The organism is Priestia sp. FW507-14D1A, from assembly GCF_058781295.1.
In genome coordinates, this window is sequence record NZ_JBYSWQ010000012.1 from 1 (window position 1) to 56,010 (window position 56,010).

Consider the following 56,010-nt stretch of genomic DNA (forward strand, 5'->3'; position numbering starts at 1 on the left):
CGAACACGGAAGTTAAGCTCTTTAGCGCCAATGGTAGTTGGGACTTTGTCCCTGTGAGAGTAGGACGTTGCCAGGCACCTGAAAAAGGACTAGCTATTTTAGCTAGTCCTTTTTTGTTTACAATTTATTTGTTTTATGAAAAAGTATAGTAAGAACAATAAAATTCACGATTTGCAGGTTTTGAAATAAATTTTAGTGGCAACGATAAAAGTAAAGAATAAACTTTAATAGTACATAGTTGAAAATTTTTTCGTTTCCTTTTATATTTAAATTAAGGTCAAATATAGTCAAAGTCAGAAGGAGGGGGCAGCGTGCCAAATATCTCTGACATTATCGAACAGTATTTAAAACAAGTACTTGAATTAAGTGAAAGAGAAATTGTTGAAATAAGGCGCAGTGAGATTGCTGATAAATTTCAATGCGTTCCGTCGCAAATTAATTACGTTATCAATACCCGTTTTACAGTTGAAAGAGGTTATCTTGTAGAAAGTAAGCGAGGCGGCGGCGGCTTTATTCGTATTGCAAAAGTAAAAATGCATGATGCAGCGGATTTGTTTCAGCAAGTAATTGAGATGATTCAAAATGAAATTTCACAAGTAAGTGCTGAAAACGTCATTATTAGGTTAGTTGAAGAAAAAGTCATCACAGAACGAGAAGCAAAAATCATGTTGAGTGTTATCAATCGTTCAGTTATTAATATTGAACTTCCTTATCGTGATGAGCTAAGGGCCAATCTTTTAAAAGCAATGCTTAATTCATTACGCTACCGATAAGCTCATGATCTATTTTATTTAGAACAGGGAGTGATGACAGGATGATTTGTCAGCAATGTGAAACGAGACCTGCAACTCTTCACTTCACAAAAATCATTAATGGTGAAAAGACGGAGATGCATGTATGTGAACAATGCGCTTCAGAAAATGGAGATGCATTTTCTTTTTCAAATCAGCAAGGTTTTTCAATCAATAACTTACTAGCTGGCCTACTTAACCTAGATCCAGCAGTAACTGAAAATTATAAGCAACAAAGTCAGGAGGTTCTTTCTTGTCCTACTTGTGGCATGATATATCAAAAATTTGCTAAAATCGGCAGGTTTGGATGTGCAGATTGCTACAAAACATTTGAGCGACCTCTTATTCCTTTCTTGAAGAGGTTGCATGGAGGTAATTATCTACATCACGGAAAAATACCAGCAAGAATTGCAAGTAATCTTCATTTAAAAAAGGAATTACAGGCATTAAGATTGAACTTAAAAGAGTATATCGAAAAAGAGGAGTTTGAGAAAGCAGCCGAACTCCGAGATCACATTCGATTACTAGAAAAGAAGATGAACGAATCGAGAGAGGAGGAAGCGTAATTCATGTCCCAGGATTTGTTCTTTTCCCAGCCTGTTAGCTCTTGGATGCGTCAAGAAGCTTCGAATTCAGATATTGTTCTAAGTAGTCGAATCAGGCTGGCTCGAAATTTAACTCATTATCTTTTTCCAACTCTCTTTTCTAAAGAACAAGCAGTTGAAGTGGTTCGAGTATTCGAGCAAGTTTTTCAAAAAAGTGAGAACACCAATCAGTGGAATTTGCATTTACTAAAGATGAACGAATTACAGCCTCTTCAAAAGCAAGTGTTGGTTGAAAAGCATCTTATCAGTCCTAACTTGGCTGAAGGAGATAACAACGGAGCTTGTTTTTTATCAGAAAAAGAAGATTTGAGTATTATGGTTAATGAAGAAGATCATTTACGCATACAATGTTTATTTCCAGGCCTTCAATTATCTGAAGCTTTAAGCACAGCGAATAAAGTAGATAATTGGATTGAGAAATACGTAGATTATGCGTTTGATGAAAATAGAGGGTATTTAACCAGCTGTCCCACAAATGTGGGTACTGGGCTACGTGCATCCGTGATGATGCATCTGCCGGCTTTAGTGATGACCCGTCAAATTCATCGTATTATTCCCGCTATTAACCAGCTTGGCTTAGTGGTGAGAGGAATTTATGGAGAAGGTAGCGAAGCTTTAGGGAATATCTTTCAAATTTCTAATCAGATAACCTTAGGGAAATCTGAAGAAGATATTGTGGCAGATTTAAATAGTGTCGTACAGCAGTTGATTACACAAGAGCACTCTGCACGAGACGCGCTGTTTAAAACATCTCATGTAGAGTTAGAAGATCGAGTGTATCGTTCATATGGAGTATTGGCCAATAGCCGTATTATTGAGTCAAAAGAAGCTTCACAATGTTTATCAGATGTTCGATTAGGAATCGATTTAGGGTATATAAAAGGACTGAGTCAAAATATATTGAATGAACTTATCATTATGACGCAGCCAGGCTTTTTACAAAAGTATTCGGGAGGTCCCCTAAAGCCTCAAGAACGTGACATTAAAAGAGCCACCTTAATTCGAGAACGTCTCACTATAAATAAAAACACAAATTAAACGTGGAGGGTGACGATTATATGATGTTTGGTAGATTTACAGAGCGCGCACAAAAAGTATTAGCTTTAGCACAGGAAGAAGCACTACGCCTAGGTCACAACAACATTGGAACGGAGCATATTTTATTAGGTATCGTTCGCGAAGGTGAAGGAATTGCAGCAAAAGCTCTTTCTGCTCTAGGCCTAAGCACTGAAAAAATTCAAAAAGAAGTGGAAGCATTAATTGGCAGAGGCCAAGAATTAACGCAGACCATTCATTATACACCTCGAGCGAAAAAAGTCATTGAACTTTCAATGGATGAAGCCCGAAAACTTGGTCATTCTTATGTAGGAACAGAACATATCTTACTAGGCTTAATTCGTGAAGGTGAAGGCGTTGCAGCACGCGTTTTAAATAATTTAGGTGTCAGCCTAAATAAAGCTCGTCAGCAAGTGCTTCATTTATTAGGTAGCAATGAAGCTGCTTCAAGTCATCAAGGCGGCGGCTCTTCAAACGCTAATACACCTACGCTAGACAGCTTAGCACGCGATTTAACAGTTGTAGCGCGCGAAGGAAGCTTAGACCCTGTTATCGGACGTGGGAAAGAAATTCAGCGTGTTATTGAAGTGTTAAGCCGACGTACAAAAAACAATCCTGTATTAATTGGGGAGCCAGGTGTCGGTAAAACGGCAATCGCTGAAGGTTTGGCTCAGCAAATTGTCAACAATGAGGTTCCAGAAATTTTACGCGATAAACGCGTTATGACTTTGGATATGGGAACGGTCGTTGCTGGTACAAAATACCGCGGAGAATTTGAAGATCGCCTGAAGAAAGTAATGGATGAAATTCGTCAAGCAGGTAATATCATTCTCTTTATCGATGAGTTACACACATTAATTGGCGCTGGTGGTGCAGAAGGTGCTATCGATGCTTCTAATATTTTAAAACCGTCTCTTGCTCGTGGAGAACTTCAGTGTATCGGTGCTACGACTTTAGATGAATACAGAAAGTACATTGAAAAAGATGCAGCGTTAGAGCGTCGCTTCCAGCCAATTCAAGTGGATGAACCAACGTTGGAAGAGTCTATTCAAATCTTAAAAGGGCTTCGTGACCGTTATGAAGCCCATCACCGAGTATCTATTTCTGATGAGGCAATCGAGCAAGCGGTGAAACTATCAGATCGCTACATTTCAGATCGTTTCTTACCGGATAAAGCAATCGATTTAATTGATGAAGCTGGTTCAAAAGTGCGTTTACGTTCATTTACAACGCCGCCAAATTTAAAGGAATTAGAGCAAAAATTAGAATCAGTACGCAATGAAAAAGATGCGTCTGTTCAAAGTCAAGAATTCGAAAAAGCAGCATCTTTACGCGATACAGAGCAACGCCTACGCGAAGAATTAGAAGACACAAAGAAAATTTGGAAAGAGCAGCAAGGTAAAGAAAACTCAGCTGTAACCGTAGAAGATATTGCGATGGTTGTATCTAGCTGGACGGGTGTACCGGTCTCTAAACTGGCACAGGAAGAGACAGAAAGACTGCTGAACATGGAAGAGATTCTTCACTCTCGTGTAATTGGGCAAGAAGAAGCGGTAAAAGCAGTTGCAAAAGCTGTGCGCCGTGCTAGAGCAGGCTTGAAAGATCCAAAACGTCCAATTGGTTCATTCATTTTCTTAGGACCAACAGGGGTTGGTAAAACAGAGCTTGCACGTGCATTAGCGGAGTCAATCTTCGGTGATGAAGATGCAATGATTCGTATCGATATGTCTGAGTACATGGAGAAACATTCTACTTCCCGATTAGTAGGTTCACCTCCAGGATATGTTGGATACGAAGAAGGCGGCCAGTTAACGGAAAAAGTAAGAAGAAAACCTTACTCAGTTGTTCTTTTAGACGAAATTGAAAAAGCGCATCCGGATGTATTTAACATTTTATTACAAGTGTTAGAAGATGGACGCTTAACAGATTCAAAAGGTCGTACAGTTGATTTCCGTAATACGATTTTAATTATGACATCAAACGTAGGTGCTGATACATTAAAACGAAGCAAGCACTTAGGGTTCACAGTAGAAGCAGAAGGGCAAGACTACAAAGATATGAAAGGAAAAGTAATGGCGGAAATGAAGCGCGCGTTCCGTCCGGAGTTCCTAAACCGTATCGATGAAATTATCGTCTTCCATTCATTAGAGAAACCTCACTTAGCTGAAATCGTTAAATTAATGGCGGATCAGTTAACAAAACGCTTAAAAGAACAAGAAATTGATCTTGAATTAACAAAAGAGGCAATTGATAAGATTGCAGAGGAAGGTTTTGATCCAGAATACGGTGCTCGTCCACTTCGTAGAGCAATTCAAAAACATATTGAAGACCGTTTATCTGAAGAGCTGCTAAAAGGAGTTGTTCAAAAAGGTCAGAAAGTGACGCTAGATGTAGACAAAGGAGAATTTGTTGTTAAATCCTCCGCTCCAAGCAGCATCAGCTAAATTTACTCAAACCAAGACGAGGCATACGAAAAAACACGTATGCCTCCCTTTTTATTTTAGCTTAGGAAATAGTGTACAATAGAGATAGAAATCGATTGAATGAACGGAGAGATTGATAACATAATGGCGAAACGAAAAACAAAATTTGCATGTCAGCATTGCGGATATGAATCAGCAAAATGGATGGGGAAATGTCCCGGATGCGGAAGCTGGAATTCTATGGTAGAAGAAATGGAAGAAACGAAATCATCACGTCGAGGAGCTTTTTCCGGAGCTACTGCTTCTAAAGTTCAAAAACCTCAGTCAATTACAGCGATTGAATCTACAACAGAACCACGAATTTTTACACCTTCTGCAGAGTTAAATCGTGTATTAGGTGGAGGTATTGTCAGAGGCTCACTCGTTTTAATAGGGGGAGATCCGGGTATCGGAAAGTCTACTTTACTTTTGCAAACCTCCGCGCAGTTAGCAATGAAACAAAATAAAGTACTATATATTTCGGGAGAGGAATCAACCAAACAAACGAAGTTAAGAGCGGACAGGCTAGGTGTAAAAGCTGAAGAGCTTTATGTTCATGCAGAAACAAACTTAGAATTAATACTAGAGGCCATCTCAAGCATGCAGCCTGATTTTGTGGTGATTGATTCAATTCAAACCATTTACCATGCTGATGTGACATCAGCGCCAGGAAGCGTCTCACAGGTGCGAGAGTGTACGGCTGAACTAATGCGTGTTGCTAAAACGAATGGAATTGCCATCTTTATTGTGGGTCATGTAACGAAAGAAGGGGCCATTGCAGGACCAAGACTTCTTGAACATATGGTGGATACGGTTCTTTATTTTGAAGGAGAGCGCCATCATACGTATCGTATATTAAGAGCGGTTAAGAACCGATTTGGATCTACAAATGAAATGGGCATTTTTGAAATGAAAGAAAGTGGGCTAGAAGAAGTATTGAATCCATCTGAAATCTTTCTAGAAGAACGGTCCCAGGGAGCAGCAGGATCAGTTGTTGTCGCTTCAATGGAAGGGACAAGACCCGTATTAGTAGAGCTGCAGGCGCTAATCAGTCCAACGAGCTTTGGAAACCCTAGAAGAATGGCTACGGGAGTAGATCATAATCGTGTTTCGCTTATCATGGCTGTCTTAGAAAAGCGTGTAGGAATGCTGCTGCAGAATCAAGATGCGTATTTAAAAGTAGCAGGTGGAGTGAAATTAGATGAACCAGCAATCGATTTAGCTGTAGCCGTTAGCATTGCTTCAAGCTTCAGAGATGCTGCTTCTAGCGCTACAGATGTTATTGTAGGAGAGGTAGGATTAACAGGTGAAGTACGCCGAGTGTCTAGAATTGAACAGCGCGTTCAAGAAGCGGTAAAATTAGGGTTCCAACGAATTATTATCCCCGAGAAGAATTTAGGGGGATGGAAAGTCCCAGATGGTATTGATGTGATTGGGGTATCAACAGTAGCGGAGGCTCTGCAATATACATTAGGAGGATAAGCAGTGGAAGGAGAAAAAACAACAGTTAGTCAAAAACAAATATCAGAAATTCTGCAGTTTGTAGCACCAGGAACCCCTATTCGTGACGGTATCGATAACGTCTTGCGGGCAAAGACGGGCGGCTTAATTGTTATGGGCTACAATGAACAAGTCAAAAAGATGGTGGATGGGGGATTTTCGATTAATTGTGCATTTACACCTGCGCACTTATACGAGTTAGCCAAAATGGATGGAGCGCTTATTTTAAACGACAGCGGAAGCAAGATATTATTTGCTAATGCTCAGCTCATGCCAGATCCCTCTACTCCTTCTTCACAGACAGGAATGCGTCACCGTACAGCAGAACGCGTAGCTAAGCAGTCAGGTGTATTGGTGATAGCTATTTCACAAAGACGAAATGTGATTACGCTTTACAAAGGGTCTCTGCAGTATGTATTGAAAGACATTAGTGTTATTTTAGCAAAAGCGAATCAAGCGCTTGGGACACTTGAAAAGTACAAGGCGGTATTAGACGAATCGATTACAAGTCTCAGTGCATTAGAGTTTGAAGAGCAAGTAACTCATACAGATGTGCTGCAGTCGCTTCATCGTACAGAAATGGTTCTGCGTATTAAAAATGAAATTTTGAGCTATATTAGCGAGTTAGGAACAGAAGGAAGACTAATCCGTCTCCAAATGAATGAATTACTTTCCCACTTAGAGGAAGAAGCAACTTTATTAATCAAAGATTATATGTATGACCTCAGCTTTGACCCTTACCGAGTAATTGAACGCATGCAGCAGCCGTCAAATAATGTTCTTCTCGATGACCAAACGCTCCTTCGCTTAATGGGATATCCCATGTATACAAGCTTTGAAGACAGCGTTATTCCTAGAGGGTATCGAATGCTTCATAAAATTCCAAGACTTCCATCGATTATTATTGAAAATCTCATTGATGAATTAGGGGATTTAAAAACGATAGCAGATGCGTCGGTAGAAGAATTGGATGAGGTAGAAGGCATCGGTGAAATTCGAGCAAGGAAAATCAGAGAAGGACTGAAAAGACTAAAAGAGCAGCATCTTACAAACCGTCAGCTATAGGATATTAATTGACATTAAATGTTTGATTCATTAAGATATTGTGAAAATACAAAAAAAGTGACAGTTTGTTTACAAATTCTGTTTTTTGGTTAAATAACAGGTTTCAATCATTGTAAACTGTTTATAATGATAAAGGGAGGTGAAGGCGTGTTAAAACGTTTTGTACAGTTATTTTTTATTATTACAGGTGGTACATTGGGCGTCTTTTTTATACCTGAACTTATTCAATTATTAAATCTGCAAGATGTAGCATTTCTAGAAAAGCCTTACGTCGATGCAATACTGGGAGCCATTTTGTTTTTCCTTGTCACGTTTTGGATTGTTGATTATATAGTTGAATTAATTCGCCGAGTGGAAGAGGCGTTACTGAAGGCGCCTGTAACGGATGTGCTTTTTGGGAGCTTAGGATTGATTTTAGGGCTTATTGTGGCCTACTTGGTCGGAGCTTTTTTAGGCAGAATTCAACTTCAAGTAGTAAGTACCATTTTACCAATCTTTCTAAGTATTCTTTTAGGTTACTTAGGGTTTCAAGTCGGGTTTAAAAAACGTGATGAGCTTGTAAGCGTGTTTTCGATGCCGGCTCGAATTGGGAAGAAAAAAGGCCAAGAAGAAGAAACAGATAACGAAGAATCATTAAAGTCTCTTAAGATTTTAGATACAAGCGTTATTATTGACGGCCGTATCGCAGATATTTGTCAAACAGGATTTTTAGACGGAACGATTGTTATTCCGCGCTTTGTGCTTGAGGAACTTCAGCATATTGCTGATTCTTCGGATGTTCTAAAACGAAACAGAGGTAGACGAGGTCTAGATATTCTAAACCGTATTCAAAAAGAACTGGCAATGAAGGTAGAAATTTATGAAGGCGATTTCGAAGACATTCAAGAAGTAGACAGCAAGCTGGTTAAATTGGCAAAGCTGACTTCCGGTTTGGTCGTGACAAACGATTTTAATTTAAATAAAGTATGTGAACTTCAAAATGTTGGCGTTTTAAATATCAATGACTTAGCAAATGCCGTCAAGCCAATTGTACTTCCAGGAGAAGAAATGAACGTATTGGTTATAAAAGACGGTAAAGAGCATAATCAAGGTATTGCCTATCTTGATGACGGTACAATGATTGTGGTAGAAGAAGGAAGAAATTATATTGGAAAGCAAATTGATGTACTGGTGACGAGCGTACTCCAAACCTCAGCAGGCCGTATGATTTTTGCGAAACCCAAGTTATTAGAAAAAGCACTGTGACGTAACAGGTAAAGGGAGTATACCTATGAAGTATGAAATTATCGTGTTAGCTGCAGGTCAGGGGAAGCGAATGAAAGCGGGGCGGAACAAACAATTTTTAACTATTCAAAACGTTCCGCTTATCATTCATACGCTGCAAAAATTCGAACAAGATCCTTGGTGCAGTGGAATTGTACTAGTCGTAAACGAAAAAGAAGTGCAGATTTTTGAAGAGTTATTAATCAAATATCCAATTCAAAAGGTTCAATCTTTGACAGTTGGAGGCGATGAACGTCAACATAGCGTTTATAACGGTCTTAAAAGTTTAAAGCAGGCTCAGATGGTATTAATTCATGATGGCGCTCGTCCATTTGTTCAACAAAACACAATCCATGAGTTAGTAGAAAAAGCTGCTAGTGATAAGGCTGCTGTGCTGGCTGTTCCAGTAAAAGACACAATTAAGCGTGTGAAACAGGGTACTGTCATTGAAACAGTTGAGCGCTCTAGCTTGTGGGCTATTCAAACGCCGCAGGCTTTTCTTTTTGATGTAGTAATGGATGCACACGAAAAAGCAAAAATAAATGAATACTTAGGCACCGATGATGCAAGCTTAGTAGAAAAAGCGGGGCAAAAAGTATCGATTGTAGAGGGAAATTACGATAATATAAAACTAACAACACCAGAAGATTTGTTATATGCAGAAGCTATATTAACAAAGCTAAACAGGACTGAAGGAGTGGAAAAATGAACATTCGAGTAGGACAAGGTTTCGACGTACATGAATTTGCAGAAGGAAGACCTTTAATCATCGGCGGTTTAGAAATTCCGTATGAAAAAGGATTATTAGGCCACTCAGATGCAGATGTGCTGCTACATACAATCGCAGATGCCTTATTAGGAGCGGCGGCTAAAGGAGATATCGGAAAGCATTTTCCGGATACAGACCCTGAATTTAAAGATGCTGATTCAGCAAAGCTTCTTCAACACGTATGGAAACTGCTAAAAGATGAAGGTTATGAATTAAGCAATGTAGATTGCACCATTATCGCGCAAAAACCTAAAATGGCTCCTTACATTGAACCAATGAGAGAGCGTATTGCGCAGCTGTTAGAAGCAAGCATTTCTCAAATTAACGTCAAGGCAACAACAACAGAAAAGTTAGGCTTTACGGGACGCGAAGAAGGAATTGCCGCCCAAGCAGCCGTTTTAGTTTATCAAAAATAAAAACAGTTGACTTTGACAGATACCTATTTGGTGATAAAATTAGAACATGTCTAAAACATATAAATACATACTATAAGTAATATTAAATTGGAGGTCATCTTAGTTATGTCAAGCGAAGTAAGAGTTCGTTATGCCCCGAGTCCAACTGGACATCTTCATATAGGGAATGCAAGAACAGCACTATTTAATTATTTATTTGCACGAAATCAAAACGGTAAATTTATTATCCGTATTGAAGATACAGATCAAAAGCGTAATATCGAAGGCGGAGAAGAAAGTCAGCTGCGCTATTTAAAATGGTTAGGTATTGAATGGGATGAGAGTATCGACGTAGGCGGCGAGTACGGTCCTTATCGCCAGTCTGAACGTACGGAAATCTATCAAAAATATACGGAAGAACTTCTTGAAAAAGGATTAGCTTATCACTGTTACTGTACGTCAGAAGAGCTTGAAAAAGAGCGTGAAGAACAGCAGGCGAACAGTCAAATGCCGCGCTATTCAGGTAAGTGCCGTAACTTAACAGCTGAACAGCGTGCTGAACTAGAAGCAGAAGGCCGTGAGCCAAGCATTCGCTTCCGTGTTCCTAGCAACACAGAAATTAAGTGGAATGATATTGTCAAAGATGAAGTATCATTTGAGTCTGAAGGCATTGGTGACTTCGTTATTGTGAAAAAAGATGGTACACCAACATATAACTACGCTGTAGCCATTGATGATTATCTAATGAAGATGACACATGTTCTACGCGGAGATGACCATATTTCTAATACACCGAAGCAAATTCTTGTGTATGAAGCTTTGGGCTGGACGCCTCCTGTATTCGGTCATATGACATTAATCGTAAATGAAAATCGCCGTAAGCTAAGTAAACGTGATGAGTCAATCATTCAGTTTATTGAGCAATATAAAGAATTAGGCTACTTGCCGGAAGCACTGTTTAATTTTATTACAATGCTTGGCTGGTCACCTGTGGGAGAAGAAGAAATCTTCTCTAAAGAACAGTTCATTGAAATCTTTGACCCAGCTCGTTTATCAAAATCTCCAGCACTATTTGATACAAGCAAATTACGTTGGATGAACAACCAATACATGAAACAATTGGATTTAGACGAGGTGGTAGCTTTATCAGTTCCTCACTTGGTGAAAGCCGGAAAAGTTGAAGAAACGCGCGATGCAGAAACAGAACAATGGGTACGTGACTTAGTCGCTCTATACCAAGAACAAATGAGCTTTGGCGCGGAGATTGTTGAACTTACTGAAATGTTCTTTAAGAAAGAAATTGATTACAGTGAAGAAGCAAAAGCAGTGCTTGCTGAAGAGCAAGTACCGGAAGTGTTAAAAGCATTTGCTGAAGAGATTTCTTCCTTAGAAGAATTCAGCGCTGATGAAATTAAGGCAGCAACAAAGGCTGTACAAAAAGCAACAGGTCAAAAAGGTAAAAAACTATTTATGCCAATTCGTGTAGCAACAACAGGCGAAACACACGGTCCTGAGCTTCCAAAAGCTATTTCTCTTTTAGGGAAAGAAACAGTTTTAGCTCGTCTAGAAAGCATTTATAGTTAACAAATTTCTATTTTGCCCATATGATAAAATAATCAAATATGGATATCGTTGAGAAGGAAGAGTAGGCAAGTTCATTGCATATCAGAGAGGGTTATCACCGGCTGAAAGTAACCTATGACAAAACTTGTTGAAGTGCGCCTTTGAGTCTTTTGTTGAATGCTGCTAAAGTAAGTAGGCAAAAGCGGGTACTTTCACGTTATGAGAGAAGAGTTGGGATCGTTTGTTGATCCAAACAGAGTGGAACCGCGTATATACGTCTCTGTGTCATTTGACATAGGGGCGTTTTTTTATACAATCAATGAGTAGATAGAGGAATAGCGGAATTGGGGTGAGATGATGCTAAAGTTGTTAAAGGAAGACATTGAAGCCATATTTGAACAAGATCCTGCAGCAAGAAGTTATATTGAAGTGATATTAACCTATTCGGGGTTGCATGCTATTTGGGCACATAGATTCGCTCACGGGCTTTTTAAAAGAAAGTGGTTTTTTCTGGCACGTGTAATCTCACAAATTAGCCGATTCTTCACAGGGATTGAAATCCATCCGGGTGCGAAAATTGGCCGCCGCTTTTTTATTGACCACGGAATGGGAATTGTGATTGGGGAAACGTGCGAAATTGGAGATAATGTAACAGTATATCAAGGAGTAACACTCGGAGGAACAGGGAAAGAAAAAGGAAAGCGTCACCCGACGATTGAAGACAATGTCTTAATTGCAACAGGTGCTAAAGTGCTAGGGTCGATTACGATTCATGCACACTCCAAAATTGGAGCAGGTTCAGTTGTGTTAAATGACGTCCCAGAAAACTCAACGGTTGTTGGTATCCCTGGCCGAGTCGTCATTCAAAATGGCGTCCGGATTCCAAAAGATTTGAATCATCAAGATTTGCCAGATCCAGATGCAGAGCGTTTCAAACAGCTAGAGAAAGAAATTTTACACCTGCAAAATCAATTAGAGGAATTAAAAGAAGGGAAGATTCACCATGGCAATTAAGCTATATAACACGTTAACACGTCAAAAAGAGACGTTTGTACCGCTGGAAGAAAACAAAGTCAAAATGTACGTGTGCGGACCGACGGTGTATAACTATATTCATATTGGAAACGCGCGTCCTGCGATTGTATTTGATACGGTGCGCCGCTATTTAGAATTTAGAGGCTACGATGTAGAGTATGTCTCAAACTTCACAGATGTAGATGATAAATTAATTAAGGCAGCAAAAGAGTTAGGAGAAGATGTTCCAACGATCGCAAACCGCTTTATCGATGCTTACTTTGAAGATACGTCAGCTCTTGGATGCAAGCATGCCGATGTGCATCCGCGCGTAACTGAAAATATGGATATCATTATTGAGTTCATTGATGAACTTGTGAAAAAAGGTTATGCGTATGAGTCAGAGGGTGATGTATACTATCGTACACGTAAGTTTGAAGGATACGGAAAATTATCACATCAGTCTATTGATGAATTGCAATCCGGTGCTCGTATCGAAGTTGGCGAAAAGAAAGAAGATCCATTAGACTTTACTCTTTGGAAAGCAACCAAAGATGGAGAGATCGCATGGGATAGCCCTTGGGGTCAAGGAAGACCGGGCTGGCATATCGAGTGCTCGGCGATGGCACGCAAGTATTTAGGTGATACAATTGATATCCACGCAGGCGGTCAGGATTTAGCTTTCCCTCATCACGAAAATGAAATTGCCCAATCAGAAGCGCTCACTGGGAAATCGTTTGCGAAATACTGGCTTCATAACGGGTATATCAATATTGATAATGAAAAGATGTCTAAATCACTAGGGAACTTCGTGTTAGTTCATGACATTATTAAAAAGCATGATCCTTCCCTACTTCGATTCTTTATTTTATCTGTTCACTATCGTCACCCAATTAACTATAACGAAGAAATTTTAGAGAATACGCGCAAAGCGCTTGAGCGTCTGCAAACAGCTTACGGCAACTTAACTCACCGTCTAGAGGCAGCAACAAATCTTCAAGAAGATGCTTCAGAATGGTTCGAAAAGCTAAAAGAGCTTCGCGAAACGTTTGTTGAAGAGATGGATGATGATTTTAATACGGCAAATGCTATTTCTGTTCTGTTCGAGCTAGCAAAGCAAGCTAACTTGTATTTGTTAGAACAAACAACGTCTACAGATGTAATTGAAGCCTTTATTAAAGAATTTAAAGAATTAGGTGCTGCAATAGGCATTACGTTTGGAGAAGCTGAACTTCTAGACGAAGAAATTGATCAATTGATCCAAGATCGTATTCAGGCTCGTAAAGATCGTAATTTCCAATTAGCAGATCAAATTCGAGATGAATTAAAGGCTAAAAATATTATTTTAGAAGATACGGCGCAAGGAACAAGATGGAAAAGAGGATAATAGTGTTATGAGCAGCAGTAAATTAGATGTAAAACAGCTAAATAGCTTAGCTCTTGCTTATATGGGTGATGCGGTGTTTGATTTACATGTTCGCCGCCACCTGCTGGTGTTAGGGACAGTGCGCCCTAACCAGCTTCATAATAAAGCTAAAAAATACGTATCAGCAAAAGCACAAGCGCAAATCGTATATTATTTTAAAAATGAAAACTTTTTTACTGAGGAAGAAGAAGGTGTACTGCGCCGAGGACGCAATGCAAAGTCCGGTACAGTCCCTAAAAACACAGATGTGCAAACGTATCGCTACAGTACGGCATTTGAAGCGGTCGTAGGCTATTTGTATCTTTTAGGTGAAGAAGAACGAATGATGGAACTTATTACTAAAGCTATCTCTTTCGTCGATGAAGGAGAGGGAGGAATGAATCATGGAACATGAATTTATCATTGGACGTAATCCGGTCCTAGAAGCCCTAAAGTCTGGGCGCGACATTAACAAACTATGGATTGCCGAAGGATCGCAAGGCGGTTCTATGGGGCAAATCACGCAGTTAGCAAAACGTAATGGTGTATTGGTGCAGTTTGTACCGAAAAAGAAAATTGAGCAAATGGTAGACGGTATTCATCAAGGAGTAGCTGCACAAGTGGCTGCTTATCAGTATGCAGAGTTAGATGATTTATTTAACTTAGCGGAAAAACGTAATGAAAGTCCGTTTTTTCTTCTGCTAGATGAGCTTGAAGATCCCCATAATTTAGGCTCTATTATGCGAACAGCCGATGCCATTGGCGCACACGGTATTATTATCCCAAAGCGCCGTTCAGTTGGATTAACAGCCACTGTAGCTAAGGCCTCTACAGGAGCGATTGAACATGTTCCCGTAGCAAGGGTAACAAACCTATCAAGGACGATTGATGAATTAAAAGATCGAGGCGTATGGATTGTTGGAACAGATGCGAAAGAAAGCGATGATTACCGCAACTTAGATGGAGGTATGCCGCTTACGTTAGTGATTGGAAGCGAAGGAAAAGGCATGAGTCGTTTGATTCGTGAAAAATGCGACTTCCTTGTACAGCTTCCAATGGTTGGGCATGTTACATCGTTAAATGCATCTGTAGCAGCTAGTCTTCTCATGTATGAGGTTTACCGAAAACGCCATCCTCTAGGTGAATAAGAATGGATATTCTACTGGTGGATGGTTATAACATGATAGGTGCGTGGCCCGACCTAAGAAAGCTTAGAGATAATGATTTAGCCGGTGCTCGAGACCTGTTAATCGAAAAGATGGCAGAGTATCAAGCATATATGGGTTATCGTGTCATTATTGTCTTCGATGCTCATATGGTCGAAGGAATTGAAAAGAAGGCAAAAAATCATAAGGTTGACGTTGTATTTACAAGAGAAAATGAAACAGCGGATGAGTACATTGAAAAGCTGGCTCAAGAGCTAAACAACGTAAAGACACAGATTCATGTTGCTACATCTGATTTCACGGAGCAGTGGGCAATCTTTGGACAAGGTGCGCTTAGAATTTCTGCTCGAGAATTGTACAACGAAATTGAGCAGATTGAGAAACATATTAATCTTGATGTGAAGTCTATTCAAAATCAAAAGCCAGCGGCACGCATTCAACTTTCCAATCAAGTAGCCGAAATTTTCGAAAAATGGCGTCGGGGACAGCGGTGAGGTTATTGACGGTACGGAATTAGCTACTGTATAATATTTCTATCTACTGTGCGGTCGGGGGGATCGATATGGGCGATAATTATGGGAGAAAACTGCATGCTCATTTCGAACAACAAGAGGATGAAACAGTTGTCGATCTTGTGCATAAAGGCGATATTGACGCATTAGAGTATTTGATTCATAAATACAAAAACTTTGTGCGAGCAAAGGCGCGGTCATATTTTTTAATTGGGGCAGACCGTGAAGATATTGTACAAGAAGGTATGATAGGGTTATATAAGGCAATTAGAGATTTTAGAGAAGATAAGCTAACTTCGTTTAAAGCTTTTGCTGAACTTTGCATTACCAGGCAAATTATTACCGCTATTAAAACCGCAACAAGGCAAAAACATATTCCATTAAACTCTTATGTATCATTGGACAAGCCAATATATGATGAAGAGTCCGACCGAACCTTAATGGATGTTATTTCGGGGACAAAAGTAGCAAATCCAGAAGAGTTGCTCATTAATCGAGAGAAGTTTGATGATATTGAATTAAAGATGGCTGAACTGTTAAGTGATCTTGAGCGAAAAGTTCTCGTTCTTTATTTAGATGGTCAATCTTATCAAGAGATTTCAGAAGAGTTAAACCGCCACGTCAAATCCATCGATAATGCACTTCAGCGTGTGAAGAGGAAATTAGAGCGCTACCTCGAGATTCGTGAAATCACAATGTAGCCTTCTATCCTCATATTGACATGCTAAGAAAGTCTGTGATACTTTTTTATAGACATTATCACTCTATAGGTGGTTGACATTATGCGTAAAAAAGTTGTACTTGCGTGTGTGCAATGCGCTAGTCGTAACTATACGACTATGAAAAACACACTGCAAAACGAAGAGCGTTTAGAAATGAAGAAGTTTTGCAAAACGTGTAACGCACATACGATTCATCGTGAAACAAAGTAGATCAATAATCTGCACAGACTAATACCCCTTTTAATTTATTGGAGGTTACAAACATGAACCGTGTAGGAAATTTCTTGCGTGATGTTGGGCGTGAGATGAAGAAGGTAAGTTGGCCTAAAAAAAATGAGCTAACTCGTTATACAATTACTGTTATTTCTACAGTTGTATTTATGACACTCTTTTTTGTAGTAGTTGATTACGGAATTTCGTCACTTATTCGTTTAATCCCTTGAATAAATTGACTTAAATCATGGTATAATAAAGCTAAATTATGTTTTTTTCAGAAAAGCCCGGAGACGGGTTTTTTAATTTGCTTTAAGAATGATTGTGCTAGGAGTCAACTATTTTCCTAGTGCGTTGTCTGTGCAATAGATTAGGACATCTTATTTTATAGTGAGCTGGGAGGGAAGGACGTATAGTCCTCAGAAATGGAGAAAAATTGGTATGTAGTCCATACTTATTCTGGATATGAAAATAAAGTAAAAACAAATTTAGAAAAGCGCGTAGAAACAATGGGTATGCAAGATAAAATTTTCCGCGTTGTTGTTCCTGAAGAAGAAGAAAGAGAAATTAAGAACAACAAAGAAAAGATTACAAAGAAAAAAGTATTTCCAGGGTACGTGTTAGTTGAAATCATCATGACGGATGATTCATGGTATGTAGTTCGTAATACACCTGGCGTTACGGGCTTTGTAGGTTCAGCAGGTTCTGGATCAAAGCCAACTGCTCTTCTACCAGAAGAAGTAGAAATGATCTTAAAACAAATGGGCATGGACGAGAAGCATGCTGACTTTGACTTTGAACTAAAAGAAACAGTATTGGTTCAAGAAGGTCCGTTTGCAAACTTTGAAGGTACCATTGAAGAAATCGATACAGATAAACGTAAAGTTAAGGTTCATGTGGATATGTTCGGAAGACAAACGCCAGTAGAGCTAGACTTTACACAAATTGAAAAAATATAATCTGTAAGACCTTGCAATTCATGAAGTTTAATGTTAATATTTCATAAGTCAGTATGTCTCAAAACTAGAGACTAAAACAACTATTTCTTTATTTTATATATAAAGAACATTGAGTGGGAGGGCATCGCCCTATTACCACATCACGGACTTAAGGAGGTGTGTCTCGTGGCTAAAAAAGTAATTAAACTTGTTAAGTTACAAATTCCTGCAGGTAAAGCAAATCCAGCGCCACCAGTTGGTCCTGCATTAGGTCAAGCCGGTGTTAATATCATGGGTTTCTGTAAGGAGTTTAACGCTCGCACAGCTGATCAAGCTGGTCTTATCATTCCTGTTGAAATCACGGTATTTGAAGACCGTTCATTTACATTTATTACGAAAACTCCACCTGCTGCTGTACTACTTAAGAAAGCGGCTGGTATTGAGTCTGGTTCTGGTGAACCAAACCGTAATAAAGTTGCAACAGTCAAGCGTGACAAAGTGCGTGAGATTGCTGAAACTAAAATGCCTGACTTAAACGCTGCTAGCGTTGAATCTGCAATGCGCATGGTAGAAGGTACAGCGCGCAGTATGGGAATCGTAGTTGAAGACTAATTCCATTTGATTGGGTGTTAGAAGGTTGCGAGAAATGGAAGTTTTCCTATGCTCGCAACCTTTATTAGTGGGAGGTTATTCCGTTAAAACCACATAAGGAGGAAACAAAAATGGCTAAAAAAGGTAAAAAGTACGTTGAAGCTGCTAAGCTTGTAGATCGTACACAAACTTATTCAGTACAAGAAGCGATTGAATTAGTAAAGAAAACAAACACAACTAAATTTGATGCAACTGTAGAAGTAGCATTCCGTTTAGGAGTTGACCCTAAGAAAGCTGACCAACAAATTCGTGGTGCAGTAGTACTACCAAACGGTACAGGTAAAACTCAACGTGTATTAGTATTCGCTAAAGGCGAAAAAGCTAAAGAAGCTGAAGCTGCAGGCGCTGACTACGTTGGCGATGCTGACTACATCAACAAAATCCAACAAGGTTGGTTCGAGTTCGATGTAATCGTAGCTACTCCAGACATGATGGGTGAAGTTGGTAAACTTGGTCGTGTATTAGGACCTAAAGGTTTAATGCCAAACCCTAAAACTGGTACAGTAACATTTGATGTTCAAAAAGCAGTTAACGAAATCAAAGCTGGTAAAGTAGAATACCGCGTTGATAAAGCTGGTAACATCCACGTACCAATCGGTAAAGTATCTTTCGAAGAGAGCAAGTTAGTTGAAAACTTCACTACAATCTTCGAAACTATGGTAAAAGCTAAGCCGGCAGCAGCAAAAGGCACATACATGAAGAACGTAGCTGTTACTTCAACAATGGGCCCTGGTATCAAAGTTGATACTGCTTCATTCTCTGCTTAATAAATTTGGAAATAAATCGGTGTTGACTTTTTGAAAGTCCCTGATTATAATAGATAATGTTGTTAAAAAGAATAACATTTGTACCGTAGACAGTAGGTGCTGCAAAGCTTAATTCCCTACCGAGGTGTGTGAGATAAATTAGTGAAACGTTATGGTTCGCTTACTACACCTCCATGTCTTTATTGTCATGGAGGTTTTTTATTGCACCTTGTCTGAGTGTACGGAAGGAAATCTACAGGAGGTGTAAAGATGAGCAACGTAATTGAACAAAAGAAACAAGTCGTAGACGAAATTGCTGAAAAACTTCAAGCGAGTAACTCAATAGTTGTCGTTGACTACCGTGGTTTGAATGTTGCTGAAGTTACTGAACTTCGTAAGCAATTACGTGAAGCAGGCATTGAGTTCAAAGTTTACAAAAACACTTTAACTCGCCGTGCTGTAGAAAAACTTGAACTAACAGATCTTAATGATGCGTTAGTAGGTCCAAATGCAATCGCATTTGGTGGAGAAGATGTTGTTGCTCCAGCTAAAATTCTAAACAACTTCGCGAAAGAACACGAAGCGTTAGAAATCAAAGCTGGTGTAATTGAAGGTAATGTTGCATCTGTTGAAGAAATTAAAGCACTTGCAGAACTACCATCTCGCGAAGGCTTACTTTCTATGTTGCTTAGCGTGCTTCAAGCTCCAATTCGCAACCTTGCTCTTGCTACAAAAGCTGTGGCAGATCAAAAAGAAGAACAAGGTGCATAATCTAGTCTGTTATATATAACACAATCACAAGGAGGAAATTAACAATGACTCAAGAACAAATCATTGAAGCAGTTAAAAATATGACTGTTTTAGAACTTAACGATTTAGTAAAAGCAATCGAAGAAGAATTTGGCGTAACTGCTGCTGCTCCTGTAGCTGTAGCTGGCGGTGCTGCTGGTGAAGCTGCTGCTGAGAAAACTGAATTTGACCTAGTACTTGAAAGTGCTGGCGGACAAAAAATCAAAGTTATCAAAGTAGTACGTGAAATCACTGGTCTTGGCTTAAAAGAAGCTAAAGAAATCGTTGATAACGCTCCAAAAGCTCTTAAAGAAGGTATTTCTAAAGAAGAAGCTGAAGAAGCAAAAGCTAAACTTGAAGAAGTTGGCGCTTCTGTAGAAGTTAAGTAATTATTGCTTAACAACTGATATAAAAAAGCTCGCTTGTACAAGCGAGCTTTTTTGCTTCTGTCATCCTTTTCATTTATAGTAAAGAAGAACATATTGATTAGGAGGTTCTATTTTGACAGAACATTATTTTTCCAATACACCATTGTCTGCAAGTAATGAAGAGCGCTTTTCATTTGAATTGAGAGGAACCTCTTTTTCATTTACGAGTGACCGCGGTGTTTTTTCAAAAAAAGAGATCGATTTTGGATCGCGCCTGTTAATTGAAACGTTTCAAATGCCCGAGAGTCCCGGCCCGCTTCTGGATGTTGGGTGCGGATATGGCCCAATTGGGTTGGCACTTGCAAAAGAGGACAGCCAAAGAAACGTTCATATGGTTGATGTTAATGAACGTGCATTAGCACTAGCTCAAAAAAATGCTGAAGTTAATTCAGTATCCAATGTTTCAATCTATCAAAGCTCTTGCTATGAAAATGTGAAGGAAACGAATTTTGCAGCTATTCTTAGTAATCCGCCGATCCGTGCGGGTAAAAAAGTTGTTCATGAAATTCTAGAAAAATCATTAGATCACCTTGCTGACCAAGGAGAACTTTGGATTGTGATTCAGAAAAAGCAAGGAGCGCCATCTGCTCTTGCGAAATTAGAATCTCTATTTAATGAAGTAGAAGTAGTAGACAAGAAAAAAGGGTATTATATCATATGTGCTAAAAAATGTTGACTAATATTTTTTAGTATGTTAGCATTATAAAATGCCAATATATAAATATTCCATATAAGCTCGGGTTATACATAAAATAAAAGGTATAATTTTGAATTATATGGGAAAAACTAATAAAATCAATAGTACGTTTTTATGAAATTGTGGTTTTCTATTTAAAGAGACCATTTTTCTTTTGTTCAATAATAAACATATGGTTTATTATATATTTTGAATAATAACGCTTGATTTGAGGGGTGAATCAGTTGACAGGTCAACTAGTTCAGTATGGACGCCACCGCCAACGCAGAAGTTATGCTCGTATTAGTGAAGTTTTAGAGTTACCGAACTTAATCGAGATTCAAACGGCTTCATACCAATGGTTTTTAGATGAAGGTTTACGAGAAATGTTCCAAGATATTTCTCCAATTGATGATTTTACAGGTAACTTATCACTAGAATTTATTGATTACAGCTTAGGTGAGCCAAAGTATTCAGTAGGAGAGTCCAAAGAACGTGATGTAACTTATGCAGCACCTCTTCGTGTTAAGGTGCGGTTAATTAATAAAGAAACAGGTGAAGTAAAAGACCAAGATGTGTTCATGGGAGATTTCCCATTGATGACCGAAACAGGTACCTTTGTAATTAATGGTGCTGAGCGTGTTATCGTATCACAGTTGGTTCGTTCACCAAGTGTTTACTATAGTGGAAAGCTTGATAAAAACGGTAAAAAAGGATATACAGCAACTGTTATCCCTAACCGTGGTGCATGGCTAGAATATGAAACTGATGCAAAAGATGTAGTATACGTGCGTATTGATCGTACTCGTAAACTGCCAGTAACAGTGCTGTTACGCGCGCTAGGTTTCGGTTCTGACCAAGAGATTATCGATTTAATCGGTGATAATGAATACATCCGTAATACGCTTGAAAAAGATAATACGGAAACAACGGAAAAAGCGCTATTAGAAATCTATGAGCGTTTACGTCCGGGTGAACCACCGACAGTTGAGAATGCGAAGTCTCTATTAGTATCTCGCTTCTTTGATCCAAAACGATATGACTTAGCGAACGTAGGTCGCTATAAAATTAATAAAAAGCTTCATATCAAACATCGCTTATTTAATCAAAAGCTAGCTGAAACATTAGTTGATCCTGAAACAGGTGAAATTATTGCAGAAAAAGGCGCAATGATTGACCGCCGTCTGCTAGATCGCTTGATTCCGATGCTTGAAGGTGGAGTAAACTTCAAAACTTACAGCCCGGTTGGTGGAGTAGTAGAAGACGATGTTACATTACAATCTATTAAGATTTATGCGCCAAATGATCCAGAAGGTGAAAAAATCATCACTGTATCAGGTAACGCGTATGTAACAGAAGAAGTTAAAAATATCACACCTGCTGATATTTTAGCATCGATCAGTTACTTCTTTAACTTGCTTCATCAAGTAGGAGACACAGATGATATCGACCACTTAGGTAACCGTCGTCTGCGTTCTGTAGGTGAATTGTTACAAAATCAATTCCGTATCGGTTTATCTCGTATGGAACGTGTTGTTCGTGAAAGAATGTCAATTCAAGACACGAATACAATCACACCTCAACAATTAATTAATATTCGCCCAGTTATTGCGGCGATTAAAGAGTTCTTTGGAAGTTCTCAATTATCACAGTTCATGGATCAAACGAATCCATTAGGCGAATTGACGCACAAACGTCGTCTTTCAGCTCTAGGACCTGGTGGTTTAACGCGTGAGCGCGCTGGTTTCGAAGTACGTGACGTTCACTACTCCCACTATGGCCGTATGTGTCCAATTGAAACGCCAGAGGGTCCGAATATCGGGTTAATCAACTCACTATCTTCTTATGCAAAAGTAAACAAATTCGGTTTCATCGAAACACCTTACCGTCGTATCGATCCTGAAACAGGTAAAGTGACAGAGCGAATTGACTACTTAACAGCTGATGAAGAAGATAACTATGTTGTAGCCCAAGCGAACGCTCGTCTAGGTGATGATGGTTCATTCTTAGATGAAAATGTCGTTGCACGTTTCCGTGGAGAAAACACGGTTATCCGTCGCGATCGTTTAGACTATATGGATGTATCACCAAAACAAGTTGTATCTGCCGCTACAGCATGTATCCCATTCTTAGAGAACGATGACTCTAACCGTGCATTAATGGGTGCGAACATGCAACGTCAAGCAGTACCTTTATTAAATCCTGAAGCACCAATCGTAGGTACAGGTATGGAATACGTATCTGGTAAAGACTCTGGTGCAGCCGTGATTTGTAAATATCCTGGCGTTGTAGAGCGCGTAGAAGCCAAACAAATTTTTGTTCGCCGCTATGAAGAAGTAGACGGACAAAAAGTTAAAGGTAACTTAGATCAATACAAACTATTAAAATTTGTTCGTTCTAACCAAGGTACTTGTTACAACCAGCGTCCAATTGTTTCAGTTGGCGACGAAGTAGTAAAAGGTGAGATCTTAGCCGACGGTCCTTCAATGGAAAAAGGTGAGCTTGCTTTAGGACGAAACGTAATGGTTGGTTTCATGACATGGGATGGTTACAACTATGAGGATGCCATCATCATGAGTGAACGCCTTGTGAAAGACGATGTATATACGTCTGTTCATATTGAAGAATATGAATCTGAGTCTCGTGATACGAAGCTTGGACCTGAAGAAATTACGCGTGACATTCCAAACGTAGGTGAAGATGCGCTTCGCAACTTAGATGAGCGTGGAATCATCCGCATTGGTGCAGAAGTAAAAGACGGAGATCTTTTAGTTGGTAAAGTAACGCCAAAAGGTGTAACAGAACTAACAGCTGAAGAACGTCTTCTACACGCTATTTTCGGTGAAAAAGCGCGTGAAGTTCGTGATACTTCTCTTCGTGTACCACACGGCGGCGGTGGAATCATTCTTGATGTTAAAGTCTTCAACCGCGAAGATGGCGACGAATTACCACCAGGTGTAAACCAATTAGTCCGTGTATATATTGTTCAGAAGCGTAAAATTTCTGAAGGTGACAAAATGGCCGGTCGTCACGGTAACAAAGGTGTAATTTCACGTATTTTACCTGAAGAAGATATGCCTTACCTACCAGACGGTACGCCAATTGACATCATGTTAAACCCATTAGGGGTACCATCTCGTATGAACATCGGTCAGGTGCTAGAGCTTCATTTAGGTATGGCTGCTCGTAAGCTTGGCATTCACGTTGCGTCTCCAGTATTTGATGGTGCGCGTGAGGAAGATGTTTGGGCAACAATCGAAGAAGCTGGCATGTCTCGTGATGCTAAAACAGTTCTATATGATGGTCGAACAGGTGAACCATTCGATAACCGTGTATCAGTAGGGATCATGTACATGATCAAACTTGCTCACATGGTAGACGATAAACTTCACGCTCGTTCTACTGGACCATACTCACTTGTTACACAACAACCACTTGGTGGTAAAGCGCAGTTCGGTGGACAGCGTTTTGGTGAGATGGAGGTATGGGCACTTGAAGCATACGGTGCTGCTTACACATTACAAGAGATCTTAACAGTGAAATCAGATGACGTAGTAGGTCGTGTGAAAACATACGAAGCAATTGTTAAAGGTGAAAACATTCCAGAACCTGGCATACCTGAATCGTTCAAAGTATTAATTAAAGAACTACAAAGTTTAGGTATGGATGTGAAGATGCTTTCTGCTGACGAGCAAGAAATTGATATCATGGACTCAGAAGAGGACCATGAGCAACCAACAGAATCAATTATTGCAGATAACGAAGAAAGCCTTTCTGAAGGACAAAAAGATCCTGTCACAAAAGAGTAAGGAATTACTTTCATATAAACGTTAAGGGAAAAAACCTGTAGATTAAAAGGGAGGTAGGCTCCTTGCTAGATGTAAATAACTTTGAGTATATGAAAATCGGTCTAGCTTCGCCAGATAAAATTCGTTCTTGGTCGTACGGTGAGGTAAAAAAACCTGAAACGATCAACTATCGTACGTTAAAACCTGAAAAAGACGGCTTATTCTGTGAGCGTATTTTTGGTCCACAAAAGGACTGGGAATGTCACTGCGGAAAATATAAGCGCGTTCGTTATAAAGGTGTTGTATGTGATCGTTGCGGCGTAGAAGTTACGCGCGCAAAAGTTCGTCGTGAACGCATGGGTCACATCGAGCTAGCTGCACCTGTTTCTCATATTTGGTACTTTAAAGGTATTCCTAGCCGCATGGGACTTGTCTTAGACATGTCCCCTCGTGCGCTAGAGGAAATCATTTATTTTGCTTCTTATGTAGTAACAGATGCTGGTGATACACCACTTGAAAAGAAACAGCTTTTATCAGAGAAAGAATACCGTGCGTATCGTGAGAAGTACGGACAAACTTTCCATGCAGCAATGGGTGCTGAAGCTGTTAAAAAATTATTGCATGACATCGATCTTGATAAAGAAGTAGATGCTTTGAAAGAAGAATTGAAAACTGCTCAAGGTCAACGTCGTACACGTGCTATTAAACGTTTAGAAGTACTAGAGGCTTTCCGTCATTCTGGTAACGAACCTTCTTGGATGATTTTAGACGTTCTACCGGTTATTCCGCCAGAACTTCGTCCAATGGTTCAATTAGATGGTGGACGCTTTGCTACGTCTGACTTAAACGATTTATATCGCCGTGTAATCAACCGTAACAACCGCTTAAAGCGTTTATTAGACCTTGGAGCTCCTAGCATTATCGTTCAAAACGAAAAGCGTATGCTTCAAGAAGCTGTAGATGCATTAATCGATAATGGTCGTCGCGGCCGTCCGGTAACAGGACCAGGTAACCGTCCATTAAAATCTCTTTCTCACATGTTAAAAGGTAAGCAAGGTCGCTTCCGTCAAAACTTATTAGGTAAACGTGTTGACTACTCTGGCCGTTCGGTAATCGTTGTAGGTCCGAACTTAAAGATGTATCAATGTGGTCTTCCAAAAGAAATGGCGTTAGAGCTTTTCAAACCTTTCGTAATGAAAGAGCTTGTTGAGCGCGGTTTAGCTCATAACATCAAGAGTGCAAAACGTAAAATTGAACGCGTGCAACCTGAAGTATGGGACGTATTAGAATCGGTTATTAAAGAGCATCCAGTTCTTTTAAACCGTGCACCAACGCTACACAGACTAGGTATTCAAGCATTTGAACCTACGCTTGTAGAAGGTCGCGCTATCCGTCTTCACCCGCTTGTATGTACAGCATATAACGCTGACTTTGACGGTGACCAAATGGCGGTTCACGTTCCATTATCTGCAGAAGCACAAGCAGAAGCACGTATCTTAATGCTTGCTGCTCAAAATATCTTGAACCCTAAAGATGGTAAACCAGTTGTTACACCTTCACAGGATATGGTATTAGGTAACTACTACTTAACGCTTGAGCGTGAAGAGGCAGTTGGAGAAGGTATGGTGTTCAAGGATACAAATGAAGCACTATTAGCGTACCAAAACGGTTATGTGCATCTTCATACACGTGTAGGTGTGTATGCAGGTTCTTTAAACAACGAAACGTTTACAGAAGCACAAAATCAACAGTTGCTTGTTACAACGGTTGGTAAATTAGTTTTCAACGAAATTTTACCAAAATCGTTCCCATACATTAACGAACCAACAAGAGAAAACTTAGAAGTGAAAACTCCTGAGAAGTACTTTGTTGAAAAAGGTGCAGATGTGAAGGAATTCATCAAGAATCAACCGGCTATCGCACCGTTTAAGAAAAAAATCTTAGGTAATATTATCGCTGAAGTATTTAAACGTTTCAAAATTACTGAGACTTCTAAAATGCTTGACCGTATGAAAGACCTAGGTTTCAAATATTCTACTAAAGCTGGTATTACAGTTGGTGTAGCTGATATCGTGGTTTTAGGAGAAAAAGAAGTTATCTTAACAGAAGCGCAAGCTAAAGTAGATAACGTACTAAAACAATTCCGTCGTGGTTTAATTACTGAAGATGAGCGTTATGAGCGTGTTATCTCTGTATGGAGTAGCGCGAAAGACGTTATCCAAGGTAAATTAATGGCGTCATTAGACAAACGCAACCCAATCTTCATGATGAGTGACTCTGGTGCCCGTGGTAACGCATCTAACTTCACTCAGCTTGCAGGTATGCGTGGACTAATGGCCAACCCGTCTGGTCGTATCATTGAGTTACCAATCAAATCTAGTTTCCGTGAAGGTTTAACGGTATTAGAGTACTTTATCTCTACCCATGGTGCACGTAAAGGTCTTGCCGATACGGCTCTTAAAACAGCTGACTCAGGTTACCTTACTCGTCGTCTGGTTGACGTGGCACAAGACGTTATCGTACGTGATGACGACTGTGGTACAGACCGCGGTATTCTGGCTGTTGCAATCAAAGAAGGAACAGAAGAAATTGAGAAACTTGATGAGCGTCTAATTGGACGTTATGCAAGAAAAACACTACTTCACCCAGGAACAAACGAAGTGTTAGTGAAAGAAAACGAACTGATTACAGAAGACCTAGCTGAAACAATTGTGGATGCTGGTGTTGAAGAAGTATGGATTCGTTCTGCATTCACTTGTAACACTCGCCACGGTGTATGTAAAAAATGTTACGGTCGTAACCTTGCAACTGGTTCAGAAGTTGAAGTGGGTGAAGCAGTTGGTATCATCGCTGCTCAATCTATCGGTGAGCCAGGTACACAGTTAACGATGCGTACATTCCATACAGGTGGGGTTGCTGGAGACGATATCACTCAAGGTTTACCGCGTATCCAAGAGATCTTCGAAGCGCGTAACCCTAAAGGTCAAGCCGTTATTTCTGAAATTGAAGGTACAATTGCCGGCATTTCTGAAGGACGCGATCGTCAACATGAAATTACTGTTCAAGGAGAGATTGAAACTCGTTCTTACACAGCTCCGTACAGTGCACGTCTGAAAGTTATTGAAGGACAGCGCATTGCACGTGGTCAAGAATTAACAGAAGGTTCAATTGATCCTAAAGAATTACTAAAAGTAAAAGACATCACGGCTGTACAAGAGTACTTGCTTCGTGAGGTGCAAAAAGTATACCGTATGCAAGGGGTAGAAATTGGAGATAAACACGTAGAGGTAATGGTTCGCCAAATGCTTCGTAAAGTGCGCGTAATGGATTCAGGAGATACAGATGTATTACCAGGTTCATTACTTGATATTCACCAATTCACTGATGCAAATGAAAAAGTATTACTTGAAGGCAATCGTCCAGCGACGGGTCGTCCTGTATTACTTGGTATTACAAAAGCATCTCTTGAAACTGATTCCTTCTTATCTGCTGCATCATTCCAAGAAACAACGCGTGTTCTTACGGATGCTGCAATCAAAGGAAAACGTGATGAGTTGCTTGGACTTAAAGAGAATGTTATCATTGGTAAGCTAGTTCCGGCTGGTACAGGTATGACGAGATATCGTAATGCTGAACCGATCAAAAACCAAGCTGAAGAAACGGTAACAATCGACTAATTATAAAATCATTACTCTAGAATGGATGTTTTTTTAAAAAACTACAAAACGTTAGTTGACATCCATTCTAGGGAATGATACTATATCAAAGGTGCTCCTATAAACTACCTGTTACTTTGGAGGATATGATAATGTCTTATGAAAAAGTATTACAGGCTGATCATATTATTGTAGGAACAAAGCAGACGGTGAAAGCATTAAAAAAAGGTACAGTAAAGGAAGTCATCATTGCTGAAGACGCTGATTTTTATGTCACATCCATTGTGGCAAAAACGGCACAGCAAGAAAACGTTCCGTATACGTATGTCCCTTCTATGCGAAAGCTTGGTCAAGCTTGTAGGATAGAAGTTAACGCTGCAACTGTTGCAATTATTAGTTAACACGTTTTTGAACTTTTAGTTTCAAAGACTTTGTTTTTTGCTAAAAAATGAACCACCTGGATGTGTGGTCTTACAAAAGGCGAAAGGAGGAAAATTTAAATGCCTACTATTAACCAATTAATCCGTAATGGTCGTGTGAGTAAAGGTAAAAAATCTGACTCACCTGCTTTAAACAGAGGTTACAACAGCTTCAAAAAAGCTCAAACTAACCAATCTTCTCCACAAAAACGTGGTGTATGTACACGTGTGGGTACTATGACACCGAAGAAACCGAACTCGGCTCTTCGTAAATATGCTCGTGTACGTTTAACAAACGGTATCGAGGTAACAGCTTATATCCCAGGTATTGGTCACAACTTACAAGAACACAGCGTGGTACTTATCCGCGGTGGACGTGTAAAAGATTTACCAGGGGTACGTTACCATATCGTACGTGGTGCACTTGATACTGCTGGTGTGGATGGCCGTATGCAAGGTCGTTCTAAATATGGTACTAAGCGACCAAAAGCAGCTAAAAAATAATAGCTTAACAATTAATAGATAAACTTTTAAAAGTGAAAGGAGGAAGTAGAATGCCACGTAAGGGACCTGTTGCAAAAAGAGACGTATTACCAGATCCGATTTACAATTCTAAGCTTGTATCTCGCTTAATCAACAAAATGATGCTTGATGGAAAGCGCGGTAAGTCACAAGCTATTCTTTATAGAGCATTCGATTTAGTACAAGAGCGCAGTGGTAAAGAAGCTATGGAAGTATTCGACCAAGCTCTTAAAAACATCATGCCTGTACTAGAAGTTAGAGCACGCCGTGTAGGGGGTTCTAACTACCAAGTTCCTGTAGAAGTACGTCCAGAGCGTCGTACTACTTTAGGTCTTCGTTGGTTAGTAAACTATGCTCGTCTTCGTGGAGAAAAAACGATGGAAGAGCGTTTAGCTAACGAAATCCTTGATGCAGCTAACAACACTGGTGCTGCAGTTAAGAAACGTGAAGATACTCACAAAATGGCAGAAGCTAACAAAGCATTTGCTCATTACCGTTGGTAATCTTTTAACGAAACTTTTTAAAAAACAAATTATAATATGGAAGGAGAAATACCTAAGATGGCAAGAGAGTTCTCCTTAGAAAACACTCGTAATATTGGGATCATGGCTCACATTGATGCTGGTAAAACAACAACAACTGAGCGTGTTCTTTATTATACTGGCCGTATCCATAAAATTGGTGAAACTCATGAAGGAGCTTCACAAATGGACTGGATGGAGCAAGAGCAAGAACGTGGTATCACTATCACGTCTGCTGCGACAACTGCTTCTTGGAAAGGTCACCGCGTTAACATCATTGATACTCCTGGACACGTAGACTTCACTGTTGAAGTTGAGCGTTCATTACGTGTACTTGATGGCGCTGTGGCAGTTCTTGATGCTCAATCTGGTGTTGAGCCTCAAACAGAAACAGTATGGCGTCAAGCGACTACGTACGGTGTTCCCCGTGTCGTATTCGTTAACAAAATGGACAAAATTGGTGCTGACTTCTTGTACTCTGTAAAAACGATCCACGATCGTTTAGGTGCAAATGCTCACCCAATTCAGTTGCCAATTGGTGCTGAAGATGAGTTCGAAGCAATCATTGACCTAGTGGAAATGAAAGCATACTTCTACGAAGATGACTTAGGTACTCGTTCAGAGTCTCGTGAAATTCCTGAGGAATACAAAGAGCAAGCTGAAGAATACCGTGCAAGCTTAGTAGAAGCTGTTGCAGAACTTGACGAAGAATTAATGATGAAGTACTTAGACGAAGGCGAGCTTACAGTTGAAGAACTAAAAGCTGGTATCCGTAAAGGTACTTGTGACGTTGAATTCTACCCAGTTATCTGTGGTTCAGCATTCAAAAACAAAGGTGTACAATTAATGCTAGATGCAGTAATTGACTACCTACCATCTCCAGTAGATGTACCAGCAATCCAAGGTATCGTACCTGACACAGAAGAAGAAGTTACGCGTGAGTCTAGCGACAACGCTCCTTTCTCAGCATTAGCGTTCAAAGTTATGACGGACCCTTATGTTGGTAAATTAACATTCTTCCGTGTGTACTCTGGTGTACTAAGCTCTGGTTCATACATCAAAAACTCTACAAAAGGTAAGCGTGAGCGTGTAGGTCGTATCCTACAAATGCATGCTAACTCTCGTGAAGAGATTTCTGAAGTATACGCTGGAGATATCGCGGCAGCTGTAGGATTAAAAGATACTTCTACTGGTGATACTCTATGTGACGAAAAGAGTCTTGTAATTCTTGAGTCTATGGAATTCCCAGAGCCAGTTATCTCTTTATCTGTTGAGCCAAAATCAAAAGCTGACCAAGATAAAATGACTACAGCTCTTCAAAAGTTACAAGAAGAAGATCCAACTTTCCGTGCGGAAACTAATACAGAGACTGGTCAAATCATCATCTCTGGTATGGGTGAGCTTCACCTTGATATCATCGTTGACCGTATGCGTCGCGAATTCAAAGTAGAAGCAAACGTTGGTGCTCCTCAAGTAGCTTACCGTGAAACTTTCCGCGCTGGTGCGAAAGTTGAAGGTAAATTCGCTCGTCAATCTGGTGGTCGTGGACAATTCGGTCACGTTTGGATTGAGTTCGAACCTAACGAAGAAGGAAAAGGCTTTGAATTTGAGAACAAAATCGTTGGTGGTGTAGTTCCACGTGAATACATCCCTGCAGTTCAAGCTGGTCTTGAAGATGCATTACAAAACGGTGTTGTTGCTGGTTATCCATTAATCGATATCAAAGCTGCTTTAGTTGATGGATCTTACCATGACGTTGACTCAAGTGAGATGGCGTTTAAAATTGCCGCTTCTATGGCTCTTAAAAACGCAGTATCAAAATGTAGCCCAGCTATCCTTGAACCAATGATGAAGGTTGAAGTTGTTATCCCTGACGAATACTTAGGAGATATCATGGGTGACATTACGTCTCGTCGTGGACGTGTAGAAGGTATGGAAGCACGCGGTAACGCTCAAGTTGTACGTGCATTCGTTCCACTTTCTGAAATGTTTGGTTATGCAACTGCATTACGTTCAAACACTCAAGGTCGCGGAACATATTCTATGCACTTCGATCACTACGAAGAAGTTCCTAAATCAATTTCAGAAGAAATTATTAAAAAAAATAAAGGTGAATAATTGATTTTCACTCTTTATTGAAGTATAACTACTTATGTACGCTGTGAAAGTGGAGCTCATTCCCTTTCACGGCCTCATAAAACATAAACTACATGAATTTTAAGGAGGATTTTCGAATGGCTAAGGAAAAATTCGACCGTTCAAAAACACATGCCAATATCGGTACAATTGGTCACGTTGACCATGGTAAAACAACTTTAACAGCTGCTATCACTACTGTTCTTGCTAAGAAAAGTGGTAAAGGTGCAGCAATGGCTTACGACATGATCGACGCTGCTCCAGAAGAGCGCGAGCGTGGAATCACAATCTCAACTGCACACGTTGAGTACGAAACTGACACTCGTCACTATGCACACGTTGACTGCCCAGGACATGCTGACTATGTTAAAAACATGATCACTGGTGCTGCTCAAATGGATGGCGGTATCTTAGTAGTATCTGCTGCTGATGGTCCAATGCCACAAACTCGTGAGCACATCCTTCTTTCTCGTCAAGTAGGTGTACCTTACCTAGTTGTATTCTTAAACAAATGTGACATGGTAGACGACGAAGAGCTACTTGAATTAGTAGAAATGGAAGTACGTGACCTTCTTTCTGAATACGACTTCCCTGGTGACGATGTACCAGTAATCAAAGGTTCTGCTCTTAAAGCTCTTGAAGGCGAAGCTGATTGGGAAGCTAAAATCATCGAGCTTATGGACGCTGTTGATGAGTACATCCCAACTCCAGAACGTGACACTGAAAAACCATTCATGATGCCAGTTGAGGACGTATTCTCAATCACTGGTCGTGGTACAGTTGCTACAGGTCGTGTAGAGCGTGGACAAGTTAAAGTTGGTGACGTTATCGACATCATCGGTTTAACTGAAGAGCCAAAATCTACTACTGTAACAGGTGTAGAAATGTTCCGTAAGCTTCTTGACTATGCTGAAGCTGGCGACAACATCGGTGCTTTACTTCGTGGTGTAGCACGTGAAGAAATCCAACGTGGACAAGTATTAGCTAAACCAGGCTCAATCACTCCACACACTAAATTTACTGCTGAAGTATACGTTCTTTCTAAAGACGAAGGTGGACGTCACACTCCATTCTTCACAAACTACCGTCCACAGTTCTACTTCCGTACAACTGATGTAACTGGTATTTGTAACTTACCTGAAGGCGTAGAAATGGTAATGCCTGGCGACAACATCGAAATGACTGTTGAACTTATCGCTCCAATCGCGATTGAAGAAGGTACTAAATTCTCAATCCGTGAAGGTGGACGTACAGTAGGCGCTGGCGTTGTAGCTAAAATCAGCGAGTAATTTCTCGTTTCAGTAAAGGGAGTAGGGTAACCTACTCCTTTTTTTATTTGGTGATAAAAGGTAAAGATAGTTTTTACTATTACACTTGCAAAATGATCTCCTTTTATATATAATGAAAAAAGTGTGCGACACATAAAAAAGTTTTTTAACTTTATTGTTGCAATATGAACCCATTTTTAGTATAATAAAAATGTTGGTCTTTGACTGCGATGATGCGGAAGGTTGCCGACACACCCGGCCGCTTTGCCATGGCGAGTGTGGGGAAATTTCCGCGGAGAATGTCTATTGTAAAATAGGCGAAAAAGGAGGGAAAATAATGGCAAAAGAAAAAATTCGCATTCGTTTAAAAGCATATGATCACAGAATTCTTGATCAATCTGCTGAGAAAATCGTAGAAACTGCAAAACGTTCTGGTGCGGCTGTATCTGGTCCGATTCCATTACCGACTGAAAAATCAATTTATACAATTCTACGTGCAGTACACAAATATAAAGATTCTCGTGAGCAGTTCGAAATGCGCACGCATAAACGCTTAATTGATATCGTGAATCCAACACCACAAACTGTTGATTCATTAATGCGTTTAGACTTACCATCTGGTGTAGATATCGAAATTAAACTTTAATTTAAAATAAAGAATGAAAAGATACTTAGGAGGTGTGACTAATGGCCAAAGGAATCTTAGGAAGAAAGATCGGTATGACTCAAGTATTTGCTGAAAATGGTGACTTGATCCCAGTAACAGTAATTGAAGCTTCTGCTAACGTAGTTCTTCAAGTTAAAAACGCTGAGACAGACGGTTACGAAGCAATCCAATTAGGTTTCGAAGATATCCGTGAAAAACTATCTAACAAACCTGCAAAAGGACATGCTACTAAAGCTAATACTGCTCCTAAGCGCTTCATCCGTGAGTTACGCGGTGTGGACGCTTCAGCATATGAAGTTGGTCAAGAAGTCAAGGTTGATATTTTCGCAGAAGGCGATGTAATTGATGTAACAGGAATCTCAAAAGGTAAAGGTTTCCAAGGTGCTATTAAACGCCACGGACAATCTCGCGGACCTATGTCTCATGGTTCTCGCTACCACCGTCGCCCAGGTTCAATGGGTCCTGTAGCTCCAAACCGCGTATTCAAAGGTAAATTATTACCAGGACGCATGGGTGGAGAGCGCATCACTGTGCAAAACTTATCAATCGTTAAAGTTGACGCAGAACGCAATCTTTTATTAGTAAAAGGTAACGTGCCAGGAGCTAGAAAATCTCTAGTTACTGTTAAATCTGCAGTTAAATCTAAATAATAATTCTTCGAGAAAGGAGGAATAACCAATGCCAAAAGTAGCATTGTTTAACCAAAACGGTGAAAACGTTGGAGAAATCGAACTTCAAGATGCCGTTTTCGGTATCGAACCAAACAACAAAGTACTTTTCGACGCGATCGTAATGCAACGCGCATCTCAACGTCAAGGTACTTCTAAAGTTAAAAATCGTTCTGAAGTAAGAGGCGGTGGCCGTAAGCCATGGCGTCAAAAAGGTACTGGTCGTGCTCGTCAAGGATCTATCCGTTCTCCACAATGGCGTGGTGGTGGCGTAGTATTTGGTCCAGTTCCAAGAAGCTATAGCTACAAATTACCTAAAAAAGTTCGTCGTTTAGCAATTAAGTCTGCATTATCAACTAAAGTTCAAGATAACAGCATCGTTGTTCTTGAAGCTCTTTCTTTTGATGCTCCAAAAACAAAAGAAATGGTAGCAGTTCTTAAAAACCTAACAGTAGAACGCAAAGCATTAGTAGTAACTGCTGATCTTAACGAAAACGTTGCACTTTCAGCACGTAATATTCCTGGTGTAACAGTTGTTGCAGCTAATGGTTTAAGCGTATTAGACGTTATGAACCATGATAAGCTTGTAATCACTAAAGACGCAGTTGAAAAAGTAGAGGAGGTGCTTGCATAATGAAAGATCCTCGTGATATTATTAAGCGCCCCGTAATTACAGAACGTTCAACAGACTTAATGGCTGAGAAAAAATATACGTTTGATGTTGATGTAAGAGCTAATAAAACTGAGGTTAAAGATGCTATCGAAAAAATCTTTGACGTAAAAGTTGAAAAAGTAAACATCATGAACTACAAAGGTAAATTCAAGCGTGTAGGTCGCTACAGTGGTCTTACTAACCGTCGTCGTAAAGCGGTAGTAACACTAACTCAAGAGAGCAACGAAATCGAATTCTTCGAAGCTTAAGATTACTAGAGAAGGAGGGAAATTGAGATGGCGATTAAAAAGTATAAACCAACCTCAAATGGTCGTCGTGGCATGTCAGTTTCTGATTTCGCTGAAATTACTACTGACAAACCAGAAAAATCGTTACTTGCACCTGTCAAGAGAAAAGGTGGTCGTAACAACCAAGGTAAATTGACTGTTCGTCACCAAGGTGGTGGGCACAAGCGTCAATACCGTATCATCGATTTTAAACGCGATAAAGATGGAATACCTGGACGCGTTGCTACAATCGAATATGATCCAAACCGTTCAGCTAACATCGCATTAATTCATTATGCTGATGGTGAAAAACGTTACATCCTTGCTCCTAAAAACCTAAAAGTAGGTTTAGAAGTTATGTCAGGTCCTGAAGCTGACATTAAAGTAGGTAACGCGCTTCCTTTAGCTAACATTCCTGTTGGTACAGTAGTACACAACATCGAATTGAAACCTGGTAAAGGTGGACAATTAGTTCGTTCTGCAGGTACATCTGCTCAAGTACTTGGTAAAGAAGGTAAATACGTATTAGTACGTTTAACTTCTGGTGAAGTACGCATGATTCTTGCAACTTGTCGTGCAACTGTAGGTCAAGTTGGTAACGAACAACACGAGTTAATCAACATCGGTAAAGCCGGTCGTTCTCGTTGGTTAGGTATCCGTCCAACTGTACGTGGTTCTGTAATGAACCCTAACGATCACCCACACGGTGGTGGTGAAGGACGTGCTCCAATCGGACGTAAGTCTCCAATGAGTCCATGGGGTAAACCAACACTTGGTTACAAAACTCGTAAGAAGAAAAACAAATCCGATAAATTTATCGTTCGTCGTCGTAAAAAATAACGGGATTGAGCTACGGTTCAAACGAACCGTAGGACAATCACGAAGGGAGGTTCATTTATGGGTCGCAGCTTAAAGAAAGGACCTTTTGTAGATGACCATTTAATCAACAAAATTGAGAAGTTAAACGAAACTGACAGCAAGCAAGTAGTAAAAACTTGGTCTCGTCGTTCAACTATCTTCCCTCAGTTCATTGGTCATACAATTGCTGTATATGACGGTCGTAAACATGTACCAGTTTATGTTACTGAAGACATGGTAGGTCACAAACTTGGTGAATTCGCACCATCTCGTACTTACAAAGGTCACGCAAGTGATGATAAGAAAACAAGACGCTAATATGAGAGGAGGCTTTTAAATGCAAGCTAAAGCTGTCGCGAGAACAGTACGTATTGCTCCTCGTAAAGTTCGTTTAGTTGTAGATTTAATTCGAGGTAAGCAAGTGGGTGAAGCGCTAGCAGTGCTACTTCACACGCCAAAGGCTGCTTCTCCAGTCGTTGAGAAAGTATTAAAATCTGCTATTGCCAATGCAGAACACAATTATGAAATGGACGCTAACAATTTAGTTATTACTGACGCTTTTGTTAACGAAGGTCCAACTTTAAAACGTTTCCGTCCACGCGCTATGGGACGTGCAAGCCAAATTAACAAGCGCACAAGCCACATCACAATCGTGGTATCAGAAAAGAAGGAGGGATAATTCATGGGTCAAAAGGTAAATCCGGTCGGTCTTCGCGTCGGTGTCATCCGTGATTGGGAATCAAGATGGTTCGCTGGCAAAGACTACGCTGACTTATTACATGAAGACTTAAAAGTACGTGAATATATCGCTAAACGTTTAAACGATGCAGCTGTTTCTAAAGTTGAAATCGAACGCGCTGCTAACCGCTTAAACGTAACGATCCACACTGCAAAACCTGGTATGGTAATTGGTAAAGGTGGTACTGAAGTAGAATCACTTCGTAAAGCTCTTAACCAATTAACAGGCAAGCGTGTACACATTAACATCCTTGAAATTAAACGAGCAGATTTAGATGCTAAACTAGTAGCTGAAAACATCGCTCGCCAACTTGAGAACCGTGTATCATTCCGTCGTGCTCAAAAGCAAGCTATCCAACGTAGCATGCGTGCTGGCGCACAAGGTATCAAAACAATGGTATCTGGTCGTTTAGGCGGCGCTGATATTGCTCGTTCTGAATATTACAGTGAAGGTACAGTTCCACTTCATACACTTCGCGCTGATATTGACTATGCTCACGCTGAAGCAGATACTACTTATGGTAAACTTGGTGTGAAAGTATGGATCTATCGTGGAGAGGTTCTTCCTACTAAAAAGAAAACTGAGGAAGGAGGAAAATAATTATGTTATTACCAAAACGCGTTAAATATCGTCGCGAACACCGCGGAAAAATGCGTGGACGCGCTAAAGGTGGTACGGAAGTACATTTCGGTGAATTCGGTTTACAAGCTACTGAAGCTTCTTGGATTACAAACCGTCAAATCGAAGCTGCTCGTATCGCAATGACTCGTTACATGAAACGTGGCGGTAAAGTATGGATTAAAATTTTCCCTTCTAAACCTTATACTGCTAAGCCTCTAGAAGTCCGAATGGGTTCTGGTAAAGGTGCTCCTGAAGGTTGGGTAGCAGTTGTTAAACCTGGAAAAGTAATGTTTGAAATTTCAGGTGTATCTGAAGAGGTTGCACGTGAAGCTTTACGTTTAGCTGCACACAAGCTACCTATAAAATGTAAGTTTGTAAAACGTGAAGAAATTGGTGGTGATTCTAATGAAAGCTAATGAAATTCGTGACCTTACCACTGCTGAAATTGAACAAAAAGTTAAGGCTTTAAAAGAAGAGTTGTTTAACCTTCGTTTCCAATTAGCGACTGGACAATTAGAGAATACTACTCGTATTCGCGAAGTGCGCAAATCGATCGCTCGTATGAAAACTGTAGTTCGTGAAAGAGAGATTGCTGCTAATAAATAATTAAGTCTGAGAGGAGGCTTTCAGAATGAGTGAACGCAACCAACGTAAAGTTTACACTGGCCGCGTAGTTTCTGACAAAATGGATAAGACTGTTACTGTTCTTGTTGAAACTTACAAAAAGCATTCGCTTTATGGCAAGCGTGTAAAATACTCAAAGAAATTCAAAGCTCACGATGAAAACAATACAGCTCAACTAGGCGATATCGTGAAGATCATGGAAACTCGTCCGTTATCAGCTACTAAACGTTTCCGTCTAGTAGAAGTTGTAGAAAAAGCTGTTATCATCTAATAGTTAAGATAGATCGGATAAGAATGATTCATCCGAAGGGAGGTTTCGTACATGATTCAACAAGAATCTCGTTTAAAAGTTGCAGACAACTCTGGTGCACGTGAGGTACTTACTATTAAAGTACTTGGTGGTTCAGGTCGCAAGACAGCAAACATTGGTGATGTTATCGTTTGTACGGTGAAACAAGCAACACCAGGAGGCGTTGTTAAAAAAGGTGACGTTGTTAAAGCTGTTGTTGTACGTACAAAAAGTGGTGTTCGCCGTACTGACGGTTCTTACATCCGTTTCGACGAAAATGCTTGCGTAATCATCCGTGACGACAAAGGACCACGTGGTACTCGTATCTTCGGACCAGTTGCTCGTGAATTACGTGATAATAACTTCATGAAGATCGTATCATTAGCTCCAGAAGTTATCTAATTGATATATAGAACAAATACAAAATGCCTTTTAAGGAGGTGCGAATAGGATGCATGTTAAAAAGGGCGACAAAGTAGTGGTTATCTCTGGTAAAGACAAAGGTAAGCAAGGTGAAGTACTTGCAGCTTTCCCAAAGAAAGACCGTGTACTTGTTGAAGGTGTGAACGTTGTGAAAAAACACTCTAAACCTTCTCAAGTAAATCCACAAGGTGGAATCGTTAGCCAAGAGGCACCTATCCACGTATCAAACGTAATGCCGTTGGATCCTAAATCTGGTGAGCCAACTCGTGTTGGGTACCAAGTTATCGATGGCAAAAAGGTACGTGTAGCAAAAAAATCTGGTGAAACTTTAGATAAATAATTAATGAAATGTGAAGGGAGGTTTAGTTCACATGAACCGTCTTAAAGAGAAATTTACAAAAGAGATTACTCCTGCTCTAGTTAGCAAGTTTAATTATGAATCTGTAATGCAAGTGCCAAAAATCGACAAGATCGTAATCAACATGGGTATCGGTGATGCTGTTTCTAACTCAAAAGCTTTAGATAATGCTGTTGAAGAACTAGCTGAAATCACTGGTCAAAAACCTGTTGTAACTCGTGCGAAAAAATCTATCGCTGGTTTCCGTCTTCGTGAAGGTATGCCAATCGGTGCGAAAGTTACTTTACGCGGCGAGCGTATGTACGAATTCTTCGATAAACTAGTATCAGTATCACTTCCACGTGTGCGTGATTTCCGTGGTGTATCTAAAAAAGCATTTGATGGTCGTGGAAACTACACGTTAGGTGTTAAAGAACAATTGATCTTCCCAGAGATCGATTATGATAAAGTAACTAAAGTTCGTGGTATGGATATCGTTATTGTTACAACAGCAAACACTGATGAAGAAGCTCGTGAGCTTTTAACTCAGTTCGGTATGCCATTCCAGAAGTAATAACTGCCAACGTTAAGCAGAGGAGGCGAAAATGTGGCTAAAAAATCAATGATTGCGAAGCAAAAACGCCAGCAAAAATTCCAAGTACAAGAGTATACACGTTGCGAACGTTGTGGACGTCCACACTCAGTACTACGTAAATTCAAGCTTTGCCGTATTTGTTTCCGTGAGCTTGCTTATAAAGGTCAAATTCCTGGTGTTAAAAAAGCTAGTTGGTAAAACCCAAGTTTGGGAAGGAGGTAAATTAATATGGTAATGACTGATCCTATTGCAGATTTACTAACTCGTATCCGCAATGCGAACATGGTTCGTCATGAGAAAATTGAAGTTCCTGCTTCTAACATTAAGAAGCAAATTGCAGAAATCCTTAAGCGTGAGGGTTTCGTACGTGATGTAGAATACATCGAAGACAACAAACAAGGTATTATCCGTATCTTCTTAAAATACGGTTCAAATAACGAACGTGTAATTACAGGCTTAAAACGTATCAGTAAACCTGGTCTACGTGTTTATGCAAAAAATAACGAAGTACCACGTGTACTTAACGGTTTAGGTATCGCAATCGTTTCTACTTCTCAAGGTGTTTTAACTGACAAAGAAGCTCGTCAAAAGCAAGCTGGTGGAGAAGTATTAGCGTACGTTTGGTAATAAGTTTTAAATGTGAATGGAGGTGTAACTATGTCACGTGTTGGTAAAAAGCCTTTAGAACTTCCAGCAGGTGTTACAGTTACGAACGAGAGCAACACTGTAACTGTAAAAGGACCAAAGGGTGAATTAACTCGTACATTCCACCCTGAAATCGAAATTAAAGTTGAAGACAACGTATTAGTTGTTAATCGTCCTAGTGACAATAAAGAGCACCGCGCTCTTCACGGAACTACTCGTAGCCTTTTAGGTAACATGGTTGAAGGTGTTACTAAAGGATTCGAACGTGGTTTAGAATTAGTCGGTGTAGGTTACCGTGCACAAAAATCTGGTAGCAAATTAGTATTGAGCGTTGGATACTCTCACCCAGTTGAGATTACTCCTGAAACAGGAATCGAAATCGAAGTTCCTTCTCAAACTAAGATCGTTATTAAAGGTATTGATAAAGAACGCGTAGGTGCATTAGCTGCAAATATTCGTGACGTTCGTCCACCAGAGCCTTACAAAGGTAAAGGTATTCGTTACGAAGGCGAATATGTACGTCGTAAAGAAGGTAAAACTGCTAAGAAGTAATGCCGGTTAGGTAAAAGAAAGGAGTGCCCGAAATGATCACGAAGCTTGATAAAAACAAAGTTCGTAAAAAAAGACATGCTCGTGTTCGTGCGAAGTTATCTGGAACTGCAACTCGTCCGCGTTTAAACGTGTTCCGTTCTAATCAACATATTTACGCACAAGTTATCGACGATTTAAATTCAGTAACAATCGCAAGTGCTTCAACGTTAGATAAAGACCTGACTTTAGAAAGCACTGGTAACACTGAAGCTGCTATCAAAGTTGGCGAATTAGTCGCTAAACGCGCAGTAGAAAAAGGTGTAAACGAAGTAGTATTCGACCGTGGCGGTTATTTATATCATGGCCGTGTTAAAGCATTAGCTGACGCTGCTCGTGAAGCTGGATTACAATTCTAATTGTAAAAGGAGGGAAAATCATGCGTCGTATTGATCCAAATAAATTAGAGCTTGAAGAACGTGTTGTTACCGTTAACCGCGTAGCTAAAGTTGTGAAAGGTGGACGTCGTTTCCGCTTCGCTGCATTAGTTGTAGTTGGTGACAAAAACGGTCACGTTGGATTCGGTACTGGTAAAGCACAAGAGGTACCAGATGCAATCCGTAAAGCAATTGAAGATGCGAAGAAAAACTTAATTACTGTACCTATGGTTGGTACAACTATTCCACACGAAATCCTTGGACAATTTGGTGCAGGTCAAATTTTCTTAAAACCTGCTTCTGAAGGTACAGGAGTTATCGCTGGTGGCCCAGTTCGTGCGGTACTAGAATTGGGTGGAGTAAGTGATATTCTATCTAAATCTTTAGGTTCAAACACTCCAATCAACATGGTACGTGCAACTCTTAACGGTTTAGCTAACCTAAAACGTGCTGAAGATGTTGCAAAACTACGTGGCAAGACTGTAGAAGAACTGTTAGGATAAGGGAGGGATATGGAATGGCAAACAAACTAGCAATTACCCTTACTCGTAGCGTAATTGGTCGTCCAGAAGATCAACGTGTAACTGTTCGTACACTTGGCCTACGTAAGTTAAATCAAACTGTCGTTCAAGACGATAATCCTGCAATTCGCGGAATGATTAACAAAGTAGCTCACCTTGTTACAGTAAAAGAGCAATAAGTATAAATTGTCACTCTAAGGAGGTGCTCCGGAATGAAACTTCATGAATTGAAACCAGCTGAAGGTTCACGTAAAGTACGTAACCGTGTAGGTCGTGGTACTGGTTCAGGTAACGGAAAGACTTCAGGTAAAGGTCACAAAGGGCAAAACGCTCGCTCTGGCGGTGGCGTAAGACCTGGCTTCGAAGGTGGTCAAACTCCTTTATTCCGTCGTCTTCCAAAACGTGGGTTCACTAATATCAATCGCAAAGAATACGCGATCGTTAATTTAGAAGCTCTTAACCGTTTTGAAGATGGAACTGAAGTAACACCAGAATTATTAATCGAAACTGGTTTAGTAAGCAAAGCAAAAGCTGGCGTTAAAGTACTAGGAAACGGTACATTAAACTCTAAGCTAACTGTTAAAGCTGCTAAATTCTCTTCAACTGCTAAAGAAGCTATCGAAGCTGCTGGCGGTACAGTTGAGGTGATCTAATGTTTCAAACAATCTCCAATTTAATGCGCGTGCGTGAAATAAGACAAAAAATCTTTTTCACTTTGTTAATGTTAATTGTCTTCCGAATTGGTACATTTATTCCTGTACCTAGTGTTAATACGGATGTACTGAAATTGCAAGATGGGTTAAATGTATTCGGAGTTCTGAATACATTTGGCGGCGGCGCGTTAAAAAACTTCTCCATTCTTGCTATGGGCATTATGCCTTATATTACAGCATCCATCATCGTCCAATTATTGCAGATGGATGTTGTACCTAAGTTTACAGAATGGTCAAAGCAGGGAGATGTTGGGCGCCGTAAATTAGCTCAAGTAACTCGTTATGGAACAATTGTGCTTGGATTTATCCAGGCTTTAGGTATGTCTATAGGATTCAACAATATTTCGGGCGGACAATTGATCGCTAATCCAGGAATTTCTACGTATCTTCTAATTGCTACAGTGTTAACGGCAGGTACTGCCTTCTTAATGTGGTTAGGAGAGCAGATTACTGCAAAAGGCGTAGGTAATGGTATTTCTATCATTATCTTTGCTGGGATTGCAGCTGGTATTCCGACAACATTAAATCAAATTTATGCACAGCAATTTGAAGACGTTGGGGATCAATTATTCATTCGTATCGTAACGGTAGTTTTAATTGCGATTGCAGTTTTAGCTATTATTGTTGGGGTTATTTATTTCCAACAAGCGCTACGAAAAATTCCTATTCAATATGCAAAGGGTTCAGCTGGTCGTAATCCTGTTGGAGGTCAATCCACTCATTTACCGTTAAAAGTAAATGCTGCTGGGGTTATTCCTGTTATCTTTGCAGTTTCATTTATTATCACACCACCAACAATTGCATCATTTTTCGGTCCAAATGATGTAACGACGTGGATTCAGAATACATTTGACTATACTAAGCCAATTGGTATGATAGTGTATGTAGCGTTAATCATTGCTTTTTGTTACTTCTATACATTTGTTCAAGTTAACCCTGAACAAGTAGCAGAGAACTTGAAAAAGCAAGGTGGCTACATCCCAGGCATCCGTCCTGGTAAAAGCACACAAGCTTATTTAACGAAAGTGTTATATCGTCTGACATTAATCGGTTCGATATTCCTTGCGTTAATTGCTGTGTTGCCGGTTCTGTTCATCAAAATTGCAAACTTACCATCATCTGCTCAGATCGGCGGTACTAGTTTGTTAATTGTTGTCGGTGTAGCTCTTGAGACAATGAAACAGCTTGAGAGTCAATTAGTGAAACGCCATTATAAGGGATTTATTAAGTAAAGCTGTTTAGTGGGAAGCAAGCTGCTTTCCCATTAAACGGATAAGATACTGAGGGGGAAGCAAGAAATGAATTTAGTGTTAATGGGCCTTCCTGGTGCTGGGAAAGGTACTCAAGCAGAAAAAATCGTTGAGCATTACGATATCCCTCATATCTCAACAGGAGATATGTTCCGAGCTGCAATTAAAGAAGGAACGCAACTAGGTTTAAAAGCTAAATCATTTATGGACCAAGGTAACCTTGTTCCTGATGAAGTAACAATTGGAATTGTGCGCGAGCGTTTAAACAAACAAGATTGTGAAAACGGCTTTTTACTTGATGGCTTCCCGAGAACAGTAGCCCAAGCAGAAGCTCTTGAAACAATTACAAAAGAACTAAACAAGCAAATTGATTATGTGATTAATATTGATGTAGATCAAAGCATTTTAATGGAGCGTCTTACTGGACGCCGCATTTGTAAAGATTGCGGAGCTACTTACCACTTAGTATTCAATCCTCCTGCGAAAGAAGGAGTTTGTGACAAATGTGGCGGAGAGCTTTATCAACGTGCAGATGACAATGCTGAGACGGTTTCAACTAGACTTTCAGTTAATGTTAAACAATCTCAACCTCTACTTGATTTCTATCAAGAAAAAGGTTATCTACGCAATATTAATGGTAATCAAGATATTAACATTGTGTTTGAGGATGTTCGTCAATTACTTGCTGGGGTTAAGCAATGATCATTTGCAAGACACCAGAGGAAATTGAGGTCATGCGTGAAGCTGGACGAATCGTGGCTTTAACTCATCAAGAGTTAAAAAAGCATATCGCTCCAGGTATTACGACTATAGAATTGGATGCAATTGCTGAAAATTTTATTCGTCAACATGATGCAATTCCGTCTTTTAAAGGGTATAATGGTTTTCGCGGCAGTGTATGTGCTTCTGTGAATGAAGAATTAGTTCATGGTATTCCGGGTGAACGCAAGCTTAATGAAGGGGATATCATCAGTTTAGACATCGGAGCTAAATTCGGTGGCTATCACGGTGATTCAGCTTGGACATATGGAGTAGGAAAGATTTCATTAGAAAATCAAGAGCTGCTTGATGTGACTGAGCAATCTCTCTACAAGGGATTAGCAGAAGCTAAGCCGGGCGAGCGTTTGTCGAATATTTCACATGCTATTCAACAGTACGCAGAATCACGTAACTTTTCGATTGTAAGAGAATATGTTGGCCATGGGGTCGGCAAAGACTTACATGAAGATCCGCAAGTACCTCATTATGGTCCACCGAATAAAGGACCGCGTCTACGTCCAGGCATGGTATTGGCAGTTGAGCCAATGGTGAATGCTGGTATGCGATATGTAAAGACATTACCTGATAACTGGACAGTTGTCACAGTAGATGGTAAAATGTGTGCGCACTTCGAACATACTATTGCAATTACTGAGACGGGATATGAAATTCTGACAGCATTGTAATGTTAAAGGATGTTATCTCTATCCATTCCTCGCTAGATGCACTGGACAGTAAACAGTAATTATCTAAATTCACGATGATCGTTTTTCGTCTGAATTGCTGTTAAAATGGTAAAGATGTATATTAGCGTCAATCATCTTGAATTTAATGATTACGATCTCCGGATGTTCAGAACAGGTTCTTTTTAAGTCGTTTAATGATAGCTTGTTACTGTTTCAAAGAAAGGAGAGCACTTTAATGGCAAAAGACGATGTAATTGAAGTTGAAGGTACAGTTGCTGAGACTTTACCTAACGCTATGTTCAAGGTAGAATTAGAAAATGGTCATACAGTACTTGCTCACGTATCAGGAAAAATTCGCATGCATTTCATTCGAATCTTACCTGGTGATAAAGTAACTGTAGAATTGTCACCATACGATTTAACTCGCGGTAGAATTACGTACCGTTTCAAATAAAACCTATGCACTCCGTACTATCAAGGAGGTATGAAACATGAAAGTCAGACCATCAGTTAAACCAATCTGCGAAAAATGTAAAGTTATCCGTAGAAAAGGTAAAGTAATGGTAATTTGTGAAAACCCTAAGCATAAACAAAAACAAGGTTAATCAATAAGGAGGTGCACTATTCATATGGCACGTATTGCTGGTGTTGATATTCCTCGTGACAAGCGTGTAGTAATTTCATTAACATACATTTTCGGTATTGGTCGTCCAACTGCTGAAAAAGTTCTAGCTGAAGCTGGAGTTTCTGAAGATACTCGCGTTCGTGACTTAACAGAAGAAGAATTAGGTAAAATTCGTGATATTTTAGATAGCTATAAAGTAGAAGGCGATCTTCGTCGTGAAGTTTCTTTAAACATCAAACGTTTAATTGAGATTGGTTCATACCGTGGTATCCGCCACCGTCGTAGTTTACCAGTTCGTGGTCAAAACAGTAAAAACAATGCTCGTACACGTAAAGGCCCACGCCGTACTGTAGCGAACAAGAAGAAATAATTAGTAAGGGAGGTCATTAACAGATGGCACGTAAAACTAATACACGTAAACGTCGCGTGAAAAAGAATATTGAAGCTGGTGTAGCTCATATTCGCTCAACGTTTAACAACACTATTGTAACAATTACAGATGTTCACGGTAATGCGATTGCTTGGTCTAGTGCAGGCGCACTTGGCTTCAGAGGTTCTCGTAAATCTACTCCATTTGCTGCGCAAATGGCTGCTGAAGCTGCTGCAAAAGTTTCTATGGATAACGGAATGAAAACTCTTGAAGTTACAGTTAAAGGCCCTGGTGCTGGTCGTGAAGCAGCTATCCGTGCTCTTCAAGCTGCAGGTTTAGAAGTAACAGCTATTAGAGATGTTACTCCTGTACCTCACAACGGATGCCGCCCACCAAAACGTCGTCGTGTATAATTAATATGTATAGATTCTATTTCGTTGTCTATAATGATGATGGTGTAGAATTTATTCATGCAACGAAATGTTTTCCATTTGTTGTGCACATTCGGGAACTGTCTAATAGGGAATTTCGGTTAGGCATTTGAGAAATCAGCCGTCTAGCCGAGGTTTCGACGTTTTGAAGGAGGGTTTATATTGATAGAGATTGAAAAGCCAAAAATCGAAACGGTAGAAATCAGCGATGATAGAAAGTACGGTAAATTCGTCGTCGAACCACTTGAGCGTGGATATGGTACTACTTTGGGTAACTCCTTACGTCGTATCCTATTATCCTCACTCCCTGGTGCAGCTGTAACATCTATTCAAATTGAAGGTGTATTACATGAATTTTCAACAGTTCCTGGAGTTGTTGAAGATGTAACAAACATCATTTTAAACGTTAAAAAGTTAGCGTTAAAGATTTACTCTGATGAAGAGAAAACACTTGAGATCGATGTTAAAGGTCCTGGTACAGTAACGGCTGCTGACATTCAAGCAGACAGCGATATCGAAGTTCTAAATCCGGATCTTCATATTGCAACACTTGAGTCAGATGCTCATTTCCGTATGAGACTTACTGCTCGCACAGGTCGAGGTTATAATCCTGCCGATGCTAACAAGCGTGAAGACCAACCAATTGGTGTACTTCCAATTGATTCAATCTATACGCCTGTTACTCGCGTATCGTATTATGTAGAGAATACTCGTGTTGGTCAAATGACAAATTACGATAAGTTAACGTTGGATGTTTGGACTGACGGTAGCATCGAGCCAGAAAAAGCTGTTGCTTTAGGTGCAAAGATTCTAACTGAACACTTAAATATCTTCGTTAACTTAACAGATGAAGCTCAAAAAGCAGAGATCATGGTAGAAAAAGAAGAAGACCAGAAAGAAAAAGTTCTAGAGATGACGATCGAGGAACTGGATTTATCTGTTCGTTCTTACAACTGCTTAAAACGAGCAGGCATCAATACTGTACAAGAGCTTGCTAATAAAACAGAAGAAGATATGATGAAAGTTCGTAACTTAGGCCGTAAATCTTTAGAAGAAGTTAAAGCTAAACTTGAAGAATTAGGTTTGGGTCTACGTAAGGACGACTGATTATATCTACCTGTTTAACTACTTAACAAAGGAGGGGACCTCACATGTCTTACCGTAAATTAGGTCGTACAAGCGCACAACGCAAGGCGCTTCTTCGTGATTTAACAACTGATTTAATCATCAGTGAACGCATTGAGACAACTGAAGCTCGTGCAAAAGAATTACGTTCAACTGTTGAAAAAATGATTACTTTAGGTAAACGTGGAGATCTACACGCTCGTCGTCAAGCTGCATCTTACATCCGTAATGAAGTAGCTAACGAAGAAGCTGGTCAAAGCGCTTTACAAAAACTATTCAGCGATATCGCTACTCGCTACGAAGATCGCCAAGGCGGTTACACTCGTATCTTAAAAGTTGGACCTCGCCGTGGTGACGGTGCTCCAATGGTTATCATTGAATTAGTTTAATATTTTTAATACAGATAGAAAAGGGCGAGACAGTGTGTAACTAGTCGTTGCCCTTTTTTTATACCTAAAACCGGGTAAATAGCGTAAAAAATCAATGTAGGCAATGCTGCAATAGAAAAAGCTGAGAGGAAGATAGCGTTGAAAGAAATGTCTTTAGAGGTAAAAGATTTATGCTTTCGATACGATCCTGAAGCAGACCTAACATTAGATCACCTTTCTCTCTCTGCTTATAAAGGTGAATGGTTAGCGATAGCTGGACATAATGGATCTGGTAAGTCGACGCTGGCACGAATTCTAAACGGCCTTTTGCTACCTGAAAAAGGAACGGTTCGAGTGGGCGATACGCTTTTATCTGAAGAAACAATATGGGATGTGCGCAAGCAGATTGGAATGGTGTTTCAAAATCCAGATAATCAATTTGTTGGCTCAACCGTTCAAGACGATATTGCGTTTGGGCTTGAAAACAACGGGATTCCATTTGAGATTATGGAAAAACGTATACCTGAAGCAATCGACATGGTCAATATGAGTGCTTTTCTGGATCAAGAGCCTCATCAGCTATCAGGTGGACAAAAACAGCGTGTGGCCATTGCGGGTATAATTGCCGTACAGCCATCTGTCATCATTCTAGATGAAGCAACATCTATGTTAGATCCTATTGGGCGAACTGAAGTGCTTGAAACTGTTAGAAAATTAAAAGAAGAAAAACAACTGACGGTTATTTCAATTACTCACGATTTAGATGAAGTAGCAATGGCTGACAGAGTCGTTGTGATGAACAAAGGGAAGATCTATGCAACAGGTACTCCACGCGAAGTATTTGCATTAGGTTCCAAGTTAACGGATATTGGACTAGACTTGCCGTTTTCCGTTAAACTAAGCCATCGTTTTGCTTCCGTAGGAATTCCTTTATCAAAAATTCATTTAACAGATGAGGACTTGGTGGACGAACTATGGACATTATATTCAAAGAAGTAGAGCATCGTTATCAAGTTAATACACCATTTGAACGAATTGCTCTACATGACTTAAATTTAAACATTCAATCAGGTACATTTTTGGCTGTTATTGGCCATACTGGTTCTGGGAAATCAACAATCATACAGCATCTGAACGCCTTATTGAAGCCAACTGCTGGTGAAATTCAAATCGGTGAGCGCACCATTAAAGCCAATCGAAAAGAAAAGAATTTAAAAGCTATTCGTCAGCAAGTAGGCGTGGTGTTTCAATTTCCAGAACATCAGCTTTTTGAAGAAACGGTGGAAAAAGATATAGCTTTTGGGCCAATGAATTATGGCGTTTCGGAAGAAGAAGCAAAGCAAAAAGCAAGAGAGCTTATCAAGTTAGTAGGGTTGCCAGAAGACATTCTCACCAGATCTCCTTTTGATTTGAGTGGTGGACAAATGCGTCGTGTAGCGATAGCAGGTATTCTAGCGATGAATCCTAGTGTGCTAATTTTAGATGAACCAACTGCTGGATTGGACCCTAGAGGGCGTCAAGAAATTATGAATATGATTTATCATCTTCATAAAGAAAAAGGCTTGACGACGATTCTCGTGACTCACAGCATGGAAGATGCAGCTATGTACGCGGATGAGCTAATTGTGATGAATAAGGGAACGATTGCGATGAAAGGGTCACCTAGAGAAGTATTTGGTCAGCATACGCAGCTAAAAGAATATGGATTGGATGTTCCAGAATCACTTCGCTTTATGCTGAAGCTGCAAGAGAAATTTCAGCTTGAAGCATCGGATACGGTTATTACCTTTTCTGAAGTGGTAGAGAAAGTGCAGCACCTTATGCAGCAAGGTGAACGATTATGATGAACTCAATCATTATTGGTAAGTATGTGCCGGGTCATTCTGTTGTCCATCGAATGGATCCCCGAGCCAAGCTGCTTCTTGTATTTGCGTATGTATTAATTGTGTTTTTAGCAAATAACCCTATCGGCTATGCTTTTTTAGGTGTGTATACCCTTATGATAGTGGCCATGAGTAAAGTGCCCGTTTCGTTTATTTTAAGAGGGTTAAAGCCCGTTATGTTTATTATTATCATCACGTTTCTTTTGCACATTTTTATGACAAAGGAAGGTCCTCTTTTGTTTGAATGGGGATGGTTTTCTGTCTATAAAGGCGGCCTTATTCAAGGTGTTTTAATTTCCTTGCGCTTCTTGTTCTTAATTTTAATTACGACGATGCTAACTTTAACGACTACGCCTATTGAAGTAACAGATGGAATGGAAAGCTTGCTGAATCCATTTAAAAAGCTCAAACTTCCTGTACACGAATTAGCTTTAATGATGTCCATTTCTCTTCGCTTTATTCCTACATTGATGGAAGAGACAGATAAAATTATTAAAGCGCAGACAGCACGAGGAGTGGACTTTAGCAGCGGCCCCATTGCGGATCGTTTGAAAGCTGTGGTTCCTTTGCTTGTTCCTCTATTTATAGGTTCATTTAAGCGTGCTGAAGAGCTGGCTATTGCCATGGAGGCAAGGGGTTATAAAGGCGGAGAAGGGCGTACAAAGTATCGTCAATTGAAATGGGGAAGCATAGATACAATTATGCTTTTACTTCTGCTGGCAGTAGCAGTTGTTTTAGTGTTGATTAGAACGTAAAGATTGTTTGGTGAAAAGATGAAACGTTTAAAATGTATAGTTGCATACGACGGCACAAACTTTTCAGGTTATCAAGTTCAGCCCAATAAGCGAACTGTTCAACTGGAGATTGAAGCCGTTTTAGAGAAAATGCATAACAAAAAAGTGCCGATTTACGCCTCTGGACGAACGGACACAAATGTTCATGCACAGGGGCAAGTCATTCATTTTGATACAAACCTAAATATTCCATGTGATAAGTGGAAAAAAGCATTGAATTCAATGCTACCAGATGATATTGTAATGAAGAATGTATGTGAAGTTGATGCACATTTTCATGCCCGGTATGACGTTACTTCAAAAGAGTACCGCTATCATATTTTGCGCGGCGAAGATCGAAATCCTTTCACTCGTTCTTATGCATACCATTACCCTTATCCATTAGACTACTCAAAAATGAAAAAAGCCATCACATATTTACTCGGTACACACGACTTCACAAGCTTTTGTTCAGCGAGGACAGAAGTGGAAGATAAGATTCGTACGATTTACAAGATTGATATGTATGAAGAGAATAGTCAGCTTATGTTTAGATTCGTTGGAAGTGGCTTTCTGTATAATATGGTTCGTATTCTTGTTGGAACGCTTTTAGAAGTAGGACAAGGCCGTATTGAACCAGATGCTATAAAAGATATTCTAGAAAGCAAATCACGTCCTCGTGCAGGGAAAACTGCGCCTTCGCAAGGGCTATATTTATGGCGCGTTTTCTATGACAACTAAACCTGGTGTAACATTTTCTTGACATTAGTAGCTTAAAGATATAATATATCATATGGTATGTATTTTAACCCCACGGTTAGCCCCGGAAATTAATCGTGTTGAAATAGAAGGTTGAAATAATTTTATAATTGATGATGAAAATTAGGAGGGAAACTCATGCGTACAACTTTCATGGCGAAAGCAAACGAAGTAGAGCGTAAATGGTATGTTGTCGATGCTGAAGGTAAAACTTTAGGTCGTTTAGCAAGTGAAGTAGCATCAATCTTACGCGGTAAACATAAACCAACTTTTACACCACATGTTGATACTGGTGATCACGTGATCCTTATCAATGCGTCAAAAATCGAACTAACAGGTAAAAAATTAACTGATAAAATTTATTACCGTCACAGCATGCACCCAGGTGGTTTGAAACAACGTACAGCATTAGAAATGCGTACTAACTACTCTGAGAAAATGCTTGAATTAGGAATCAAAGGCATGCTTCCAAAAGGTAGCCTAGGCCGTCAAATGTTCAAAAAATTACATGTGTATGCTGGTGAAACACATCCACATGAAGCACAAAAACCAGAAGTTTACGAACTTCGCGGATAATTAATAAGAGGAGGTTATTATCTTGGCACAGGTACAATATTACGGAACTGGTCGTCGTAAAAGCTCTGTTGCTCGTGTACGTTTAGTACCAGGTAACGGTCGCGTAACAATCAACGGTCGTGAAATCGAAGAATACATTCCATTTGCTGCACTACGTGAAGTAGTAAAACAACCACTTGCTTTAACTGAAACTGTAGGTAACTATGACGTATTTGTAAACGTTAATGGTGGAGGTTATGCAGGTCAAGCTGGCGCTATTCGTCACGGAATCTCTCGTGCTTTATTAGAAGCAGACCCTGAATACCGTGGAACATTAAAACGTGCTGGTCTATTAACTCGTGACGCTCGTGCGAAAGAACGTAAAAAATACGGTCTTAAAGGCGCTCGTCGTGCACCACAATTCTCAAAACGTTAATTTTATATTACGTTTCAAGCCTTGGTCTTTGGACCAGGGCTTTTTTTATTTGTTGTTTGCGTATGAGACGAAGGCTTGTGCAGACAATATGTAAAAAAGGGAGGCGTTATCGTGAACGAGGTTACATATTTAAAAGAAAAACGTTATGAAAAAGAAATGAAATATGAACGCAAAGTCCTAAGGGAGCTGTCCTTTGATTTGCTTCAAGAGAGGCTGCGCCGTTATTTTCATCCAATGTTTAAGTGGAATATGCTAGGAGACGAACATGTGGAGGAGTACTGTCTTGATATTGCCATCGAATCATTTTTATTAGGTGCCCGGGTGAGTAAACGTGGTAAAGGCTACGAAGATTTTCAGAAGCACGGTAAGCAAGAAGAGTCTCTTTTAATTGATACATTGTACGGAGCCGTCAGCATGTCTGTAACAGATCTTTATCAAGACGGTCTGTATTATTTGTGTCAAGGATATGTGCAAGACTGGTGGAAAGAAGGTTATCGAACCGCAGAAAAAAGACGTCGGTTACGTTTGCATTAAAAAGTACTCATAATTCCCGTTCTTGTCCCATATAGAAATAAATAGGTGAGGCAAGAAGGGAAGGGATAAAATGTCTAAAGTAAAAATAATGAGCACAATTATAGCGCTTCTCGTTCTTTATGTCATTGTACAATATCAGATAGATCATAGAACATCATCCGGTTCGCTTTCACTTCCTCTTAGCGGGAAAGTTATTGTACTAGATCCTGGACATGGCGGTGTTGATGGAGGAGCCGTAGGAGAGGATGAAGTGCTTGAAAAAGAAATAACTCTTAAAATTTCGTTAATGCTTCGGGACTATCTGCAAGAGCAAGGGGCACTTGTTATAATGACGAGAGAAAAAGACGAAGACCTAGCGGCCAAAGACACAAGAGGATACAGTCGCAGAAAAGTAGAAGACTTAAAAAATCGCTTAACGATGATTAATAAATCCAATGCTGATTTGTACTTAAGTATTCACTTGAATGCTATTCCATCCTCTGCATGGAGAGGGGCTCAAACTTTCTATTACGGGTCCCTAAAAGAAAACGAGCAAGTGGCTAAACTCATTCAACAAGAGCTAAGAAATAATCTGGATAATACGACCCGTGAAGCAAAAGCTATTCAAACTCTTTACCTTCTTAAGCATTCTAAGCCACCAGGTGCTTTGGTTGAAGTAGGATTCTTATCAAATCCTACAGAACGTAAAATGCTTCAATCGAAACGCTATCAAAAAAAGTTAGCTGAATCCATTTATGAAGGAGTCAGCCGGTATTTTACTGGAGAAAAGCCCAAATAAAAAGCATAGCATCCTTCTATTCAGAAAAATCTAATATGTATGATATACTTGATAGTATAAATAAATAGATTTTAACATGGTGGTGGGAGTATGCTAACGGAAAAGCAAGTAAAAGAAGTAGTAGGGGAAATTACAGATCCATTTTTAAATAAAAAACTATCAGAAACAGATGCGATTAAAGAAATAACAATTAAAGCTGAAAAACAGCATATAAGCCTGAAGATTGCTGTTGCAAAAACAGGTACTAGTGAACAGCTGAGCCTTCAAGGCACGATTGTAGAAGAATTAAAAAAAGCAGGTGTGCAGTCGGTTGGACTGCGATTTGTTGAGTTTACGCCTGAAGAACTTCAGCAGTACCGCGCTGAGCAACCGAATACTGGCAACTTACTAACTAGTCCCAATGCACCTGAATTTATTGCTATTGCCAGCGGTAAAGGAGGCGTTGGTAAATCAACAGTCTCTGTTAATTTGGCCGTTTCTCTAGCTCGTTTAGGAAAGAAAGTTGGTTTAATTGATGCTGACATTTATGGATTCAGCGTCCCAGATATGATGGGAATCACACAGCGTCCTGTAGTAGAAGGTGAAAAGATTATTCCAGTTGACCGTTTCGGAGTAAAAGTTATTTCCATGGGCTTCTTTGTAGAAGATAATTCACCCGTTATCTGGCGAGGACCTATGCTTGGAAAAATGTTGACGAGCTTTTTTACAGAAGTTGAATGGGGAGAATTAGATTATCTTTTACTAGACTTACCTCCCGGAACAGGTGATGTCGCATTAGACGTTCACTCTATGCTTCCTGCTTGTAAAGAAGTAATTATTACAACACCACATCCTACAGCGGCATTTGTTGCAGCTAGAGCGGGTGCTATGGCCTTGAAAACCGATCATGAGGTAATCGGAGTTGTAGAAAATATGGCCTACTTTGAAAGCCAGCTAACAGGGGAAAAAGAGTATGTATTTGGTAAAGGCGGAGGTCCAAAACTCGCTGAGGAACTTCAGACAGAGCTGTTAGGACAGCTTCCGTTAAGTCAGCCTGACTGGAATGAAGAAGATTTTGCACCTTCCATTTACGATGAATCGCATCGTTTAGGTAAAATATATGGAGAGATTGCAAGCAAGATTGCATTTATTTGCGAAAATGAAAAAGCAGCAACAGGAAAATAACAAAAAGCACGCGCTCGAACAGCGCGTGCTTTTTGTTATTATACAGAGAGTTCAATTTGCGCTTTTTTTAAATCAAATGCAAGGTTTTGTTTTAAGAGAGCTAAAAATGTTTTTCCGGCTGTACTTACGGTGTGAGACTGGTGCTTTAAAATGCCGATTGCAGGCCCCTCATGCAAGTCATGAATCGTTTTAACCACCACTTGATCTGGCGGAAGAGTTGCGCTTATTTGTGGAACAACGGCTACTCCTAAGTTTTCTTTTACAAAATGCTGAAGTGTGCTAATAGTGCCTAACTGGACTTTAGCAGGCAGTTGGCCCGTTCGTTCAAAGATTAGCTGCTCAATTTTCTTTTGAACGGAAGATTGCCCAGCTGTAATCAGCGTTTCGTGTATTAAATCTTTTGCAAAGATTGTTTTTCTTTTTGTTAGAGCATGATTGAATGGTAGTAGCAGCACAAGTTTTTCCGTTAGTAATGCCTCAAATTCTATATCTCTGAACGATTCTGAGACAGTGCCAATCGCGAAATCAATTTCTTGATTGCGTATATGTTGATGAAGATGCTTTTCGTCTGCAACGAGTAAGCTAATTTCTGTGTTGGGATATCTTTTTTTAAATAATGAGAGAATGGAAGGCAGTCGACTGCTTGCTGTAGGCTCTGCAGCACCTATACGGATAGTGCCAGCTTCGCCTGTTGAATAATCCTTTAAGGTGTTATTTAGATATTCATATTCCTTTAGTAAAATATTTGCCCGCTCGTAAAAGATTTTACCTGCTTCAGTAAGTTTTATGCTTTTTCCTCGTTCTAAAAGCTTAAATCCTAGTTCGGATTCTAACTTTTGAATGTGCAGTGTAATGGTAGGCTGAGAGTACT

The 56,010-nt window shown here is 39.9% G+C and carries 71 protein-coding genes, 1 rRNA gene and 2 other annotated features (1 of these 74 only partly in view); of the genes, 71 read left to right on the forward strand and 1 reads right to left on the reverse strand.

The window, feature by feature from the left end; translation table 11 throughout:
- The 71 genes from rrf to AC3WJG_RS24775 all read left to right on the forward strand — a co-directional run.
- A 5S ribosomal RNA gene (rrf, locus tag AC3WJG_RS24425) occupies window positions 1-76 on the forward strand; the annotation flags it as partial.
- A 235-nt stretch (window positions 77-311) separates the two neighbouring features.
- The gene (locus tag AC3WJG_RS24430; protein ID WP_013054895.1) at window positions 312-773 is read left to right on the forward strand and encodes a CtsR family transcriptional regulator; all 462 of its coding nucleotides are present in this window, start codon (window positions 312-314) and stop codon (window positions 771-773) included.
- Window positions 774-814: 41 nt separating this feature from the next.
- Window positions 815-1,357 (forward strand): protein-arginine kinase activator protein McsA, encoded by a 543-nt coding sequence (gene mcsA / locus AC3WJG_RS24435; RefSeq protein WP_337134633.1) that lies wholly within the window; start codon window positions 815-817, stop codon window positions 1,355-1,357.
- A gap of 3 nt (window positions 1,358-1,360) precedes the next feature.
- Window positions 1,361-2,434, forward strand: a complete 1,074-nt coding sequence (gene mcsB / locus AC3WJG_RS24440) for a protein-arginine kinase McsB (RefSeq protein ID WP_013054897.1) — start codon at window positions 1,361-1,363, stop codon at window positions 2,432-2,434.
- A gap of 20 nt (window positions 2,435-2,454) precedes the next feature.
- On the forward strand, window positions 2,455-4,896 hold the full coding sequence (gene clpC / locus AC3WJG_RS24445; protein WP_014462041.1) for an ATP-dependent protease ATP-binding subunit ClpC: 2,442 nt from the start codon (window positions 2,455-2,457) through the stop codon (window positions 4,894-4,896).
- Window positions 4,897-5,019: 123 nt separating this feature from the next.
- Window positions 5,020-6,396, forward strand: a complete 1,377-nt coding sequence (radA, locus tag AC3WJG_RS24450) for a DNA repair protein RadA (protein ID WP_013054899.1) — start codon at window positions 5,020-5,022, stop codon at window positions 6,394-6,396.
- A gap of 3 nt (window positions 6,397-6,399) precedes the next feature.
- Entirely contained in the window at window positions 6,400-7,479 is a 1,080-nt protein-coding gene (gene disA / locus AC3WJG_RS24455) for a DNA integrity scanning diadenylate cyclase DisA (protein WP_013054900.1), read from the forward strand.
- A 147-nt stretch (window positions 7,480-7,626) separates the two neighbouring features.
- Window positions 7,627-8,724: a PIN/TRAM domain-containing protein gene (locus AC3WJG_RS24460; protein WP_013054901.1), complete on the forward strand. Its 1,098-nt coding sequence runs from the start codon at window positions 7,627-7,629 to the stop codon at window positions 8,722-8,724.
- Window positions 8,725-8,749: 25 nt separating this feature from the next.
- Entirely contained in the window at window positions 8,750-9,451 is a 702-nt protein-coding gene (gene ispD, locus AC3WJG_RS24465) for a 2-C-methyl-D-erythritol 4-phosphate cytidylyltransferase (protein ID WP_028410360.1), read from the forward strand.
- The gene (gene ispF, locus AC3WJG_RS24470) at window positions 9,448-9,927 is read left to right on the forward strand and encodes a 2-C-methyl-D-erythritol 2,4-cyclodiphosphate synthase (RefSeq protein WP_013054903.1); all 480 of its coding nucleotides are present in this window, start codon (window positions 9,448-9,450) and stop codon (window positions 9,925-9,927) included. The genes ispD and ispF overlap by 4 nt, the downstream gene beginning before the upstream one ends.
- Window positions 9,928-10,032: 105 nt before the next feature.
- A complete protein-coding gene (gene gltX / locus AC3WJG_RS24475) occupies window positions 10,033-11,490 on the forward strand; it encodes a glutamate--tRNA ligase (protein WP_028412658.1) in 1,458 nt (485 codons plus the stop codon).
- A 39-nt stretch (window positions 11,491-11,529) separates the two neighbouring features.
- Window positions 11,530-11,754 (forward strand) — a binding site (T-box leader).
- A 72-nt stretch (window positions 11,755-11,826) separates the two neighbouring features.
- Window positions 11,827-12,483 (forward strand): serine O-acetyltransferase, encoded by a 657-nt coding sequence (gene cysE / locus AC3WJG_RS24480; protein WP_337134636.1) that lies wholly within the window; start codon window positions 11,827-11,829, stop codon window positions 12,481-12,483.
- On the forward strand, window positions 12,473-13,870 hold the full coding sequence (gene cysS, locus AC3WJG_RS24485; RefSeq protein ID WP_028410362.1) for a cysteine--tRNA ligase: 1,398 nt from the start codon (window positions 12,473-12,475) through the stop codon (window positions 13,868-13,870). Before cysE ends, cysS begins: the two co-directional genes overlap by 11 nt.
- 7 nt (window positions 13,871-13,877) lie before the next feature.
- Window positions 13,878-14,303: a Mini-ribonuclease 3 gene (locus AC3WJG_RS24490; RefSeq protein ID WP_013054907.1), complete on the forward strand. Its 426-nt coding sequence runs from the start codon at window positions 13,878-13,880 to the stop codon at window positions 14,301-14,303.
- Window positions 14,293-15,036 (forward strand): 23S rRNA (guanosine(2251)-2'-O)-methyltransferase RlmB, encoded by a 744-nt coding sequence (gene rlmB, locus AC3WJG_RS24495; RefSeq protein ID WP_028410364.1) that lies wholly within the window; start codon window positions 14,293-14,295, stop codon window positions 15,034-15,036. Before AC3WJG_RS24490 ends, rlmB begins: the two co-directional genes overlap by 11 nt.
- A gap of 2 nt (window positions 15,037-15,038) precedes the next feature.
- Window positions 15,039-15,548, forward strand: a complete 510-nt coding sequence (locus tag AC3WJG_RS24500) for an NYN domain-containing protein (RefSeq protein WP_013081364.1) — start codon at window positions 15,039-15,041, stop codon at window positions 15,546-15,548.
- A gap of 68 nt (window positions 15,549-15,616) precedes the next feature.
- Window positions 15,617-16,267 carry an RNA polymerase sporulation sigma factor SigH gene (sigH, locus tag AC3WJG_RS24505; protein WP_013054910.1) on the forward strand — a complete coding sequence of 217 codons (651 nt, stop codon included), beginning with the start codon at window positions 15,617-15,619 and terminating at the stop codon, window positions 16,265-16,267.
- Between the two features lie 81 nt (window positions 16,268-16,348).
- Complete coding sequence (gene rpmG, locus AC3WJG_RS24510) at window positions 16,349-16,498, forward strand: 50S ribosomal protein L33 (protein ID WP_028410365.1); 150 nt, start codon at window positions 16,349-16,351, stop codon at window positions 16,496-16,498.
- A gap of 53 nt (window positions 16,499-16,551) precedes the next feature.
- A complete protein-coding gene (gene secE, locus AC3WJG_RS24515; RefSeq protein ID WP_013054912.1) occupies window positions 16,552-16,731 on the forward strand; it encodes a preprotein translocase subunit SecE in 180 nt (59 codons plus the stop codon).
- A 195-nt stretch (window positions 16,732-16,926) separates the two neighbouring features.
- A complete protein-coding gene (gene nusG / locus AC3WJG_RS24520; protein ID WP_013054913.1) occupies window positions 16,927-17,460 on the forward strand; it encodes a transcription termination/antitermination protein NusG in 534 nt (177 codons plus the stop codon).
- 165 nt (window positions 17,461-17,625) lie between these two features.
- Complete coding sequence (rplK, locus tag AC3WJG_RS24525) at window positions 17,626-18,051, forward strand: 50S ribosomal protein L11 (protein ID WP_013054914.1); 426 nt, start codon at window positions 17,626-17,628, stop codon at window positions 18,049-18,051.
- Between the two features lie 110 nt (window positions 18,052-18,161).
- The gene (rplA, locus tag AC3WJG_RS24530) at window positions 18,162-18,857 is read left to right on the forward strand and encodes a 50S ribosomal protein L1 (RefSeq protein ID WP_013054915.1); all 696 of its coding nucleotides are present in this window, start codon (window positions 18,162-18,164) and stop codon (window positions 18,855-18,857) included.
- Window positions 18,858-18,922: 65 nt separating this feature from the next.
- Window positions 18,923-19,066: a sequence feature (ribosomal protein L10 leader region), on the forward strand.
- Window positions 19,067-19,106: 40 nt separating this feature from the next.
- A complete protein-coding gene (gene rplJ / locus AC3WJG_RS24535) occupies window positions 19,107-19,607 on the forward strand; it encodes a 50S ribosomal protein L10 (protein WP_013054916.1) in 501 nt (166 codons plus the stop codon).
- Window positions 19,608-19,651: 44 nt separating this feature from the next.
- Entirely contained in the window at window positions 19,652-20,014 is a 363-nt protein-coding gene (gene rplL, locus AC3WJG_RS24540) for a 50S ribosomal protein L7/L12 (protein WP_013054917.1), read from the forward strand.
- A gap of 112 nt (window positions 20,015-20,126) precedes the next feature.
- Window positions 20,127-20,729: a class I SAM-dependent methyltransferase gene (locus AC3WJG_RS24545; RefSeq protein ID WP_028410366.1), complete on the forward strand. Its 603-nt coding sequence runs from the start codon at window positions 20,127-20,129 to the stop codon at window positions 20,727-20,729.
- Between the two features lie 245 nt (window positions 20,730-20,974).
- Entirely contained in the window at window positions 20,975-24,538 is a 3,564-nt protein-coding gene (gene rpoB / locus AC3WJG_RS24550; RefSeq protein WP_013081368.1) for a DNA-directed RNA polymerase subunit beta, read from the forward strand.
- A 62-nt stretch (window positions 24,539-24,600) separates the two neighbouring features.
- A complete protein-coding gene (gene rpoC, locus AC3WJG_RS24555) occupies window positions 24,601-28,194 on the forward strand; it encodes a DNA-directed RNA polymerase subunit beta' (protein WP_013081369.1) in 3,594 nt (1,197 codons plus the stop codon).
- 131 nt (window positions 28,195-28,325) lie between these two features.
- The gene (locus AC3WJG_RS24560; RefSeq protein ID WP_013054921.1) at window positions 28,326-28,574 is read left to right on the forward strand and encodes a 50S ribosomal protein L7ae-like protein; all 249 of its coding nucleotides are present in this window, start codon (window positions 28,326-28,328) and stop codon (window positions 28,572-28,574) included.
- A gap of 99 nt (window positions 28,575-28,673) precedes the next feature.
- Window positions 28,674-29,096 (forward strand): 30S ribosomal protein S12, encoded by a 423-nt coding sequence (gene rpsL / locus AC3WJG_RS24565; RefSeq protein ID WP_013054922.1) that lies wholly within the window; start codon window positions 28,674-28,676, stop codon window positions 29,094-29,096.
- Window positions 29,097-29,146: 50 nt separating this feature from the next.
- A complete protein-coding gene (gene rpsG / locus AC3WJG_RS24570) occupies window positions 29,147-29,617 on the forward strand; it encodes a 30S ribosomal protein S7 (RefSeq protein WP_013054923.1) in 471 nt (156 codons plus the stop codon).
- A gap of 57 nt (window positions 29,618-29,674) precedes the next feature.
- Window positions 29,675-31,753 carry an elongation factor G gene (gene fusA / locus AC3WJG_RS24575; protein ID WP_028410367.1) on the forward strand — a complete coding sequence of 693 codons (2,079 nt, stop codon included), beginning with the start codon at window positions 29,675-29,677 and terminating at the stop codon, window positions 31,751-31,753.
- A gap of 116 nt (window positions 31,754-31,869) precedes the next feature.
- Entirely contained in the window at window positions 31,870-33,060 is a 1,191-nt protein-coding gene (gene tuf, locus AC3WJG_RS24580) for an elongation factor Tu (protein ID WP_013081371.1), read from the forward strand.
- Window positions 33,061-33,376: 316 nt separating this feature from the next.
- Entirely contained in the window at window positions 33,377-33,685 is a 309-nt protein-coding gene (gene rpsJ / locus AC3WJG_RS24585; protein WP_013054926.1) for a 30S ribosomal protein S10, read from the forward strand.
- Between the two features lie 41 nt (window positions 33,686-33,726).
- A complete protein-coding gene (gene rplC / locus AC3WJG_RS24590; protein ID WP_013054927.1) occupies window positions 33,727-34,356 on the forward strand; it encodes a 50S ribosomal protein L3 in 630 nt (209 codons plus the stop codon).
- Between the two features lie 28 nt (window positions 34,357-34,384).
- Entirely contained in the window at window positions 34,385-35,008 is a 624-nt protein-coding gene (rplD, locus tag AC3WJG_RS24595; protein WP_013054928.1) for a 50S ribosomal protein L4, read from the forward strand.
- Window positions 35,008-35,295, forward strand: coding sequence for a 50S ribosomal protein L23 (rplW, locus tag AC3WJG_RS24600; protein ID WP_013054929.1), 288 nt, complete (start codon window positions 35,008-35,010; stop codon window positions 35,293-35,295). The genes rplD and rplW overlap by 1 nt, the downstream gene beginning before the upstream one ends.
- A gap of 27 nt (window positions 35,296-35,322) precedes the next feature.
- The gene (gene rplB / locus AC3WJG_RS24605; protein WP_013054930.1) at window positions 35,323-36,153 is read left to right on the forward strand and encodes a 50S ribosomal protein L2; all 831 of its coding nucleotides are present in this window, start codon (window positions 35,323-35,325) and stop codon (window positions 36,151-36,153) included.
- A gap of 57 nt (window positions 36,154-36,210) precedes the next feature.
- Window positions 36,211-36,489, forward strand: coding sequence for a 30S ribosomal protein S19 (gene rpsS, locus AC3WJG_RS24610; RefSeq protein ID WP_013054931.1), 279 nt, complete (start codon window positions 36,211-36,213; stop codon window positions 36,487-36,489).
- 19 nt (window positions 36,490-36,508) lie between these two features.
- Entirely contained in the window at window positions 36,509-36,850 is a 342-nt protein-coding gene (rplV, locus tag AC3WJG_RS24615; protein ID WP_013054932.1) for a 50S ribosomal protein L22, read from the forward strand.
- A 3-nt stretch (window positions 36,851-36,853) separates the two neighbouring features.
- Entirely contained in the window at window positions 36,854-37,510 is a 657-nt protein-coding gene (gene rpsC, locus AC3WJG_RS24620) for a 30S ribosomal protein S3 (protein ID WP_013054933.1), read from the forward strand.
- 2 nt (window positions 37,511-37,512) lie between these two features.
- Entirely contained in the window at window positions 37,513-37,947 is a 435-nt protein-coding gene (rplP, locus tag AC3WJG_RS24625) for a 50S ribosomal protein L16 (RefSeq protein ID WP_060747341.1), read from the forward strand.
- The gene (rpmC, locus tag AC3WJG_RS24630) at window positions 37,937-38,137 is read left to right on the forward strand and encodes a 50S ribosomal protein L29 (protein ID WP_013054935.1); all 201 of its coding nucleotides are present in this window, start codon (window positions 37,937-37,939) and stop codon (window positions 38,135-38,137) included. Before rplP ends, rpmC begins: the two co-directional genes overlap by 11 nt.
- Window positions 38,138-38,162: 25 nt before the next feature.
- The gene (gene rpsQ / locus AC3WJG_RS24635) at window positions 38,163-38,426 is read left to right on the forward strand and encodes a 30S ribosomal protein S17 (RefSeq protein WP_013054936.1); all 264 of its coding nucleotides are present in this window, start codon (window positions 38,163-38,165) and stop codon (window positions 38,424-38,426) included.
- Between the two features lie 51 nt (window positions 38,427-38,477).
- Window positions 38,478-38,846, forward strand: a complete 369-nt coding sequence (gene rplN, locus AC3WJG_RS24640; protein WP_013054937.1) for a 50S ribosomal protein L14 — start codon at window positions 38,478-38,480, stop codon at window positions 38,844-38,846.
- Window positions 38,847-38,895: 49 nt separating this feature from the next.
- On the forward strand, window positions 38,896-39,207 hold the full coding sequence (gene rplX / locus AC3WJG_RS24645) for a 50S ribosomal protein L24 (protein ID WP_013054938.1): 312 nt from the start codon (window positions 38,896-38,898) through the stop codon (window positions 39,205-39,207).
- Window positions 39,208-39,238: 31 nt separating this feature from the next.
- Window positions 39,239-39,778, forward strand: coding sequence for a 50S ribosomal protein L5 (gene rplE / locus AC3WJG_RS24650; RefSeq protein WP_013054939.1), 540 nt, complete (start codon window positions 39,239-39,241; stop codon window positions 39,776-39,778).
- A 33-nt stretch (window positions 39,779-39,811) separates the two neighbouring features.
- A complete protein-coding gene (locus AC3WJG_RS24655; protein WP_013054940.1) occupies window positions 39,812-39,997 on the forward strand; it encodes a type Z 30S ribosomal protein S14 in 186 nt (61 codons plus the stop codon).
- A 30-nt stretch (window positions 39,998-40,027) separates the two neighbouring features.
- Entirely contained in the window at window positions 40,028-40,426 is a 399-nt protein-coding gene (gene rpsH, locus AC3WJG_RS24660; protein ID WP_028410368.1) for a 30S ribosomal protein S8, read from the forward strand.
- Window positions 40,427-40,456: 30 nt separating this feature from the next.
- Window positions 40,457-40,996, forward strand: coding sequence for a 50S ribosomal protein L6 (rplF, locus tag AC3WJG_RS24665; protein WP_013054942.1), 540 nt, complete (start codon window positions 40,457-40,459; stop codon window positions 40,994-40,996).
- 32 nt (window positions 40,997-41,028) lie between these two features.
- On the forward strand, window positions 41,029-41,391 hold the full coding sequence (gene rplR / locus AC3WJG_RS24670; protein WP_013054943.1) for a 50S ribosomal protein L18: 363 nt from the start codon (window positions 41,029-41,031) through the stop codon (window positions 41,389-41,391).
- Between the two features lie 20 nt (window positions 41,392-41,411).
- Window positions 41,412-41,912, forward strand: a complete 501-nt coding sequence (rpsE, locus tag AC3WJG_RS24675; RefSeq protein WP_013054944.1) for a 30S ribosomal protein S5 — start codon at window positions 41,412-41,414, stop codon at window positions 41,910-41,912.
- Between the two features lie 14 nt (window positions 41,913-41,926).
- Window positions 41,927-42,109, forward strand: a complete 183-nt coding sequence (gene rpmD, locus AC3WJG_RS24680; protein ID WP_013054945.1) for a 50S ribosomal protein L30 — start codon at window positions 41,927-41,929, stop codon at window positions 42,107-42,109.
- 33 nt (window positions 42,110-42,142) lie between these two features.
- Entirely contained in the window at window positions 42,143-42,583 is a 441-nt protein-coding gene (rplO, locus tag AC3WJG_RS24685) for a 50S ribosomal protein L15 (RefSeq protein WP_013054946.1), read from the forward strand.
- Window positions 42,583-43,875 carry a preprotein translocase subunit SecY gene (gene secY, locus AC3WJG_RS24690; protein WP_013054947.1) on the forward strand — a complete coding sequence of 431 codons (1,293 nt, stop codon included), beginning with the start codon at window positions 42,583-42,585 and terminating at the stop codon, window positions 43,873-43,875. The genes rplO and secY overlap by 1 nt, the downstream gene beginning before the upstream one ends.
- A 66-nt stretch (window positions 43,876-43,941) precedes the next feature.
- Window positions 43,942-44,595, forward strand: a complete 654-nt coding sequence (locus AC3WJG_RS24695; RefSeq protein ID WP_013054948.1) for an adenylate kinase — start codon at window positions 43,942-43,944, stop codon at window positions 44,593-44,595.
- Window positions 44,592-45,338 (forward strand): type I methionyl aminopeptidase, encoded by a 747-nt coding sequence (gene map / locus AC3WJG_RS24700; RefSeq protein WP_014462024.1) that lies wholly within the window; start codon window positions 44,592-44,594, stop codon window positions 45,336-45,338. The genes AC3WJG_RS24695 and map overlap by 4 nt, the downstream gene beginning before the upstream one ends.
- 235 nt (window positions 45,339-45,573) lie before the next feature.
- The gene (gene infA, locus AC3WJG_RS24705; RefSeq protein ID WP_010285101.1) at window positions 45,574-45,792 is read left to right on the forward strand and encodes a translation initiation factor IF-1; all 219 of its coding nucleotides are present in this window, start codon (window positions 45,574-45,576) and stop codon (window positions 45,790-45,792) included.
- Window positions 45,793-45,829: 37 nt separating this feature from the next.
- Window positions 45,830-45,943: a 50S ribosomal protein L36 gene (gene rpmJ / locus AC3WJG_RS24710; RefSeq protein WP_003156543.1), complete on the forward strand. Its 114-nt coding sequence runs from the start codon at window positions 45,830-45,832 to the stop codon at window positions 45,941-45,943.
- A gap of 24 nt (window positions 45,944-45,967) precedes the next feature.
- A complete protein-coding gene (rpsM, locus tag AC3WJG_RS24715; protein ID WP_013054950.1) occupies window positions 45,968-46,333 on the forward strand; it encodes a 30S ribosomal protein S13 in 366 nt (121 codons plus the stop codon).
- A gap of 23 nt (window positions 46,334-46,356) precedes the next feature.
- Complete coding sequence (gene rpsK, locus AC3WJG_RS24720; RefSeq protein WP_028412666.1) at window positions 46,357-46,746, forward strand: 30S ribosomal protein S11; 390 nt, start codon at window positions 46,357-46,359, stop codon at window positions 46,744-46,746.
- Window positions 46,747-46,926: 180 nt separating this feature from the next.
- Window positions 46,927-47,871, forward strand: coding sequence for a DNA-directed RNA polymerase subunit alpha (locus AC3WJG_RS24725; protein ID WP_013054952.1), 945 nt, complete (start codon window positions 46,927-46,929; stop codon window positions 47,869-47,871).
- 44 nt (window positions 47,872-47,915) lie between these two features.
- Window positions 47,916-48,278 carry a 50S ribosomal protein L17 gene (rplQ, locus tag AC3WJG_RS24730; RefSeq protein ID WP_013054953.1) on the forward strand — a complete coding sequence of 121 codons (363 nt, stop codon included), beginning with the start codon at window positions 47,916-47,918 and terminating at the stop codon, window positions 48,276-48,278.
- Window positions 48,279-48,416: 138 nt separating this feature from the next.
- Window positions 48,417-49,256 carry an energy-coupling factor ABC transporter ATP-binding protein gene (locus tag AC3WJG_RS24735; RefSeq protein ID WP_028410399.1) on the forward strand — a complete coding sequence of 280 codons (840 nt, stop codon included), beginning with the start codon at window positions 48,417-48,419 and terminating at the stop codon, window positions 49,254-49,256.
- Window positions 49,232-50,101: an energy-coupling factor ABC transporter ATP-binding protein gene (locus tag AC3WJG_RS24740; protein ID WP_098332917.1), complete on the forward strand. Its 870-nt coding sequence runs from the start codon at window positions 49,232-49,234 to the stop codon at window positions 50,099-50,101. The genes AC3WJG_RS24735 and AC3WJG_RS24740 overlap by 25 nt, the downstream gene beginning before the upstream one ends.
- Window positions 50,098-50,895 (forward strand): energy-coupling factor transporter transmembrane component T family protein, encoded by a 798-nt coding sequence (locus tag AC3WJG_RS24745; RefSeq protein ID WP_098250161.1) that lies wholly within the window; start codon window positions 50,098-50,100, stop codon window positions 50,893-50,895. Before AC3WJG_RS24740 ends, AC3WJG_RS24745 begins: the two co-directional genes overlap by 4 nt.
- Before the next feature lie 18 nt (window positions 50,896-50,913).
- Window positions 50,914-51,654 carry a tRNA pseudouridine(38-40) synthase TruA gene (gene truA, locus AC3WJG_RS24750; protein WP_098250162.1) on the forward strand — a complete coding sequence of 247 codons (741 nt, stop codon included), beginning with the start codon at window positions 50,914-50,916 and terminating at the stop codon, window positions 51,652-51,654.
- 156 nt (window positions 51,655-51,810) lie between these two features.
- Entirely contained in the window at window positions 51,811-52,248 is a 438-nt protein-coding gene (gene rplM, locus AC3WJG_RS24755; RefSeq protein ID WP_013054958.1) for a 50S ribosomal protein L13, read from the forward strand.
- A 22-nt stretch (window positions 52,249-52,270) separates the two neighbouring features.
- Window positions 52,271-52,663 carry a 30S ribosomal protein S9 gene (gene rpsI / locus AC3WJG_RS24760; RefSeq protein ID WP_013054959.1) on the forward strand — a complete coding sequence of 131 codons (393 nt, stop codon included), beginning with the start codon at window positions 52,271-52,273 and terminating at the stop codon, window positions 52,661-52,663.
- A gap of 111 nt (window positions 52,664-52,774) precedes the next feature.
- Window positions 52,775-53,197, forward strand: coding sequence for a DUF2521 family protein (locus AC3WJG_RS24765; protein ID WP_116516848.1), 423 nt, complete (start codon window positions 52,775-52,777; stop codon window positions 53,195-53,197).
- A gap of 70 nt (window positions 53,198-53,267) precedes the next feature.
- Entirely contained in the window at window positions 53,268-53,975 is a 708-nt protein-coding gene (gene cwlD, locus AC3WJG_RS24770) for an N-acetylmuramoyl-L-alanine amidase CwlD (RefSeq protein WP_098250164.1), read from the forward strand.
- 90 nt (window positions 53,976-54,065) lie between these two features.
- Window positions 54,066-55,139, forward strand: coding sequence for an Mrp/NBP35 family ATP-binding protein (locus tag AC3WJG_RS24775; protein ID WP_013054962.1), 1,074 nt, complete (start codon window positions 54,066-54,068; stop codon window positions 55,137-55,139).
- A gap of 38 nt (window positions 55,140-55,177) precedes the next feature.
- On the opposite strand, the gene AC3WJG_RS24780 is transcribed toward AC3WJG_RS24775, so the two are convergent.
- Window positions 55,178-56,010, reverse strand: partial view of a LysR family transcriptional regulator gene (locus AC3WJG_RS24780; RefSeq protein WP_013081385.1) — the 3' portion only. The gene runs 76 nt beyond the window's last position; the window shows 833 of its 909 coding nt (coding positions 77-909); its start codon lies beyond the right edge, outside the window; the stop codon is at window positions 55,178-55,180.

Coding starts and splice junctions, on each gene's coding strand:
- mcsA (WP_337134633.1), top strand. CDS start 815: ATGATTTGTCAGCAATGTGAAACGAGACCTGCAACTCTTCACTTCACA.
- mcsB (WP_013054897.1), top strand. CDS start 1,361: ATGTCCCAGGATTTGTTCTTTTCCCAGCCTGTTAGCTCTTGGATGCGT.
- clpC (WP_014462041.1), top strand. CDS start 2,455: ATGATGTTTGGTAGATTTACAGAGCGCGCACAAAAAGTATTAGCTTTA.
- radA (WP_013054899.1), top strand. CDS start 5,020: ATGGCGAAACGAAAAACAAAATTTGCATGTCAGCATTGCGGATATGAA.
- ispD (WP_028410360.1), top strand. CDS start 8,750: ATGAAGTATGAAATTATCGTGTTAGCTGCAGGTCAGGGGAAGCGAATG.
- ispF (WP_013054903.1), top strand. CDS start 9,448: ATGAACATTCGAGTAGGACAAGGTTTCGACGTACATGAATTTGCAGAA.
- gltX (WP_028412658.1), top strand. CDS start 10,033: ATGTCAAGCGAAGTAAGAGTTCGTTATGCCCCGAGTCCAACTGGACAT.
- cysE (WP_337134636.1), top strand. CDS start 11,827: ATGCTAAAGTTGTTAAAGGAAGACATTGAAGCCATATTTGAACAAGAT.
- cysS (WP_028410362.1), top strand. CDS start 12,473: ATGGCAATTAAGCTATATAACACGTTAACACGTCAAAAAGAGACGTTT.
- AC3WJG_RS24490 (WP_013054907.1), top strand. CDS start 13,878: ATGAGCAGCAGTAAATTAGATGTAAAACAGCTAAATAGCTTAGCTCTT.
- rlmB (WP_028410364.1), top strand. CDS start 14,293: ATGGAACATGAATTTATCATTGGACGTAATCCGGTCCTAGAAGCCCTA.
- AC3WJG_RS24500 (WP_013081364.1), top strand. CDS start 15,039: ATGGATATTCTACTGGTGGATGGTTATAACATGATAGGTGCGTGGCCC.
- sigH (WP_013054910.1), top strand. CDS start 15,617: ATGGGCGATAATTATGGGAGAAAACTGCATGCTCATTTCGAACAACAA.
- rpmG (WP_028410365.1), top strand. CDS start 16,349: ATGCGTAAAAAAGTTGTACTTGCGTGTGTGCAATGCGCTAGTCGTAAC.
- secE (WP_013054912.1), top strand. CDS start 16,552: ATGAACCGTGTAGGAAATTTCTTGCGTGATGTTGGGCGTGAGATGAAG.
- nusG (WP_013054913.1), top strand. CDS start 16,927: ATGGAGAAAAATTGGTATGTAGTCCATACTTATTCTGGATATGAAAAT.
- rplA (WP_013054915.1), top strand. CDS start 18,162: ATGGCTAAAAAAGGTAAAAAGTACGTTGAAGCTGCTAAGCTTGTAGAT.
- rplJ (WP_013054916.1), top strand. CDS start 19,107: ATGAGCAACGTAATTGAACAAAAGAAACAAGTCGTAGACGAAATTGCT.
- rplL (WP_013054917.1), top strand. CDS start 19,652: ATGACTCAAGAACAAATCATTGAAGCAGTTAAAAATATGACTGTTTTA.
- AC3WJG_RS24560 (WP_013054921.1), top strand. CDS start 28,326: ATGTCTTATGAAAAAGTATTACAGGCTGATCATATTATTGTAGGAACA.
- rpsL (WP_013054922.1), top strand. CDS start 28,674: ATGCCTACTATTAACCAATTAATCCGTAATGGTCGTGTGAGTAAAGGT.
- rpsG (WP_013054923.1), top strand. CDS start 29,147: ATGCCACGTAAGGGACCTGTTGCAAAAAGAGACGTATTACCAGATCCG.
- fusA (WP_028410367.1), top strand. CDS start 29,675: ATGGCAAGAGAGTTCTCCTTAGAAAACACTCGTAATATTGGGATCATG.
- tuf (WP_013081371.1), top strand. CDS start 31,870: ATGGCTAAGGAAAAATTCGACCGTTCAAAAACACATGCCAATATCGGT.
- rpsJ (WP_013054926.1), top strand. CDS start 33,377: ATGGCAAAAGAAAAAATTCGCATTCGTTTAAAAGCATATGATCACAGA.
- rplC (WP_013054927.1), top strand. CDS start 33,727: ATGGCCAAAGGAATCTTAGGAAGAAAGATCGGTATGACTCAAGTATTT.
- rplD (WP_013054928.1), top strand. CDS start 34,385: ATGCCAAAAGTAGCATTGTTTAACCAAAACGGTGAAAACGTTGGAGAA.
- rplW (WP_013054929.1), top strand. CDS start 35,008: ATGAAAGATCCTCGTGATATTATTAAGCGCCCCGTAATTACAGAACGT.
- rplB (WP_013054930.1), top strand. CDS start 35,323: ATGGCGATTAAAAAGTATAAACCAACCTCAAATGGTCGTCGTGGCATG.
- rpsS (WP_013054931.1), top strand. CDS start 36,211: ATGGGTCGCAGCTTAAAGAAAGGACCTTTTGTAGATGACCATTTAATC.
- rplV (WP_013054932.1), top strand. CDS start 36,509: ATGCAAGCTAAAGCTGTCGCGAGAACAGTACGTATTGCTCCTCGTAAA.
- rpsC (WP_013054933.1), top strand. CDS start 36,854: ATGGGTCAAAAGGTAAATCCGGTCGGTCTTCGCGTCGGTGTCATCCGT.
- rplP (WP_060747341.1), top strand. CDS start 37,513: ATGTTATTACCAAAACGCGTTAAATATCGTCGCGAACACCGCGGAAAA.
- rpmC (WP_013054935.1), top strand. CDS start 37,937: ATGAAAGCTAATGAAATTCGTGACCTTACCACTGCTGAAATTGAACAA.
- rpsQ (WP_013054936.1), top strand. CDS start 38,163: ATGAGTGAACGCAACCAACGTAAAGTTTACACTGGCCGCGTAGTTTCT.
- rplN (WP_013054937.1), top strand. CDS start 38,478: ATGATTCAACAAGAATCTCGTTTAAAAGTTGCAGACAACTCTGGTGCA.
- rplX (WP_013054938.1), top strand. CDS start 38,896: ATGCATGTTAAAAAGGGCGACAAAGTAGTGGTTATCTCTGGTAAAGAC.
- rplE (WP_013054939.1), top strand. CDS start 39,239: ATGAACCGTCTTAAAGAGAAATTTACAAAAGAGATTACTCCTGCTCTA.
- rpsH (WP_028410368.1), top strand. CDS start 40,028: ATGGTAATGACTGATCCTATTGCAGATTTACTAACTCGTATCCGCAAT.
- rplF (WP_013054942.1), top strand. CDS start 40,457: ATGTCACGTGTTGGTAAAAAGCCTTTAGAACTTCCAGCAGGTGTTACA.
- rplR (WP_013054943.1), top strand. CDS start 41,029: ATGATCACGAAGCTTGATAAAAACAAAGTTCGTAAAAAAAGACATGCT.
- rpsE (WP_013054944.1), top strand. CDS start 41,412: ATGCGTCGTATTGATCCAAATAAATTAGAGCTTGAAGAACGTGTTGTT.
- rpmD (WP_013054945.1), top strand. CDS start 41,927: ATGGCAAACAAACTAGCAATTACCCTTACTCGTAGCGTAATTGGTCGT.
- rplO (WP_013054946.1), top strand. CDS start 42,143: ATGAAACTTCATGAATTGAAACCAGCTGAAGGTTCACGTAAAGTACGT.
- secY (WP_013054947.1), top strand. CDS start 42,583: ATGTTTCAAACAATCTCCAATTTAATGCGCGTGCGTGAAATAAGACAA.
- AC3WJG_RS24695 (WP_013054948.1), top strand. CDS start 43,942: ATGAATTTAGTGTTAATGGGCCTTCCTGGTGCTGGGAAAGGTACTCAA.
- map (WP_014462024.1), top strand. CDS start 44,592: ATGATCATTTGCAAGACACCAGAGGAAATTGAGGTCATGCGTGAAGCT.
- infA (WP_010285101.1), top strand. CDS start 45,574: ATGGCAAAAGACGATGTAATTGAAGTTGAAGGTACAGTTGCTGAGACT.
- rpmJ (WP_003156543.1), top strand. CDS start 45,830: ATGAAAGTCAGACCATCAGTTAAACCAATCTGCGAAAAATGTAAAGTT.
- rpsM (WP_013054950.1), top strand. CDS start 45,968: ATGGCACGTATTGCTGGTGTTGATATTCCTCGTGACAAGCGTGTAGTA.
- rpsK (WP_028412666.1), top strand. CDS start 46,357: ATGGCACGTAAAACTAATACACGTAAACGTCGCGTGAAAAAGAATATT.
- rplQ (WP_013054953.1), top strand. CDS start 47,916: ATGTCTTACCGTAAATTAGGTCGTACAAGCGCACAACGCAAGGCGCTT.
- AC3WJG_RS24740 (WP_098332917.1), top strand. CDS start 49,232: ATGGACATTATATTCAAAGAAGTAGAGCATCGTTATCAAGTTAATACA.
- AC3WJG_RS24745 (WP_098250161.1), top strand. CDS start 50,098: ATGATGAACTCAATCATTATTGGTAAGTATGTGCCGGGTCATTCTGTT.
- truA (WP_098250162.1), top strand. CDS start 50,914: ATGAAACGTTTAAAATGTATAGTTGCATACGACGGCACAAACTTTTCA.
- rplM (WP_013054958.1), top strand. CDS start 51,811: ATGCGTACAACTTTCATGGCGAAAGCAAACGAAGTAGAGCGTAAATGG.
- cwlD (WP_098250164.1), top strand. CDS start 53,268: ATGTCTAAAGTAAAAATAATGAGCACAATTATAGCGCTTCTCGTTCTT.
- AC3WJG_RS24775 (WP_013054962.1), top strand. CDS start 54,066: ATGCTAACGGAAAAGCAAGTAAAAGAAGTAGTAGGGGAAATTACAGAT.